The organism is Streptomyces litmocidini (genome assembly GCF_014649755.1).
Classification (GTDB): Bacteria; Actinomycetota; Actinomycetes; order Streptomycetales; family Streptomycetaceae; genus Streptomyces; species Streptomyces litmocidini.
Map to the genome: position 1 here is coordinate 76,761 of NZ_BMTQ01000002.1, position 54,396 is coordinate 131,156.

A 54,396-nucleotide genomic window follows, 5' to 3' on the forward strand; every position below is an offset into this window, starting at 1 on the left:
CGAGGCCGTCGTGAACGGGGCGGGTCCGGTGAGGAGCCGAGCGGGCGGCTCGTCGTCGACGGGGTGGAGGTGCTCCTCCGCCGCCCCGTGTCCTGACAGGTGTCATCCTTGGACTTCGACGGGACCCCGTGCCGGGGAGTAAATTACCCCATGGGGTATCTGTGGAGGAGTGACAGTGGAACTCGATCTCGCGGGCGCCGAGCTCAAGGCGGTCCTGAACCGGCTGCGCCGGGCCCAGGGCCAGATCGCCGGAGTGATCCGGATGATCGAGGAGGGGCGCGACTGCGAGGAGGTCGTCACCCAGCTCGCCGCCGCCTCCCGGGCCCTCGACCGGGCGGGGTTCGCGATCATCGCGACCGGGCTCCAGCAGTGCCTGACCGACATCGAGGGCGGGCGCAAGAACGGCGAGGACCCCGAGGCGATGCGGGCCCGCCTGGAGAAGCTCTTCCTCTCGCTGGCCTAGCCGGGGAGCGGACGCGGGAGGACCCCGGAGGCGATCGCCTCCGGGGTCCTCCCGCGTCCGCGTCCGGCCGTCAGTCGTCCGCCAGGCCCTTCAGGCGCTTGGCGATGCGGGTCAGGCGCTCGCCCTGGTAGCGGGCGGCCGCGAGGACCTCCTCCCCCGGGGCGCCGTTGGCGGCCGGGTGGGCGGTGCCGTACGGGTTGCCGCCGGCCGCGTACACCGCCGGGTCGGTGAAGCCGGGCGAGACGATGACCGAGCCCCAGTGGTGGAAGGTGTTGTAGAGCGCGAGCAGCGTCGACTCGTTGCCGCCGTGGACGTTGTGGGCGCTGGTGAAGGCGGTGGCGGGCTTGTCCGCCATGACGCCCCGCTGCCAGAGGCCGCCCGTCGTGTCGACGTACTGCTTGAGCTGCGCGGACACGTTGCCGAAGCGGGTCGGGGAGCCGAGCGCGTACGCGTCCGCCCACTCCAGGTCCTCCAGGGTGGCGACCTCCACGTCCCCGGTGGCGTCCACGTGGGCGCGCCAGGCCGGGTTGGCGTCGATGGCGGCGTCGGGGGCGAGCTCGGGCACCCGGCGCACGCGGACCTCGGCGCCGGCCTTCTCGGCGCCCTCGGCGAGGGCCTGGGCGAGCTGGTGGACGGCTCCGGTGGCCGAGTAGTAGATGACGGCGACCTTGACGGACATGGCGGACTCTCCTCAGCCGAACACGAACGGACCCACAGGAACAGGCCAAGCGGATCGCTTTCCGCTTCACCGTGACCGAGGTTAAACGGATTTCTATCCACTTCGCAAGGGAAGCAGGTATGCTCGCCCCAGGAAGCCGCGAAAGCGACCGAGGGGGAGACGGAGCTCAGGGCACAGGGACAGGAGTCGGCAGATGAGCACGGAGAACCCGCGGGCCCGGGACAGGACGGCGCCGGCGCTCGACCTGCTCCCCGCCGGTGACGCCCCCGCCCCCGAGCGCGCCGACGCGGCCCGCAACCGGCGCAGGATCCTCGACGCGGCCGCCCGGATCGTCGCCGAGGAAGGCCCCGACGCCGTCACCATGAACCAGGTCGCCCACGCCAGCGGCATCGGCGTCGGCACCGTCTACCGCCGCTTCGGCGACGTCTCCCAACTGCTGTGGGCGCTCCTCGACGAGCGCGAGCGCGCGTTCCAGGAGGCGTACATGAGCGGGCCGCCGCCCCTGGGCCCCGGCGCCCCCGCCGCCGAGCGGCTCGACGCCTTCCTCGACGCGCTCGTCGACCGGGTCGCCGCACAGCGCGCCCTGCTGCTCGCGGCGCACTCCGCCGCACCCCGCGCCCGCTACCACAGCGGCGCCTACCGGGTGATGCACACGCACATGGCCCTGCTCATCGGGCAGCTCAGGCCGGGGAGCGACCGCACGCTCCTCGCGCACCTGGCGCTCGCTCCGTTCTCGCCCGACGTCATGCACCACCTGGCGGTCGAACAGGAACTGTCGGCCGAGCGCCTCAAGGCCGGCGTGCGGGAGCTGCTCGCCCTGCGGGCCTGACCCCGGCCGGAACGACCCCGGAGACCGCCGACCGCTCCGTGGACGGTGGTGGACCGGCGGCCTCCGCCGTCGCAGGATCGCGCCATGACCACGTACCTGATCCTGCACGGCTTCCAGAACCACCGCCCGCCCGCCCACTGGCAGCACTGGCTCGCCGGGCGGCTGCGCGAGCGGGGCCACGAGGTCCGCTACCCCCAGCTGCCCGCGCCGGACGCGCCCGTCCTCGGCGAGTGGCTCGACGCCCTGGAGGAGCACGGGCAGCGCCCGGCCGAGGGGGAGTTCGTGGTCCTCGCGCACAGCCTGTCGGTCCTGCTGTGGCTGCGCGCCGGGGAGCGGCGGCCGGACGCCGACCGGGTCCTCCTGGTCGCCCCGCCCTCCCCGGGGGTCACCGCCTCGATCCCGGAGATCGCCGCCTTCGCCGACGGCCTCGACCTGACGGAGCCGGGGCTCAAGGCGCGCCTCGTGTACGGGGACGGGGACCCCTACTGCCCCGAGGGCGCCGATCTGCACTACGGCATCCCGCTCGGCCTCGACCTGGACCGCGTACCGGCCGGTGAGCACCTCAACCCCGACTCGGGGTACGGGGAGTGGCCCTCGCTCCTGGAGTGGTGCGAGGACCCGGCCGTACGGGTGCGGGGCAACGAGCACCCGTAGGAGCGGGGAGGAACGAACCGGCCGGCGGCGCCCTCCCCCGGTAGCGTCGGCCGGATGCATCCCGAGACCGCACCCCATGACCAAGGCCTGCTCGACGTGGGCGACGGCAACCTCGTCCACTGGGAGGCGTCCGGAGATCCGGACGGCAAGCCCGCGCTCGTCGTGCACGGCGGACCGGGCTCCGGCTCCTCCCCGCGCAGCCGGCGGTACTTCGACCCGGAGGCGTACCGGGTCGTCCTCTTCGACCAGCGCGGCTGCGGGCGCTCCACCCCGCACGCGAGCGACCCGGCCGCCGACATGAGCGTGAACACCACCGCGCACCTGGTGGCCGACATGGAGCGGCTGCGCGAGCACCTCGGGATCGACAAGTGGCTGCTGTACGGCGGCTCCTGGGGCTCCACGCTGATCCTGGCGTACGCGGAGGCCCACCCCGAGAGGGTGTCGGAGATCGTGATCGTGTCCGTCACGACCACCCGCCGCTCCGAGATCGCCTGGCTGTACGAGGGCGTGGGCCGCTTCTTCCCCGAGGCCCACGAGCGCTTCCGGGCGGGAGCGGGGGACGTCCCCGACGCCGTGGGGGCGGGAGGCGTCCCCGACGCCGTGCGGGCGGGAGGCGTCCCCGACGCCGTGCGGGCGTACGCGGCCCTCATGAACCACCCCGACGGGGCCGTACGGGAGAGGGCCGCGGCCGACTGGTGCGCCTGGGAGGACGCGGTCCTCTCGATGGAGGGGATGGGAACCCCGTACACCGACCGGGTCGACGACGCCCGGCTCGGCTTCGTCCGGATCTGCTCGCACTACTTCGCGCACGGCGCCTTCCTGGAGGAGGGCGCGCTGATCCGCGACGCGCACCGGCTCGCCGGGATCCCGGGGGTCCTGATCCACGGCCGGCTCGACATGGGCGGCCCGCTCACCACCGCCTGGGAGCTGTCCCGCGCCTGGCCGGACGCCGAACTGCACGTCGTCGAGCGCGCCGGGCACCTGGGCGGCGAGGAGACCCGGGAGCGGATCCTGGCGGCCCTCGACCGCTTCGCGAAAGGGTGAACCCACCGGGCGATCATCACGCACGCGCGTGATGATCGGTGCAGGAACTCAGGAAACCGTCCCGGAACCCGCTCCGAAAACCGCCCGGAAAGCCGCGAAACAGGTTCCGCGGAAAGGGAATTGATAATTCCACATTTCCTTCCCGCGCTGACCTGACAGGAATTGCGACGGATCTGTTCACAGAACGCCCTCGAAATCGCTAGCTTCCCCTCAACCTCCGTCCGTACCGGGAAGGACTTCTGTGAACGCATCCCAGCGCCGAGCCGCGGCCATCCTCGCCGCCGCCGCCCTCGCCACCCCGCTGGTCCTCGCCTCCCCCGCCACCGCGGGTCAGGACCCCGCGGCCGCGCCCGCCCGCGACGCCGCAAGGCTGGCGAAGAAGCTGGTCCGCGAAACCACCGCCCAGGACGCCTACAGGCATCTGCAGAAGTTCCAGGCGATAGCCGACTCGGCCGGCGGGAACCGCGCGGCCGGCACCCTCGGCCACGACGCCTCGGCCGCCTACGTGTACACCCAGCTCAAGAAGGCCGGTTACGACGTCCGGTACCAGCAGTTCGACTTCGTCTACACCGAGACGCTCACCGAGAAGGCCTCCGTCCTCTCGCCCGGTCCCCGGACGCTCGGCATCAAGGCGATGACGTACACGAAGTCCACCCCGGTCGGCGGCATCACCGCCGAGCTGGCGGCCGTGCCGGTCGACGCCGACGGCTCCACCGGCTGCGAGCCGGGCGACTTCGCCTCCGGCGCCTTCACCGGGAAGATCGCGCTGATCAAGCGCGGCGTCTGCTCCTTCGCGATCAAGCAGCAGAACGCCGCCGCGGCCGGCGCCGTCGGCGCGATCGTCTACAACAACGTCGACGGCGCCCTCTCCGGCACCCTCGGCGACCCGGCCTCCGGCAAGATCCCCACCGGCGGGATCAGCCTGGCCGAGGGCACGAAGCTCGCCGCCGACCTCGCCGAGGGCCCGGTCTCGCTCTCCTTCGAGATCCGCCAGCTCCAGGAGAAGCGCACCACCAACAACGTCATCGCGGAGACCCGGGGCGGCAACGCCGCCAACACCGTGATGCTCGGCTCCCACCTCGACTCCGTCACCGCCGGCCCCGGCATCAACGACAACGGCTCCGGCTCCGCCGGCCTCCTGCAGACCGCCCTGGAGCTCGCCGGGTCGAAGGAGAAGGTCCGCAACAAGATCCGCTTCGCCTGGTGGTCGGCGGAGGAGGTCGGCCTCCTCGGCTCCGAGCACTACGTCGACAGCCTCACCGCACTCGACAAGAAGGAGATCAAGCTCTACCTCAACTTCGACATGATCGCCTCGCCGAACTACGGCCTGTTCGTGTACGACGGCGACAACTCGGACGGCGTCGGCGCGGGCGCCGGACCCGAGGGCTCCGCCCAACTGGAGCGCGACATCACCGACTTCATGGACAAGCGCGGGGTCCCGCACGAGGGCACCGACTTCACCGGCCGCTCCGACTACGGTCCGTTCATCGGCGTCGGCATCCCCTCCGGCGGCACCTTCACCGGCGCCGAGGGCATCAAGACCCCTGCCCAGGCGGCCAGGTTCGGCGGCACGGCGGGCGTCGCGTACGACGTGAACTACCACGCCGAGGGCGACGACATCCACAACATCGACATGACGGCCTTCGACGTCAACATCGACGTCATCGCCAACGCCGTGGGCACCTACGCCCACGACATCTCCTCCCTGCGCAGGCCGGTCGTCTCCACCCCGACCACGGGCGACGCGGGCAGCGGCGGCGGCCTGCACGGCGACCACGACGAGGTGACCGCCTAACCGGCGCCTCCGGGGAGGGCCTCCTGACCGGCGGGCCGTGCCGAAGACCGAGCGGCCGATCTCCCGGCCCGGCCGGATGCCGACCGCCCGGGCCGGGGACGTGGAGATCCCGCTGCCCACCACCTGCCCGACGAGCGAGGGCTCCTCCTCACGGGGAGCCCTTCTCGCTCCGTGCGGTGATCACCGCCTCGCCCGTACCGGGCCCGGTGAGCACCCCCTCCAGGTCGTACGGCGACTTCGGGCAGCTCGTACGGCGGCTTCGGGAAGGTCCGCACCGTCGCCCTCACGGCCTTCGCGTCGTCCGGCGTGAAGGCGCGCAGCGCGTGCCGCACCCGGTTGCCGAGAGCTGCTCGGCGATCGGCTGGAGCGTCTTCGTCCCGCCCGTGCCGGTCGCCCCGGCGACCGGACCGTGCCGGTTGAGCACGGGCAGCGGGACGCGGATACGCGCGTCCGGGTGACGGACGCCGTCCCGGAGCAGGACCCCCGGTTCGAGTGCGGCTCCGACGAAGGCGTACCCGGAGGCGGTGCCCGTCGCCTCGGCGCCCGGCGGCTGCCCGCTCACGCTCATGACGGCACCCCGATTCCGGTTCTGTCCCGGTTTGCACCAGCATCCCACTGCTCTCGCGTGGCTGCGCCGGGAGCCGCTCGCCCGGTAGGCTTTCCGTGTGATCTTCAAGCGCATCGGAAACGGAAAGCCGTATCCCGACCACGGCCGGGAAAGCACCCGGCAGTGGGCGGACGTCGCCCCGCGCCCGGTCCGCCTCGACCAGCTGGTGACCACCAAGGGCCAGCTGGACCTGGAGACCCTGCTCGCCGAGGACTCCACCTTCTACGGCGACCTCTTCGCGCACGTCGTGAAGTGGCAGGGCGACCTCTACCTCGAGGACGGACTGCACCGTGCCGTCCGCGCGGCGCTCCAGCAGCGCCAGGTGCTGCACGCCCGCGTCCTGGAACTCGACTGAGCCCTCCCGGGACCCGTCCCGCTGAGCCTTTCGGGGTCAGTTCGCCCCCATCCGGACGCGATCACATGATCATCAAGTAGGCATCGCCGACGGGCGGCACTACGCTGCGCTCATGAGCATGCTCACTCCCCCCGGCATGGGCGGAAAGTACCGCATCACGGGGGATGTCTACCCCCGCATGCGCCGCCCCCACCGCCGGCGCAGGATCGTCCTCGCGTCCGTCGCCGCCGTGGTCGTGCTCGGCGCGGCCGGCTGGGGGACGCTCCAGCTCGTCGACGTCTTCTCCGGCGACGGGGGCACGAAGACGACGGCCGGGAAGCAGGCCGACTGCAAGCCCGCCCCCAAGGCCACCACCGCGCCCGCCGCCGCCTTCCCCAAGCCCGCGCAGATCACGGTCAACGTCTACAACGCGACCCCGCGCAGCGGGCTCGCCAAGACGACCGCGGACGAGCTCAAGAAGCGCGGCTTCAAGATCGGCAAGGTGGGGAACGCGCCCACCGCCTACGACAAGAAGGTCCCGGGCGCCGGGCTGCTGCTCGGCGCGCCCGCCGCCGCCAAGGGCGCCCTCCCGGTCCTCCGCACCCAGCTCGCGGGCGCCACGACCAAGACGGACACCCGGGGCACGGCGGACGTGGACCTGATCATCGGGACCGCGTTCAAGACGCTGTCCCCGAAAGCGACGGCGGACGCGGCCCTGGTCACCCTGACCAAGCCCGCGCCCGCGGTGAAAACCTGTCGTTAGGACCTGCTCGGCGGAGCCGGCCGGCAGCGCCGTGCCCGGCAGAGCCGGCAGCGCCGTGCCCGGCAGAGCCGGCAGCGCCGTGTCGTCCTGTCCGGCGGAGCCGGCCGTGCCCTATTCGGCGGAGCCGTACATGCGGTCGCCCGCGTCGCCCAGGCCCGGGACGATGTAGCCGTTCTCGTTGAGCCGCTCGTCGACCGAGGCCGTCACGACGGTCACCGGCGTGCCCGCGAGCTCGCGCTCCATGACCTCGACGCCCTCCGGGGCGGCGAGGAGCACGACCGCGGTCACGTCGTCGGCGCCGCGCTTGATGAGCTCCTGGATCGCCGCGACCAGCGTGCCGCCGGTCGCCAGCATCGGGTCCAGGACGTAGACCTGGCGGCCCGAGAGGTCCTCCGGCATCCGCGTCGCGTAGGTCGACGCCTCCAGCGTCTCCTCGTTGCGGATCATGCCGAGGAAACCGACCTCGGCCGTCGGGAGCAGCCGGACCATGCCGTCGAGCATCCCGAGCCCGGCGCGCAGGATCGGGACCACCAGCGGACGCGGGTGCGACAGCTTCACGCCGGTCGTGGGCGTCACGGGGGTCTCGATGTCGACCTGCTCGGTCCGCACGTCCCTGGTGGCCTCGTAGGCGAGCAGGGTGACCAGCTCGTCGGCGAGACGGCGGAAGGTCGCGGAGTCCGTGCGCTTGTCGCGCAGGGTGGTGAGCTTGTGGGCGACCAGGGGGTGGTCGACGACGTGGAGACGCATGACTCAACAGTAGCCCGCCGAGCACTGGCATCGACCCACGCAGCCGGGGGAAGGTGGGGGCACAGGGACCCAGCGATGGGGTGGTGTGGCCGATGCCCGACCTGGAAGAACCGGCCGAGGATGCCGCCGAGGGGGCGGACCGCACGCCGGCACCGGAGACCGACGCGGAGCGCCGCAGGCGCCGCGCCCAGTTCCTCCGCGAGCTGAACGAGGCCAAGGCGCTGCGCGAGCGCGTGCAGCCGCGGCGCGCCCGGGCCGCCCGCATGCGCCAGGCGATGCGCATGCGGACCTTCCGCTGGTGAGGCCGTCCACGAGGCCGCCCCCGGGGCACCGCGGCGGGAACCGACCGTGCGCCCCCTCCGTGCGCCGGGGTCGCACGCCCACCCGATCGCGGGGTCGTTCAGACTGATGCACGACGCAAGAGCCGAAGACCTCTCCTGACGGCGACGTTTCTGTCACGATGCCGATTGGGCGGGGCATCGGAAGCGCGCCGCCGGAACGTCACACCTCTGATCAGTGGGAGAGAGTCAGGTGTACTTCGCCGCACTGCTCGCGCGCACCGAAGACGGGTGGGAAGCGAGCGACACGGAGCTCGACGACGTGGAGAGCCTGTCGGATCTGGCCGAGCTCGCTCGTGAGGCCTCGGACGACGACACGGTCATCGTCTTCATCGAACAGGAGGACGCGTGGTTCGGGATCGTCCGGGTCGAGGGTGAGGAGGACCCTCGCATCTACGTCTCGGACGGGGCCGCCGCCGCGCGTTCCTCGTACGGGGAGATGCTCACCCGGGAGATCCTCGGCGACGACCTGGACGACCTGGTCGACGAACTGGAGACCCTGGACCTGGACGGCACCGAGGACGGGGAGCCGCTCGACGGCGACACGGACGAGGACGAGGCGGGCTCCGTGGCCGCCGAGGCCGTCCCGGCCGCTCCGGTGGGCGACCGGCTGATCCTGGCCGACCTCGGGATGTCGCCGGAGGACCTGCTGGCCCTCGACACGGACGCGCTCGCGGAGATCGCGGAGGCGCTGGGCGCCGCCGAGGTCCTGGAGGCCGTCCGCTAGTGACGCCCGCGGCACCCGTTCCCGACCCCGCTCCCGACGCCGTCGGGGACCCGGTCCGGGATCCCTGGCGGGACGCCATGCGTCTCGCCCTCGCCGAGGCCGACGCGGCCGGGCCGGCCGGTGACGTACCGGTCGGGGCGGTCGTGCTCGGCCCGGACGGCACGGTGATCGCCCGCGCGCACAACGAGCGGGAGGCGACCGGCGACCCCACCGCGCACGCCGAGGTGCTCGCCCTGCGCCGGGCGGCGGCGGTGACCGGCGAGTGGCGGCTGACGGGCTGCACGCTGGTCGTGACCCTGGAGCCGTGCGTGATGTGCGCCGGCGCGCTCGTCCAGTCGCGCGTCGAGCGGGTGGTGTTCGGGGCGCTCGACGAGAAGGCGGGCGCGACCGGTTCGCTCTGGGACCTCGTGCGGGACCGGCGGCTCAACCACCGTCCCGAGGTGATCCAGGGCGTCCTCGGCGAGGAGTGCGCCGAGCAGTTGACGGCCTTCTTCCGCAGCCGCTGACTGCCGCTCCGACCTGGCCTTCGATGCGGATTTCATCGCAGCGCGAGTTTGGGCTAAGCTCTCTCTCGGTAGCGTGTCCGAGCGGCCGAAGGAGCTCGCCTCGAAAGCGAGTGTGGGGAAACTCACCGAGGGTTCAAATCCCTCCGCTACCGCTTCGATCGAAGGGCCCGGCGCTGATGCGCCGGGCCCTTCGGCGTGCCTCCGGTCCGTACGAGCGGCACGCGGGAGAAATACGTACGAGCGGCACGTACGAGAAGCACGCACGAGAAGCACGCACGAGAAGCACGCACGAGAAGCACGCACGAGAAGTACGCAGGAGGGTCCTCCGCAGGCCGGGGGGAGCGGCATCGGGGGGACGAGCCGCTCCCCCCGACGGGAATCGGACCCGCACGTCCTGCGCCGCGTTCAGGGGGAAGCTCGCGGCGCGGACCCCGCAGTGCGGGCCGGTTCCTCCGAGCCCCTCGGATTCCTGCCGGGTCCGCCGGGCTCGACATCCATGCTGCTCTCCCGTCACCCTTCCGGAGGGCGGCGAAAGGCCCCGATCGACGGGCCCTCGGTCCATAAGGGCTCGGTTAGAGTGGCGCGGTCGTACGGCGGGGGAACAGCCGGGGGAACAGGGGAGGGCTGGGCAGATGGCGCAGGCGAAGAAGGTCGCGCTGTACGTGGTCGTGGTCTTTGTGCTGTACACGATCGTTAACTCCCCGGCCCGGGCGGCCGATCTGGTCCAGGTAGGGTTCGAGGGCATTTCCAGCGCCGCCCAGGGGGTCGGTCAGTTCATGACCGAACTCGTCAACTAGGAGCTCACCGTGATCCGCCATCTGGTCCTCTTCAAGCTCAACGACGGCGTCGCGCGCGACGAGCCGCGCGTGGTCGCCGGCGTCGAGGCGTTCCGGGCTCTCGGCGGGCAGATCCCGGAGCTGAAGTTCTGGGAGTGCGACTGGAACATCACGGACCGGCCGATCGCGTACGACTTCGCCATCAACTCGGCCGTCGAGGACGAGGACGCGCTCCAGCGCTATCTGGACCACCCCGCGCACCAGGCCGGTGTCGCGCAGTGGCGCGAGTTCGCCACCTGGGTGATCGCGGACTACGCCTTTTAGTCCCCTCTTCACCCCGAGGCCCCCCGCCCTCGCGGCGGGGGGCCTTTTCCGTGCGTGACCTCCCCTTTTTCCGTCACTATGCCCTCAACACGGGATTATGCGGTGCTTGCACACAGTGGACATGTCTTGTGATGCTATGACCGCTTTTGACGGATGAGTTGACCGTAGGTGAGCCGGTCGACCAGCAAGAACAGGCGAAGGGGTGGCGTGAACGTGCCGGCCAGTACAGCACCTCAGGTCCCGCCCCAGCACGAGTCGGGCGACGGCGGCCAGGAAGCCCCGCGCCCGCGCCCCCAGAGCAGTCGCGGCGCCGACACCCGCGCCCTCACCCAGGTGCTCTTCGGGCAGCTGAAGAACCTGGAGCCGGGCACCCCCGAGCACCACCGGGTGCGCGGGGCCCTCATCGAGGCCAACCTGCCGCTCGTGCGGTACGCGGCGGCCCGCTTCCGCTCCCGCAACGAGCCGATGGAGGACGTCGTCCAGGTCGGCACCATCGGCCTCATCAACGCCATCGACCGCTTCGACCCCGACCGGGGCGTCCAGTTCCCCACCTTCGCCATGCCGACCGTCGTCGGCGAGATCAAGCGGTACTTCCGCGACAACGTGCGGACCGTGCACGTGCCGCGCCGGCTGCACGAGCTCTGGGTCCAGGTGAACGGCGCCACCGAGGACCTGACGACCGCTCACGGCCGCTCCCCCACGACCGCGGAGATCGCCGAGCGGCTGCGGATCGGCGAGGACGAGGTGCTCGCCTGCATCGAGGCCGGCCGCTCGTACCACGCCACCTCCCTGGAGGCCGCGCAGGAGGGCGACGGGCTGCCCGGGCTGCTCGACCGGCTCGGCTACGAGGACCCCGCGCTCGCCGGCGTCGAGCACCGCGACCTCGTCCGGCACCTGCTCGTCCAGCTGCCCGAGCGGGAGCAGCGGATCCTGATGCTGCGCTACTACAGCAATTTGACCCAGTCCCAGATCAGCCAGGAGCTCGGTGTCTCCCAGATGCACGTGTCAAGGCTCCTCGCCCGCAGCTTCGCCCGCTTGAGATCCGCAAACAGGATCGAGGCGTAACCAGAACGGGTAGACCGGTTCGGAGCAGTTGTCGCCGGGCCCAAATGCCGTACACCCCTTGTTTCCTGCGGAAATGCACCACCGTCGTGTCGACAAGTCACTACAGCGTGTTGCCGACATGTGACATTCTGCTGGAACCGAGTTTGCCGCAGCCCCGCCGCCGGTATTCAGGTGGAGGCTGCGTTCCTCAGATGGTCGCGGCCACCGCGACCGTCCGCGACCTCAAGGGGGTGGCATGTCCACAGAACTGGGCAGCTCGAAGGTGCTCACGCTCACGCCCGTTCCCGTGCCCACGCAGACGACGGCGCCGACCGCGGCCGACGGCGCGGAGACCGTGAACGCCGCCGAGACCGCCGACACCGCGCCTCCGCCGATGGTCGTCACGTCCGGCGCCCTCGACACCCGCACCCTCTCGCGCTCCCTCTTCCTGCGGCTGCGCTCCCTCGACGCCGAGGGAGCCGCCGCCGACAGCCCGGAGCGGACCTACGTCCGCGACACCCTCATCGAGCTCAACCTCCCGCTCGTGCGGTACGCGGCGGCCCGCTTCCGCTCCCGCAACGAGCCGATGGAGGACATCGTCCAGGTCGGCACCATCGGCCTCATCAAGGCGATCGACCGCTTCGACTGCGAACGGGGCGTCGAGTTCCCGACGTTCGCCATGCCGACCGTCGTCGGCGAGATCAAGCGCTTCTTCCGCGACACCTCGTGGTCGGTGCGGGTCCCGCGCCGGCTCCAGGAGCTGCGCCTCGCCCTGACCAAGGCCAGCGACGAACTCGCGCAGAAGCTCGACCGCTCCCCCACCGTCCCCGAACTCGCCGCCGTGCTCGGGGTGTCGGAGGAGGACGTGGTCGACGGCCTCGCCGTCGGCAACGCGTACACCGCCTCCTCGCTGGACTCCCCCTCGCCCGAGGACGACGGCGGCGAGGGGTCCCTCGCGGACCGCCTCGGCTACGAGGACACGGCCCTCGAAGGCGTCGAGTACCGCGAGTCGCTCAAGCCGCTGCTCGCCAAACTGCCTCCCCGCGAGCGGCAGATCATCATGCTCCGCTTCTTCGCGAACATGACGCAGTCGCAGATCGGCGAGGAGGTCGGCATCTCCCAGATGCACGTCTCGCGCCTCCTCACCCGCACCCTCGCCCAGCTGCGCGCGGGCCTCATCTCGGACTGATCCGACCGAGTTCCGCGAAAGCGGCGCCTGTTGACGACGCGTCAGCCAGACTGGAACGCATGAGGCGCAGGAAGCCGGGACTCGTGGCGGTGGCGCTCTGCCTCGGCGGGGCGCTGACCGCCTGCGGTGGCGGAGGAGACGGCGAGGGGTACGCGGCGGTCGGCGCCGGCCCCTCCCCGAAGGGAGCGGTCGCCCCCTCGGGCGTGGTCACCCTGGTCCCCCTGGAGAGCCCGTCCGCGAGCGGGACGACGTCCAGCACGTCCTCCCCGTCGCCCGCGGCACCCGCTCCGGGCCCGTCCGGCGCTCCGGGCACACCGGGCTCCTCCGACACCAGTACGGGATCGGGCCCCTCCGGTACGGCTCCGGCGCCCGGGCCGGGCCGCCCCGGCGCGGGCCCCGCCCCCGGCACCGGCGGCCCCGCCCCGGCCCCGGAGCCCGGCAGCAGCGCCCCCTCCCGCACGCCCTCCACGACGCCCGGGCCCGTGCCGCCCGGGACCGGGCCGCCCGGCACCGGCACGCCCCCGCCGCCGACCGCGCCGACCCCCGCGCCCGGGCCCGCCGTGCTCACCGTCTCCGCGCCCGCCCTCGCCGACGGCGACCGGCGCTGGTGCCAGCGGGTCACCGTGACCTTCCGCAACACCGGTGGCTCCGCGGCCACTTCGGGGACGGTCGGCTTCGTCACGCACATCATCGGCCTGCTCGGCACCGACTGGGGCACGGTCCCCTCCAGCCGGCCGCTGCCCGTGCCGATCGCCGCGGGGACGGCGCGGACGCAGACGTACACGGTGTGCGTGGACTCCTGGCGGGTGCCGGTCGGCATGCGGATCGACACCCGCGAGGTCACCGCCACATGGCGCTGAGCAGCACCTCCGCGAACTCGGCCGGGTGCTCCACACAGCCCACGTGGCCGCCGGGGAACTCCGTCCGCACGGCGCCGGTCAGCTCGGCGAGCCGCCGGGCCGGTCCGGCGAGCGCCTCCTGATCCGAGGACTCCTCGCCGACGCCCAGGACCAGCTTCCCGGCGGCGGCGCGCAGCCCCTCCAGATCGGGGGCGGAGGAGGAGAAGGGGACCAGCACGTGCTCCAGGAAGACCGGCATGTTGGCGGCCATGCGGGAGGCCATCGGGCGGAGGGAGGCGGGCAGTTCGCCACCCTGCCGCTCCGGCTTCCGGCCGTCCGGCGTCTCGGAGAACCGGGCCATCGCCGGCCCGAGCCCCCGCGTGCGGTGCAGCTCGCGCACCTCGGCGAAGTGGTCGCGGTACGGGGCCGGGTCGGCGAGCAGCTCCACGAGGGGCGGCTCGTGGGCGACGAGCCGGCGCACCCGGTCCGGGCGGGCGGCGAGCAGGGAGAGGGCGACGATGCCGCCGGAGCTGCCGCCGAAGACGTGGGCGGCCTCGTCCGGTGAGACCGCGTCCAGGACGGCGAGGGCGTCGTCGCGCCACTCGGTCACGCGCTGGTCGGCCAGGGGGCCGTCGAGCGGACTGCGCGACAGGCCGCGCTGGTCGTACGAGACCACGGTGTGCCCGGCGTCCGCGAGGAGGCCGGCCATCCCTTCGAAGAGCCCGGCGTCCCCGGCGCCCCCGGGGATCAGCAGCAGTACGGGGCCGCTGCCCCGGGACTCGTACCGCAGGGTCGCCCCCGGGACCTTCACCGTGCCGACGTGGATGCCGTTCATGAATCGTTCCCCCAGTTCTCCAGGACGTGGTGGAGCGCGTCCAGCGAGCGCGCCCAGGATGCGGCGACGGGGCGGGAGTGCGCGAAGCCGCCGCCCAGTTCGAGGTGGACGTAGCCGTGGAAGGCGCTGCGGAGCAGACGTCCGGCGTCGGTGAGGTCGGGTTCCCGGAGGCCGTAGCCGCGCAGCATGCCGTGGGTGAGCTCGACGGCCCGGAGGAGGACGGTGGTGTCCTGGATCTCCTCCGGCTGGATCCGCTGCTGTGTGGCCGCGTACCGCCCGGGGTGCGCGAGGGCGTAGTCGCGGTAGGCGTCGGCGAAGGCGACGAGCGCCTCCTTGCCGGACCGGCCGGCCACGGCGGCGCCGATGGCGTCGTTCATCTCGCCCGAGGCGAGGAGCGCGAGCCGGACCCGCAGGTCGCGCAGGTTCCTGACGTGCGAATAGAGGCTCGCGTCCTTGACCCCGAAGCGTCGCGCCAGGGCCGAGACGGTGACCTTGTCGAGGCCGCTCTCGTCCGCCATCTCGGCGGCGGCCCGCACGAGGCCGTCGACGGTGATTCCCGCGCGCACCACGGGGTTCTCCTCTCCCCCAGGCCTCCTAGGCCTTCTAGGCTCCCTAGGCCTCCTAGGAGGCCTAGGGAAAAAGCTAGCCCCCCTAGGTTCGATGCGCGAGCGAATAATCAGCGGCCCAGGTAGCGGACTCCCGTCAGACGCTCCGACTCCTCCCACAGCCGGCGCCCCGTCCCGGGGTCGGCCGCCGCCTCCGAGAGGCGCACGCGGGTCGGGGCGCCCCGCAACTCGCCCATGCCGTCCGGGCCGATGAACTCGCCGCCCGCGACGGACGCGTCGGTCGCCGCGTACAGCTGGGGCAGCGCGCCGCGCTCCGGCCGCTGGGCGAGCAGCGGATTGCCGATGCGCCCGAAGAACAGCTTCGCCAGGCCGGAGGTGTCCTTCAGCTGGAGGTTCGTGGCCGTGTAGCCCGGGTGGGCGAGCACGCTGCGGACCGGGCTGGCGACCGCGGCCAGGCGTCGGTGCAGTTCCTTGCCGAAGACGGCGTTGGCGAACTTGCTCTGGTTGTAGAAGGCCATGGGCGTGTAGCCCCGCTCCCCGCTCAGGTCGTCGAAGCGGAGGTCGCCCTGCCGGTGGTTGATCGAGCTGACCGTGACCACCCGCGGGTCCGTCCCGGCGGCGAGCAGGTCGAGCAGCAGGCCGGTGAGCGCGAAGTGGCCGAGGTGGTTGGCGGCGAACTGGAGCTCGTGGCCCTCGGGGGTGAGCGTGCGGGGCGGCGCCATCACGCCCGCGTTGTTGACGAGGACGTCGAGGCGCGGGTGCTCCGCGCGCACGCCGTCGGCGAAGGCGCGCACCGAGTCGAGGTCGGCGAGGTCGATCCGCCGTACGGCGAGGAGGTCCGGGTCGGCCCCCGTCGCCGCGAGGCCCTCGGCCGCCCGGCGGCCCTTCTCCTCGTCCCGTACGGCGAGGATCACGCGCCCGCCCCGCCGGACGAGCGCGCGGGCGGTGGCGAGGCCGAGACCACTGTTGGCCCCGGTGACGACGAAGACCCGCCCGGTCTGGTCCGGGATGAGGTCGGCGGTCCAGCGCTGCTTCTCAGTCATGCGGCACACGTTGCCGTTCGTGTCACCGAGTGTCAAGCATGACCATGGATGCCAGCCGAGGCACCGCGTTACCATCGGGCCGTGACCACCCGCCCCGAATCGACCCTCGCCCAGCGCAAACGCCAGCTCGTCGCCACCGAGCTCACCGAGACGGCGCTCCAGCTGTTCGCCCTCAAGGGCTTCGCCGCCGTGACCGTCGACGAGATCGCGACCGGGGCGGGGGTCTCCAAGCGGACCTTCTTCCGGTACTTCGCGTCCAAGGAGGACGTGGTCGTCCAGTTCCTGGCCGGCATGGGCGCCGACATGCGCACCGCACTCACCGGCCGGCCCGCCGCCGAGCGCCCCTCCGAGGCGCTGCGGCACGCCGTCTCCGTACCGCTGGCCGCCTGCGGCGACCACGTCGAGCGGGTCCTGCCGGTGGTCCGGCTGATCCTGCGGACCCCCTCCCTCCTCGCACGCTTCCTGGAGCACCAGGCGGAGTGGCGCGAGGACCTGGCGGAGGAGCTGGGGGCCCGACTGGGACTCGATCCCGAGGCCGACCTCCGCCCCCGGCTCGCCGCGGGCATGGCCCTGACCGCCTTCGACGCCGTACTGCGCCGGTGGAGCGCCGGCGAGGGGGCGGAGGTCACGGAGGACCCGGTCGCCCTGCTCGGGGAGGCCTTCGCGGTGCTCACCCCGGCCCTGGACGGACCGGCCCCCTCGGGGGCGTAAGGACTCCAGGGCCGTACGGATCTCAGGGCCGTACGGATCTCAGGGCCGTACGGATCTCAGGGCCGTACGGATCTCAGGGGCGTACGGATCTCAGGGGCGTGAAAGAAAGGTGGGCCGGTCCGCTGTCGCGGAGCCGGCCCACCCGGGGCATGGGGTCGGTACGGAGGGTCAGCCCAGCGCCAGCCAGGCGACGGCCGCCAGGACGACGATCACCGCGACGACGCCGACGATCAGGCCGACCCGCGGGCCGCCCGACGCGGCCGCGGCCTGCGGCTGCTGCCGCTGCGGGGTGCCCTCGTCGACGAAGGCGCGGAACATCTGCGTGCTGCCGGCGGGGTCGTAGCCCTCGGGACCCTGAGGGGGCTGGCCCTGGCCGTACGGTGCTTGGGGGTTGTGTGCCATGGGCCAGGACCCTAGCGAAGTCGGGATGAGGGGCCCAAGCCCCGGCTCCGACCAACCGCCTTTGCCGATTCTTTAGCGCCGTTTGACCGATTTAGTTTGCCTGAAGCAACCATCCATCTCTATGGTTGCCCTAAGCAACAAGATGGACGGGGGTGCCCGATGGCGACACGGAACAGATACGAGGAACTCGCCCGCTCGGTGAGCGCGATCGGCGCCGTGAAGCGCGGCCTCGCCCGTGTCCTGCCCGTCGACTGCCAGGGCGGCTCGGCCGCCGTGCTCGCCCTGGTCAACCACCACGGCGCCATGCGGACGAGCAGGCTCGCCGAGCTCATGGCCGTCGACATGTCGGTGTGCAGCCGCCATGTGGCCCACACCGTGGAACACGGCTGGATCGAGCGACTGCCCGACCCGGACGACAAACGCTCCCGCATCCTGCACCTCACGGAACCGGGCCGCGCGATGCTCGACGAGCTCGACCGCCGAGTGACCGAGGCCTTCTCCCGACACCTCGCGGAGTGGACCGACGACGACGTCGACCAGCTCACGCACCTGCTCGCCCGCCTCCGCGACTCCTTCGGGGACTGCCGGGCCCACCACGCTTGAGAAAAAGGAAGTTCATGGCCACGACCACGCCCGACACCGGTGCGCGGAACGGCGTCACCGGTACCGGCGGTGGCGGCGAGACCGCCCCGATGACACACCGACAGATCATGGAGGCGCTGTCCGGGCTGCTGCTCGGCATGTTCGTCGCCATCCTGTCCTCGACGATCGTCTCCAACGCCCTCCCCCAGATCATCACCGACCTGGGCGGCGGCCAGTCCGCCTACACCTGGGTGGTGACCGCGGCCCTCCTGTCGATGACCGCGACCACCCCGCTCTGGGGCAAGCTCGCCGACCTCTTCTCCAAGAAGCTGCTCGTCCAGATAGCCCTGATCGTCTACGTCGCGGGCTCGGTCGTCGCCGGTCTCTCGCAGAGCACCGGCATGCTCATCGCCTGCCGCGTCGTCCAGGGCATCGGCGTCGGCGGCCTGACCGCCCTCTCCCAGATCATCCTGGCCGCGATGATCGCCCCGCGCGAGCGCGGCCGCTACAGCGGCTACCTCGGCGCGACCTTCGCCGTCGCCACCGTCGGCGGCCCGCTGCTCGGCGGCGTCATCACCGACACCGACTGGCTCGGCTGGCGCTGGTGCTTCTACGTCGGCGTGCCCTTCGCGATCATCGCCCTGATCGTCCTGCAGAAGACCCTGAAGCTCCCCGTGGTGAAGCGCCAGGTCAAGGTCGACTGGGCCGGTGCCCTCTTCATCAGCGCCGCCGTCTCCCTGCTCCTCATCTGGGTGACCTTCGCGGGCGACAAGTACGACTGGATGTCCTGGCAGACGGCCGCCATGGTCGGCGGCGCGATCCTCCTGGGCGCGGTCTTCCTGCTCGTCGAGTCGAAGGCGAGCGAGCCGATCATCCCGCTCCGCCTGTTCCGCAACCGGACGATCACGCTCGCCTCGCTCGCCTCGCTCTTCGTGGGCGTCGCGATGTTCGCCGGCACGGTCTTCTTCAGCCAGTACTTCCAGCTGGCGCGGAACGAGTCGCCGACGATGTCCGGCGTCCTCACCATCCCGATGATCGGCGGCCTGTTCGTCTCCTCCACCGTCTCCGGTCTCGTCATCACCAAGACCGGCCGCTGGAAGGCCTGGCTGGTCAGCGGCGGTGCCCTGGCCGCCGGCGGTCTCGGGCTGCTCGGCACGATCCGCTACGACACGGCGTACTGGCACATCGCGCTCTTCATGGCGGTCCTCGGCCTCGGCCTCGGCATGATGATGCAGAACCTGGTGCTCTGCACCCAGAACCAGGTGGCCCCCGCCGACCTCGGCGCCGCCTCCTCCGTCGTCACCTTCTTCCGCTCCCTCGGCGGTGCGATCGGCGTCTCGGCGCTCGGCGCGGTCATGGCCCACCGGGTCACGAACTACGTCAAGGAGGGCCTGGCCGAGCTCGGCCCGAAGGCCGCGGCCGCCCTGGGCAAGGGCGGCTCGGGCGGCGGCATCCCCGACATGGACAAGCTGCCGGCCCCCATCCGCACGGTCATGGAGGACGCGTACGGCCACGGTGTCGCCGACGTCTTCCTCTACTCGGCGCCGTTCGCGCTGCTCGCCTTCGTGGTGACGCTGTTCATCAAGGAGGTCGCGCTGAAGAGCAACAAGGCGGAGTCCTCCGACGAGGCAGCCGAAGCGAAGGCCTAGGAAAGGCTCCCGGCCGCGCTTCGAGCGGAGGCGCGGCCGGGTCGGGTACGGAGCGGCGGGCAGGGGACGGCCCGCCGCTCCGTCTTTTCTTCCGCCGGACTTTTCTTCCGCCGGACCGTCAGGCGCCTTCGGCCTCGCGCGCGACCATGACCTCGATGCCGGCGATCAGGACGTCCAGGGCGTAGACGAAGTCGCGGTCCCAGATCTCGCTGAGGTTGCCGTGCGAGGTCCGCTCGTCGAGGATCTCGCCGAGGACCTCGGCCCGGCCCGTGAACTCCGGGTCGTTCCGGAAGGCGTTCACCGAGTCCACGTAGAACTCGTCCTGCGACATGCCCGCCTCGGCGGCGCGCCGGCCGAACCGGGACTCGATCGTCCCGTAGCCGTACACGAACTGGAAGACCGCGGACGTCGCGCTCGGCCGGCGCTCCAGCGGGAGGCCGGTCTCCGCGACCGTCTCGTGGATCTTGTGTCCGACGGCGATCGCGTTGGGGCCGATGTTCAGGTACTGGCCGGCGCTCGGCGACATCCAGGGGTGGCGGACCAGCATCTTCCGGTACTCCCGGGCGAGGACGCGCATCCGGTCCCGCCAGTCCCGGGCGGCGTCGACCGCCGCGAGGTCGAACTCGCCGTAGACGCTGTCCATGGCGAACTCGATGATGTCGTCCTTGGTGTCCACGTACCAGTAGAGGGACATGGCCGTGACGCCCAGCTCGGTCGCGAGCTTGCGCATCGACAGCTTGGCGAGGCCCTCCTCGTCGAGCATCCGGACCGCGGCGGCGACGATCCGGTCCCGGTCGAGCCCGGCCGGGCCCCCGCCGCTGCGGGTGGCCCGCTTCTCCAGCCACACGCTGGAACGCGCCGGGTTCTTGGCCCGTTCGGCTGCCTTGACCATCGCGTTCCTCCGTCTGTCAGCGGTCCGTCACCATGCTAGGCAGCGAGCGGCTCTTCGGGCGCCAGGGCCTTCTCCGCGCGCTCGGCCCGCTTGAGCAGGGCCGCCGCCAGGAGGCCGCCGGCGAAGACGGCGATCGCGCCGACGAGCTGGCTGGTCTGGAGGCCGGAGGCGAAGGCGTCGGAGATCTGCCGCCGCTCGGCCTCGTCGCCGGCGGCGGCCAGGGCGGCCGGGAGCGAGGACGCGGTCACGGCGACGAGCGCGGCGAAGCGGGCGTTGAGCACGGCGCCGAGGACGGCGACGCCCAGACCGTTGCCGAACTCCGCCAGGGTGCCGTTGATCCCGGCGCCCACGCCCGCCTTCTCCGGCGGGATCGCGCTCATCAGGGCGTTGGCCATGGCCGGCGAGGAGACGGCGATGCCGAAGCCCATCAGGACCAGGCCGAGCAGCATCCCGCCGTAGCTGCCGTCCGTGCCGCCGCCGAGCAGCGCGATGGAGGTGAGACCGGCGGCGACCAGCGTCATGCCGAGGACCACGGTGGGCGGGGTGCCGAGCTTCATGACGATCTTCGGGCCGACGCCGGTCAGGTTGAGGCCGACGATCGTCAGGGCGAGGGGCGCCATCCGGAGGCCGGCTTCGAGCGGCTCGTAGCCGAGGACGAACTGCAGGTGCTGGGTGAGCAGGAAGAGCGAGCCCCCCATGCCGAAGACGACCAGGATCGAACCGCCGACGGCACCGATGAACTTCTGGTTCCGGAAGAAGTGCATGTCGAGCATCGGGTGCGGGGTGTGCAGCTCCCACAGCGCGAACGCACCGAGCCCGAGGAGGCCGACGGCCGCCGGGACCAGGACCTGGGCGGAGGTCCAGCCGTGTCCGGGGCCGCTGATGATCGCGTACACGACGGCGGTCATGCCGATGGTGGAGAGCAGCGCGCCGAGCAGGTCGGGGCGCTCGCCCTGGGGGTTCTTGGACTCCGGGACGAGCTTGAGGACGGCGACGAGGGCGACGGCCGCGACCGGGAGGTTGATCAGGAAGATCATTCCCCACCAGAAGTGGTTCAGGATCACGCCGCCGATCAGCGGGCCCCCGGCGAAGCCGAGCGAGGCGACCGTGGACCAGAGCGCGATGGCCTTGACCCGCTCCGAATCGTCGAAGATCTGCATCACGACGGCGAGGGTGGTGGTCATCAGGAGCGCGCCGCCGACGCCCATGCCCGCGCGGGCGGCGATCAGCTGCGCGGTGGAGCCGGCGAGGCCGGCGGCGAGCGAGCCGAGGCCGAAGAGCGCGAGGCCGGCGGCGAGGAGCTTCTTGCGGCCGTAGCGGTCGGCGGCGTTGCCGGCGGTGAGCAACAGGCCGGACTGGACGAGCGAGTACGCGTTGATCATCCACTGGATGTCGCTGGTGGACGCGTGGAGTTCGGAGGTCAGGGAGGGGATGGCGACGCTGAGCACGGTGTTGTCGAGCAGCACCGTGAGCTGGGCGAGGCAGATGACGCCGAGGATCAGCCAGCGCTGGGGATGGCCGCCGCCGGTGGCTGCTGTCATGGAAGAAACTCCTTGTACGGTGTACGAGGCCGGGACTCGTACACCGTACAGGAGCTTCTCTTACACCGTATAGGAGTTATTTCCTCCGAGTGAGGTCGTAGAGGGTGGCGCCGTCGACGGTGACCTTCTCGAAGGTGCTCTCCACCCACGAGGTGATCGCGCTGCCGCCGCCCATGCCTCCGCCGGAGGCGATGAAGTAGTGGATCCTCCCCTCGGCGACGTACTGCTCGAACCGGGCGAGCGTCGGAGAGGGGTCGCTGCCGTTGAAGCCGCCGATCGCCATGACCGGCTTCTCCGTGGCGAGCTGGTAGCCGGCGGCGTTCTGCGCGCCGACCGCCGCCGCGACCCAGGTGTACGCGTCGGCGTCCGCGAGGAGGGCGGCCTTCGCCTCCGCACCGACACGGGCGCCGTCGAGGAGGCCTCCCATGCCGCCGCCGGGCCTCTCGCCCCGGGCCGCCCCCCAGGGCATCCCCTGGGGCATCCCCTGGGGCGGGGCGCCGGCGGGCGTCCCGCCCCCCTGGCCCCGACCGCCCGGCAACTGACCACCCGGCACCTGACCGCCCCGGCCACCAGGCGTCCGGCCGAACGGTGGCATCATCCCGCCACCCTCGAAGGATCGGCCGCCGCCCGGGCCCCGGCCGCCCGCCGCGCCGCCCGCCGGGCCCGCCGTCACGATCGAGCCCTGGTGCCCCGAGCCCACCGTCGCCAGGGTGTACGCGAACGGCCCCGCCAGCCCCGCCGCCAGACCGAGCCCCGCGAGACCGAACCCGAGGCGCCGGTCGACCCGGCCCGCGAACAGCAGCCCGAGCGCCGCGACGGCGCCCGCCACCAGGACCGTCCCCCGCAGCCACGGCAGCCAGTCCGGCGTACGGCCGAGCAGCGTCCACGCCCACCAGGCCGTCATGGCCACCGTCACCGCGAGGGCCGCCGAGGCGGGCCACCGGGTCCGCTCCTCCCACAGCACGGCCGCGCCCGTGCCGACCAGCGCCGCGAGGTACGGGGCCAGGGCCACCGTGTAGTACTCGTGGAAGATGCCGGCCATGAAGCTGAAGACGGCGAGCGTCATCAGGAGCGAACCGCCCCACACCAGGAACGCCGAGCGCGCCGTGTCCGTACGGGGCGCCCGCCAGGTGACGACGAGCCCGGCGACCAGCAGGATCAGCGCGGCCGGCAGCAGCCAGGAGATCTGACCGCCGACCGACTCGTTGAACATCCGGCCGATCCCGGTCTCGCCCCAGCCGCCACCGCCGCCACCGGGACGGCCGAACGGCTCCATGCCGGCCGGCAGGTTCTCGGCCGCCCCGCCGGGGCCGCCCCGGCCCCCGCCGCCGACGCTGCCGACCTCGTCGCCGTTGAGCCGGCCGAGGCCGTTGTAGCCGAAGGTCAGCTCCAGGAAGCTGTTGTTCTGGGAGCCTCCGACGTACGGACGGGAGGACGCCGGCCACAGTTCGACCAGGGCCACCCACCAGCCCGCCGAGACGAGCACCGCGAGCCCGCCCAGGGCGAGCCGGCCGAGCCGCCTCCCGAACCCGCCCGGCGCGCAGGCCAGGTACACGAGCGCGAGCGGCGGAAGGATCAGGAAGGCCTGGAGGGTCTTCGCGAGGAACGCGACGCCGAAGGCCACGCCCGCCCCCACGAGCCACCTCGCGGCGCCCCGGTCCCGCTCCAGGGCGCGCAGCACGCAGTACGCCGCGACCGTCATGAGCAGCGCGAGCAGTGCGTCCGGGTTGTTGAAGCGGAACATCAGCGCGGCGACCGGCGTCAGCGCGAGGACCGCGCCCGCGATCAGGGCCGCCCCGGCGGAGAACCGGCGCCGGACGGCCGCGTGGAGCACGGCGACCGTGCCCACCCCCATGAGCGCCTCGGGCACGAGGATCTGCCAGGAGCCGAGGCCGAAGAGGCGGACGGAGAGGGCCATCGGCCAGAGCGCGGCCGGCGGCTTGTCGACGGTGATGGCGTTGGCCGCGTCGAGGGAGCCGAAGAAGAAGGCCTTCCAGCTCTGGGAGCCCGCCTGGACGGCGGCGGAGTAGAAGGAGTTGGCGTAGCCGGAGGCGCTGAGGTTCCACAGGTGGAGCAGCGCCGTGGCGACGAGCAGGCCGAGGAGGGCGGGCCGGGCCCAGGGGCGGTCCTCGGCGCGTCCGCGCCACAGCCGGGCGAGCCGGCCGGTGCGGGGCGCCGCGGGGACGGCGGCGGGCAGGGTGGTCATCGGTCGTTCCTTGGGGTCGGCCGCTCGGGAAAGACCCAGAGGCGGAAGAGGAGGAAGCGCAGGACGGTCGCGGCCAGGTTGGCGACGATCAGGACGGCGAGCTCCGTGGAGTGCGCCGGATCGCCGGTCGCCGCGCCGAGGGCGGCGAGCGAACCGCTCGTCAGGGCGAGGCCGATGGCGAAGACCACGAGCCCCTGCGCCTGGTGGCGGACGGCCCGGTCCCGTCCCCGTACGCCGAAGGTGAGGCGCCGGTTGGCGGCCGTGTTGGCGACGGCGGAGACGAGGAGCGCGGCGGCGTTGGCGGACTGTGGGCCGACGCCGAGGCGGAAGGCCGAGTACAGCGCGAGGTAGCAGAGCGTGGACAGGACCCCGACCACGCAGAAGCCGACGAGCTGCCGGGCGAGGCCGCCCGGCACGCCGTTCAGCTCCCGGTCCCGGGGGTCGTCGCCGAACGGCCGGGCGAGCCGGTCGAGGGGCAGCGAGCCGGTCGCGAGGGCCCGCCCCACCCGCCACACGCCCTTCAGGTCGTCGGTCGCCGTCCGCACGATGCGGACGGTCGAGTCGGGGTCGTCGACCCAGTCCACCGGCACCTCGTGGATGCGCAGCCCGGCCCGCTCGGCGAGGACCAGCATCTCCGTGTCGAAGAACCAGCCGGTGTCCTCCACCATCGGCAGGAGCCGCTCGGCGACCTCCCGCCGTATCGCCTTGAAGCCGCACTGCGCGTCGGAGAACCGGGCGGCGAGCGAGGAGCGCAGGATCAGGTTGTAGGCCCGCGAGATGAACTCCCGCTTCGGCCCGCGCACCACCCGCGAGGAGCGGGTGAGCCGGGAGCCGATCGCGAGGTCCGAGTGGCCGGAGATGAGCGGCGCGACCAGCGGGAGCAGCGCGTTGAGGTCGGTGGACAGGTCCACGTCCATGTAGGCGAGGACGGGCGCGTCCGAGGCCGACCACACGGTCCGCAGCGCCCGGCCGCGGCCCTTCTGTTCGAGCCGTACGGAGCGCACCTCGGGCAGTTCGGCCGCGAGGGCGGCGGAGACGGCGGGCGTCGTGTCGGTGGAGGCGTTGTCGGCGACGGTGATGCGGAAGCCGTACGGGAAGGTCTTCAGGAGGTGCTCGTGGAGCCGGCGGACGCACGGCTCCAGGTCCTTCTCCTCGTTGTGGACGGGGATCACCACGTCCAGGACGGGCCGTCCGGCGACGTCCACCGGCAGGTGCTCCCGGGCGGGGAGGGCTTCCCCGATGGTTTGGGTTCGCATGACAGGGACCCTCCCGGGCCCCGCTGTCACGGCCGTGTGATGAGCCTGTGGCGCGCCTGTGAGTCCGGCGCCCGCGCGGTCGGCACTTCTGGATCCGGCACCTCTGGGTCCGGCACCTGTGCGGTCGGCGCCTGTGAGTCCGGCGCCTGTGCGGTCGGCACCTCCCCGTCCGGCGCCTCTGGGTCCTGCCCGGCGTTCTGTGCGGCGGGCAGCCGGACGGTGAAGACGGTCCGGCCGGGGGCGCTGTCGACGCCCGCCTCTCCCCCGTGCGCGAGCACGACCGCGCGGACGATGGCGAGGCCGAGGCCGGTGGATCCGGCGTGCCGGGAGCGGGAGGCGTCACCGCGCGCGAAGCGCTCGAAGACGGTGGGGAGCAGTCCGGGCGCGATGCCGGGGCCGTCGTCCTCGATCTCGACGAGGACGGCCCCGGCCTCCGCAAGGACGCGGGCGGTGACCTCGGTGCCGGGCGGGGTGTGGGTGCGGGCGTTGGCGAGGAGGTTGACCAGGACCTGCTGGAGCCGGGCGCCGTCGGCCCGTACGACCGCGCTGTCCGTGGGCAGTTCGAGGCGCCAGTGGTGCTCGGGTCCGGCGGCGCGGGCGTCGCTCACCGCGTCCACGAGGAGCGGGACGAGGTCGGTGGTCCCGTACGAGAGGGGGCGCCCGGCGTCGAGCCGGGCGAGCAGCAGGAGGTCCTCGACCAGACCGGTCATCCGGATCGCCTCGGACTCGATCCGGCCGAGGGCGTGCCGGGTGTCGGGGCCGCACTCCTCGCGGCCGCGCCGGGTGAGCTCCGCGTAGCCCCGGATCGAGGCGAGCGGGGTGCGCAGCTCGTGGCTGGCGTCCGCGACGAACTGCCGTACCCGGGTCTCGCTCTGCTGGCGGGCGTCGAGGGCCGAGTGGACGTGGTCGAGCATCCGGTTGAGGGCCGCCCCGACCTGCCCCACCTCGGTGCGCGGGTCGGCCTCCGCCTCCGGGACCCGCTGATGGAGCGCCACCTCTCCGCTGTGCAGGGGGAGCCGGGCGACCTGACGGGCGGTGGCGGCGACCCGGCGCAGCGGACGGAGGGCGACCCGGACGAGCACGGTCCCGGCGAGCGAGGCCGCGACGAGCCCGGCTCCGGTGACGCTCAGCTCGACGAGGACGAGGGTGGAGAGGGCGTCCTCGACCTCGGCGAGGGGGATGCCGGTGAGGAACGCGCCGTGGGCCCCGACGGCGTACCCGACCCGGTACGCGCCGAGTCCGCCGGGCAGTTCGACGGTGTGCCGCCGGTCGTCACGGGGGACGGCGGCGAGCACGGCCCGCTGGCCCGCGTCGAGTTCCTCGATCCGGAACTTCGGGCCGTACACGCCGCTGTCGTCGGACTCCGCCTGGTACCCGGCGGAGGAGACGCCGTCGTCCGTGAGGACGGCACCGAGCGTGCCGGCCGGCACTCCCGGACCGACGACGAAGGCGAGCGGCTCACGGTTCCGCACCGGATCGGGCGCGACCATCACGCCCGGCGGCCCGGAGGCCCGGTTCGAGAGGGCCCGCACCTGCTCGTCGGCCTGTGCGTACAGGTACGAGCGGAACGCGATGGTCGTCACCGCCCCGATCACCGCCGCGACGACCGCGATCAGCGCGACCGCCGAGACGACGAGCCGTGTCCGCAGCGACCACGGGCGTCCTCGCCGTAGGCGCACGGGGGTTACTCCCCCGGCTTGATCAGATAGCCGGCCCCGCGCCGGGTGTGGATCATCGGCGAGCGACCGGCGTCGATCTTCCGGCGGAGGTAGGAGATGTAGAGCTCGACGACGTTGGCCTGGCCGCCGAAGTCGTAGGACCAGACCCGGTCGAGGATCTGCGCCTTGCTGAGCACCCGCCGAGGGTTGCGCATGAGGTAGCGCAGCAGCTCGAACTCGGTCGCGGTGAGGTGGATGGAGTCACCGCCCCGGGTGACCTCGTGGCTGTCCTCGTCGAGGGTCAGGTCCCCCACGGAGAGCAGTGACTCGCTGCGCGTCTGCGCGGCCCCCGACCTGCGGATGAGGCCGCGCAGCCGGGCCACGACCTCCTCCAGGCTGAAGGGCTTGGTGACGTAGTCGTCGCCGCCGGCGGTGAGCCCGGCGATGCGGTCCTCGACGGCGTCCTTCGCGGTCAGGAACAGCACGGGCACGTCGGGCAGTTCGCGGCGGATCGAACCGAGCAGGCTCAGCCCGTCGGCGTCCGGGAGCATGACGTCGAGGATGACCGCGTCGGGCCGGAACTCGCGCGCGGCGCGGAGGGCGGCGGCTCCGTCCCCCGCACTGCGGACCTGCCAGCCCTCGTAGCGCAGGGCCATGGAGAGCAGCTCGGCGAGCGAGGCCTCGTCGTCGACGACGAGGACCCTGACGGCGGTTCCGTCGGCTCGGCGCATGTCGGCGTGGGTGCCGGTGCGGGCGCTGGTGCTTGGCGTGGTCACGGTCATGGCTCCCACGGTGGGGGCCGCCGCTGAGAGGCCTCTTTCCCTTTCCTGTGAATTCCCTGAGAAAGGTCGTCCAGAAGCCTTCAGGAGATCAGTGACTCAAGGTTTCACGTGAAACGTCCTGTTTCACGTGAAACGGGATTTTTCACGCCCACCGGCATTCTTCGTGTCAACCGACGTGTTTCACGTGAAACAGCGCGGCGCCGTTCTCGTACAGCACCCGCCGGAGCCAGTCGTCGCCGAGGCCGAGGCGTTCGAGGGAGTGGAGTTGGTGGACGTACGGATACGGGATGTTCGGGAAGTCCGAGCCGAGGAGGATCCGGTCACCGAGGTCGAGGAGCCGCTTGCGCTCGGCCTCGGGGAAGGGCGCGAGCCGCTCGCTGAAGTCCGTGAAGGCCATGGTGGTGTCGAGGTGGACGCCCTCGTAGCGCTGGGCCAGGTCCAGGAAGTCGCCGTACTCGGGCATCCCCATGTGCGCGACGATCACCCGCAGCCTCGGGTGGCGGGCCAGCAGCCGCCCCATGGGTCCGGGCCCGGTGAAGTTTCCCGGGACGGGTCCCGAGCCGCAGTGGACGACGACGGGGGTGCCGCTGTCGGCGAGGGCTCCCCAGGAGCTGTCGAGTTCGACGGCGGTCGGGTCGAAGCCGCCCACCTGGAGGTGCACCTTGAACACCCGGGCTCCGGCGTCGAGCGCCTGGAGGACGTACGCGTCGACCCCCGGCTCGGGGAAGAACGTCGCGGTGTGCAGACAGTCGGGGGTGCGGGCCGCGAAGTCGGCGGCCCAGGAGTTCAGCCAGGCGGCCATGCCGGGCTTGTGCGGGTAGAGCATCGCGGTGAAGGCGACCACGCCGAACCCGCGCAGGAGGGCGAGCCGGCGCTCCTCCTCCTCGCGGTAGGTGATGGGCCACTCCACTCCCGTGAGGGGCCCGACGGCGTCGAAGTACGCCCAGACCTTGTCGAGGACGTTCTGCGGCATGAAGTGCGTGTGCACGTCGACGAGTCCGGGGAGCCCGAGCCGTTCCAGGAGGGCCGGGATGTCGTCACTTCCGCTCATGGCCGTAGCTCCGCTCGACCTTGCCGATGTGGACGCTGTAGCTGTCGTACCAGTGCTTCCGCCCGTACGCCTTGGCGGCCTGGTGCTCGGCGTGGAGGCGCCAGGCGTCGAGGGACTCCAGGTCGCGGAAGTAGGCGACGGTGATGCCGATGCCGCCGGGCGTACGGGCGGACTCGTAGCCGAGGAAGCCCGGGACGTCCCGGACGATCTCCTGCATCCGGGCGGAGGTCTCGGCGTAGCCCTCGGGGGCGTCGGGACGGACGGAGGTGAACACGGCCGTGTAGTAGGGCGGTTCGAGGCCCGCCACCAGCTTCGGGGTCATGTGATCACCCTCGTCGCGACGGCGACGTGATGTCCACGGTGGCCGGGGAAAGGGATCCAAGACTTTACGAAGGCCGGCCCGGCCCTCAGAAGAGCTCCTCCTGGGCGCTCTCGGCCACCGGAACCGCCGCCGTCACCGGCACCGAGAAGCTCTCCCCCTCTCCCGCGGCCTCGAGGACCCAGCCGCGCATGAGCCGGGTGTCGAGGACGAGGCAGCGCCCGTCGGGGGCGAGGAGGTGCAGGTCGGGCCCGGCGGCGGCGAGCAGCCGCCCGGTGACGACGCCGCCGCCGACGAGCTCGGCGATCGTGCCGTCGAGCCGCGGCAGCCCGTCGAGACGGAACGCACCCGCCTGGTCCCGTGCGGCGAACTCCAGCGGTTCCAGGGTCTCCGTCCAGCCGCCGACGGTCCGCGCGCGCCGGTACAGCTCCTCGACCTCACGGGCCCGTTCCCCGGCGGGCGGCAGGGCGTGCCGGGCGGCCCGCTTGCGCTCGTACGCCACCCGGTCGGGCACGCCGAGTGCCTGCCGCAGCACCTCCTCGGTGCGCCGGGCGGCCATCAACGGGCCCCGGCCGAGCCAGCTGAACACGACGGCCCCCTGCTCCAGGAGCCGGGCTTCGCCCCGGGCCTCGGCGGTGATCCCGACCTTGGTCATCCCGGGGCCGAACCAGGCCAGGTAGACGTGGTACGGCTGCGGATCGTCCGCGACGGTGTCGGCCGCGACGGAGTGGGCCCGGTCGAGCCGCGCGCACTCCGGGCACCGCCCGCCGGTGGACCGGCCGGGCACGACGGCCTCCAGGGGGCAGGGGTTTCCCCGGGCGCCGGGGCACCGCCGGACGCCGACGGCCCGGAAGGCGAGCCGCTGCCCGTACGCGAGCGTGCTGACGCGCCCGCCCCGCCACCGCAGCCCGGGCGCTCCGCCGGCCCAGTCGATCCCCCGAGCCCACCACTCCACGCCGCCGCGCCTCCCTGTACTCCCCGGACGCCGTCCAGTCTCCGCCTCCGCCACGTCCGCTTCCAGTCCCCGGCCCGGAGCCCCGGGGCCGCTCCACCGGCGCCTTCGGCCTGGCCGACGCGCCGGCCGGGGCGGCCCGTGGCGGCCCGGCCGGCGGGGCGGTCCGTACGCCCTGGCCGCTCGGGGCGGTCCGTGGCGGCCCGGCCGGCGGGGCGGTCCGTACGCCCTGGCCGCTCGGGGCGGTCCGTGGCGGCCCGACCGCTCAGGGCAGGACGTACATACGGGTGCCGTCCGGGGCCGGGGTGCCCACCTCGCGCATGCAGCCGCGTTCGAGGAGGAGGCGGACGCAGTCCCGGACGCGTTCGCCGGAGAGGCCGGTGCGGCGGGTGACGTCCTGGGGCCGGTAGCGCACCCCGCCCCGTACGAGCGCGGGCGCCAGACAGGAGGCGACCGTCCGCACGTCCCCGGTGATGGCCCAGGACTCCACGAGTTCCTGGGGCGTGAGGGCGACGGCGGCGCCGGTGCGCTGGCGGGGCACGGCGAGCCGCTCCAGGGAGTCGGCGACCCTGGAGAGGCTCTGCCGGGTCTCGCGCAGCAACTCCGCGTATCCGGCGTGTTCGAGGGAGGCGGCGGCCTGCTCGTCGAATCGCCCCTCGAGCCGTACGAGGACGTCGACGAGCTCCGGCGGCAGCAGGAAACCGGCGTGCACCGGCGAGGGTTCGAGCCCGTATCCGCCGTATCGCTGGACAGCGGCCACGACCCCCGCCGTCCACGCCTGGAACGGACCGGCCTCCGGCCTCCGGCACGCCCCGACGAGCCGCACGAGCCCCTCCAGGCTCACCATCCGGGTCGACGCCCGGATCCCGGTGGACCGGCCGGGGAACCCCGCGCCCCCGTCGAGCTCCCGTGCGGTCGCGAGGCACTCCTCGGGCAGGGTCACGGTCCGCAGCGCCTCCCGCGTCCCCGCGTATCCGAGGCCCTTCGCCACGTCCACCACCGGGAACCAGTGGGTTCCGTCCGGCGCGGTCAGCCGCCGCAGGGGCGTTCCGGTGGCGGCGTGCACCAGGTCATCGATGTCGATCGCGTCCATCGATCATCACCTCCGCCTCGCAAGCTAGGCCGAGGGCATATTCAACTGACATGCAAATCAGACGGGTTCACCCGAAAGGGGAGGGCTCTCGGCGATTCTGCCGAGAGCCCTCCCTTCCGTACGCCCGTCTCCGCGCGCCCGTCCCCGTACGCCCGTCTCGGTGCGCCCGCCCCCGCGCGTCCCGTTCCGTACGCCTACTTGGCGACGAACTGCGTGAGGATCGCCTGCACCTCGTAGATGTCGACCCCCTTGGTGAAGGTCTTCTGGATCGGGAGCTGGCTGCCCGAGATCCAGATCTTCAGCTCGGCGTCCAGGTCGAAGGTGCCGGCCGTCTCGACGGCGAAGTGCGTGATGCTCCGGTAGGGGATCGAGTGGTACTCGACCTTCTTGCCGGTGATCCCCTGCTTGTCGACGAGGACGAGCCGCCGGTCGGTGAAGAAGATCGTGTCGCGGATCAGCAGGTACGCGGCGTGCACCCGCTCCCCCTGGCCGAGCAGCCGCGCGTAGTCCTGCTGCGCCTGCGCCGGATCGATCGCGTGCGCGTTCCCGAAGAGTGCCATGTCCCAAACCCCCGCATCCGATGAGAAAGAAAGATCATCCGACCCTAACGCCCCTTCCGGAAAGCCCGCCACGGTCCTGCGGCCCTGCCGCCGCGAACCCGTCCGGACTAGGATCCGGACCATGGTTCTGACCATGGACGACGTGGACCGGTTCGAGGCGTCCAGGCCCCGTCTGGAGGCGATCGCCTACCGCCTCCTCGGTTCCGCGAGCGAGGCCGAGGACGCCGTGCAGGACACCTTCCTGCGCTGGCAGGCCGCCGACGTCGACCGCATCGAGGTCCCGGAGGCATGGCTGACCAAGGTCCTCACCAACCTCTGCCTCAACCAGCTCACCTCGGCCCGTGCCCGCCGCGAGACCTACGTCGGCGAGTGGCTGCCCGAGCCGCTCCTCGCCGGCGACCCGATGCTCGGCCCCGCCGACACCGCCGAGCAGCGCGAGTCGGTCTCGTACGCGGTCCTCGCCGTCATGGAGCGCCTCTCCCCCGGCGAGCGCGCGGTGTACGTGCTGCGGGAGGCCTTCGACTACCCGCACCGGGAGATCGCCGAGATCCTCGACATCACCGAGGCCGCCAGCCAGCAGATCTTCCACCGCGCGAAGAAGCACGTCGCCGCCGGCAAGGCCCGCACCGAGATCGACGGGGCCGAGGCCCGGCGGATCGTCGAGGAGTTCCTCGCGGCCGCCACCAGCGGCCGCACCGAGCCGCTCGTACGGCTGCTCACGGGCGACGCCGTCGCGATCGGCGACGGCGGCGGCAAGGTCCCGGCGCGCGCCAAGGCGTTCGAGGGCGCCCTCGCGGTCGCGACGTTCATGCGCGGCCTGTTCAAGCCCGGCATCGCCAAGCGCAAGGTGATCGGCGGTTCGCCCGACGTCTACGCGACGACCGCCAACGGCTCCCCCGCCGTCGTGGCCGTGCTCGACGGCCGGGTCGTCGGCGTCATGTGCCTGGAGGTCACCGCCGAGGGCATCGCCGCCTTCCGCAACCAGGTGAACCCCGACAAGCTCGAACGCGCGACGAGGCGGTGGGCGGCCTCGGACCACGGCTCCCCCTTGCTGGAAGCCGCCTTCTGAACCCGTGTGACCCACATCACACACCACGCCTGTCAGGAATCGTCGGACTGCCCGGTTCAAGGGTCGACACCGCGCGAGACAGGAGCAGGCACATGCAGCAGCACCGCATCATCGTCCTCGGAGCCGGCTACACCGGAGCCATCGTCGCCGGGCGCCTCGCCAAGCAGCTCCACCGCGAGGACGTCGCCATCACCCTCGTCAACCCCGAGCCCGACTTCGTCGAGCGCGTCCGGCTGCACCAGCTGGCGGTCGGCCAGGACCTCCCGCACCGGCCGTTCAGCGAGATGTTCGCGGGGACGGGCGTCGAACTGAAGCCGGCGAGGGTGACGGCGGTCGACGCCGAGCGCCGGACCGTCGCGGTCACCGCCGGGGACACCGCCGAGGAACTGGAGTACGACACCCTCGTGTACGCCCTCGGCAGCGGCTGGAACCCCCAGGGCGTCCCCGGCACCGACGAACACGCCCACGAGATCGCCGGCCGCCCCGGCGCGCTCCGGCTGCGCGAGCGCCTGGCCGCCCTGGCGGCCGGCGAGTCCGTGGTCGTCGTCGGCGGCGGCCTCACCGGCCTGGAGGCCGCGAGCGAGATCGCCGAGGCCCGCCCGGACCTCGCCGTCACGCTCGCCGCCCGCGGCGAACTCGGCGACTGGCTCTCGGACAAGGGCCGGCGGCACGTACGGAAGGTCTTCGCCGGGCTCGGCATCACCGTGCTCGAACACACGGCGGTCACCGCGGTCGAGGCGGACCGCGTCCTCACCGCCGACGGCCCGGTCCCGGCCGCGGTCACGGTGTGGACCACCGGCTTCGCCGTCCACCCGATCGCGCGCGCCACCACCCTGGAGGTCACGGACGACGGCCGGATCGTGGTCGACGGGACGATGCGCTCGGTCTCGCACCCGGACGTGTACGCCGTCGGCGACGCCGCCCTCGCCCTGGGCCCGGGCGACAAGCCGCTGCGGATGTCGTGCGCCACGGGCACCCCCATGGCCTGGCAGGCGGCCGACGCCATCGCGGCCCGCCTCACCGGCACCAAGATCCCGAAGACGCCGCTGCGCTACTTCAACCAGTGCATCTCGCTGGGCCGCAGGGAAGGCCTCATCCAGTACGTCACCGCCGACGACCGCTCGGTCCGCGCGGCCCTGACGGGCCGACTGGCCGCCGGCTACAAGGAACTGATCTGCAAGGGCGCGGCCTGGGGCGTGGCCCACCCGAAGCTCGGCCTCCGCACCCGCCCCCGCCGCGTCCTGAACCACCGCCCCGCCCCGATCGAGGCCACGGCCTGACCCCGCCCACGCGGGTGGGCGCTCCCCCGAGGAGCGCCCGCCCGCGAAGACCGTCGGACAGGACGCCCCACAACGCAAGAGGCCCGGACTCTCGTCCGGGCCTCTTGTCTGTGTGCACTCGGCAGGATTCGAACCTGCAACCTTCTGATCCGTAGCTCTAGCGGGATCGGTCAGCGGGGGTCATACCGGCCTCCCTGAGGCCCTGGAGAGGGGCTATCGGACGGGGGCGGTTGCTGGGGTTGCGGTACGGCGCTGCTGTACAGCACGACCATCACCGATCGGGCAAGCGGGCCGAGTTCGATGTTCCCCGAAGAGGAAGGGAACCGCGGGCTGAGTCGGCGCATCGCTCCGCCATGCAGCACCAAAGCTGCGTTAGAGGAAACATCCTGGTGGTCTTTGCAGCGGTGACACAGGACCACAGAGACGTCCATACAGCCTCTGACCTGGGGATTCAGTTCGGTGTAGTATTCCCAGAGGACTGTTCACAATTGTTGACAGTCGAGGGCCCGACCCGGCTCCTACCCCAGGTCAGGCCCCCGCCATGCAGTACCGAGCCCAGCCGTCTGTCATTCGGCTGGGCTCATCTGCACCCAGCTCAACAGCCACGCCCAGCGGTCACGGTGCAGCTACTGCATGACCTGCACCGCCAAGGCGATGATCGCCACGAACACCCCCACCAGGGAGAGACCCACCTGCCACCTCTCGGGGCCGGACCACTTCCTGCGGGACTTGCTCATGTCCGAGCTCATCACCATGCACCTCCTTCTCTTCCAACACCCTGACCGCCAGGGCGAGGCCGCCGCCTCCTGCGAAGAGGTCAACGACGTACAGGGGAAGAGCTAGGGGAGCAGTACTTATCCTAAGGTTCACCGCCGACTCCCACGGGACACAGTCGCGACGACGGTTGCGACCGCAGACTGTCATTGCCGTGGCTTACAGTGCGCTCCCTCTCATACCGCGCGGCTCATCTGCGGTCACTGCGTCGACGTCGCCGTCAGTCATGTATCCCGTCTCGAAGCGGATGCACAGGTGAGGTTGTCGCGGAAGTACTCACGGGCAGGCGCCCCCGACCACATGGAGACGCCCACGGTCCGCGAACCAGAGCGTCCGCCGCCGTCTGCCTTCATTGCGGGCGACTAACGGCCGATGGGGACCTCGTAGACGATCTCGCACAGCGCCGCAGGCACGACGATGTCCGCCGTCTCCACGGGCTGCCCCTGATCGCTGTAGTACGTCCGCCGGATGTGCGTGACGAGAGCACCCTTCTGGATACCCAGGAGCGACGCCTCCTCAGCGCTCGCCTGTCGCGGCTCCGGCTGCTCCACGGCACGGCTCACCGTGATGCCGATCTCCGCCATGCGACGCACGACACCCATCCCCGCGTACGGCCCACCCTCAGGCAGAACCGCGAGCGTGCCGGACGTGATGCTGTACGGCTCCCAACTCGTCGACACGAGCACGGGCTTGCCGTCGGCCAAGTACTCATACGCCGTGCGCACGCAGTAGTCCGCCTCAGGGATGTCGAGCCGCGCGGCGATGTCCACCGGGGCCGGCACCATCGCTTCGCTGCGACTCTCCCAAGTCCCCTTCTTGCCGAGCGCAGCCATCTCCGCACGGAACAGTGAGCCGTCGGTGTGCTCCTGCTGCCGCGACCGGACCATCCGCAGCCGCTCCCGCGGCTCTGCGACATAGGTTCCCGAGCCCGCACGCCCCTCCAGGACCCCTTGGGCGATGAGCGTCTCTTGGGCCCGCCGAATGACGGCCTCGCCCACTCCGCACTCCTGCGCCAACTGCGCACGGGACGGCAGCCGGTCTCCCGGCGTCCATTCCTGATCGGCGATGCGCTGTCGTAGCACGTCAGCGATGTGAAGGTACGGCGGCTGCTCACGCATATGGAAAACCTAGACCACTACCTCTAATCTAGATAACTAGCTTGCTCTTAGCTATCTAGCTTACGGAGGGGGTCAGGTGCAGCCGAGGGAGGGCCTCGCGTTATCCCCCGAGAGCCGTGTCGCCCGCATGACCACACGTCTCGCCGCTCTGGGCGTGGCATCCGTCGTGACGCGCGCCAAGGGCTGGATCCATGTGCGGGCGCACGTGCCGCGCCCCCTCTCTCCCGAGCAATGGCAAGAGCTCCTCGCAGCACTGGCGATGGCCGACGCGTTCGGGCTCATCGACAGCAGCGAGGACGGCCGCAGCATCTGGGCCGGAGTCCACTACAAAACCCCCGCGACGGTGGACGCCGCCCGGGGGCACGGCCATCAGCCTTGAGGAGCTGATCAGCATGTTCAACCGTATCCGCGGCGCTCTCAGGTGCACCAGAGCACAGCACCGGAGAACGAACGGCCAGCGCGGTCCCTTAACCACTTCTCGCCCGGCGGTGGTTCACCTCGGCCGTGCAGTCCAACGGCTTGGCACATCCACCTGGGACATCCTGGCCGGGGAGGAGACGGCACTCGTCCGCCCGTACGTGGTGGCCGCCGAGGAACGAGCGCGGCGCACGATGACAGGCACGTCCATGGCCGCGAGCATCGGTTGCTGGGTGCCGGCGGAGGTCACGCCGTGACGGCCCAGGGCCGTCGTACGCGAGTGTCGTACGACCGCGCCTCCGCCCCGTACCGCTCCACGTCGTGCCGCATCGGCTCACATCACGAGTGCGAGCACGCGCGCCCCGCCGCGGCACCCGCGGACATTCCAGTGATCTTTGAGACCTGCACCTGCTCTTGCCACCGCATGGCTTCACCGGCGGATGGTGAGCGATGAGCAGTTGGGTACCCAGCGGCGCCATGGCCGCCTCCATCGAAATCACGGCTGCCACCGTCCGGCTCGGCGACGTCATCCAGATCGGCGGTCAGCCGTGCCGCGTCGCTGACCTCTTCCACCTGCCCGGCGGGGCCAAGCGACTCCGCTTCGAATCGGGCGAACTGCTGACCCTGCATGCCCGCAGCCGGCTCATCGCCCTCCGAATGCAGAGGGTGGGTGATCAGTACCGTGGCTTCTCGCCGTCACGTCATCGCCGATGACCTCAGGGCCCAGATCTCGACCGGCCGCATCAAGGCCGGCGACCGCCTCCCCTCCGAAGCCCAGCTCGCCGCCCGCTACACGGTCAGCACACCGACGCTGCGGAGCGCCCTCGCACTCCTCCAAGCCGAAGGGCTCGTGGAGAAGGTCCACGGCAAGGGGAACTTCGTCCGCCACCCCCTCCGCAGGATCACGTACGTAGGCGGCGGCCACACACCGACGAATGCGGCTCTGCGCGTCAGCATCCGCACCACCAAACTGAGGGCGCGTGGGCGTCTGGCCACGCTGCTGCGGGTGCCGGCGGGCACTCCACTGACCGAGTTCCTCTGCCTGAGTCACGACGGGACGTCGCCGCACAACCTGGCCCGCGTCTACGTCCCTCGCGGCCTGGCGCCGACCGACGTTCCCGACGAGCCGTCTGGGCCCGACGGGGTGGCAGCGGTGCTGACCAAGCTCCGCCCACCTCTGGCCGAGGTCCAAGAGAGAGTCTGCGCCCGCCTCCCGACCCCGGTGGAAGCAGCAACGCTCCGGATCAGCTCGACCCTCGCCGTCCTGGAAGTCACCCGCGTAGCGACCGACACCACCGGCCGCATCGTCGAGGCGGCGCTCCTGATCCTCCCCGGCGACCGCGCCGACGCGGTCTTCACCGCCCACCCCACAACCGAAGAGAGGACGGCGGAAGGATGACGCCCCACAACGAGCTCCGACTCCTCCCGTGGTCGGGCACGGATGGCAAGCCCTGCTTCCTGAGCACCGACGACAACGGCGGTCCCTTGTCTCGACTGGCCGACCGCACCGAAGCCGCCCAGCTCGACACTGGGGCAGAGCTCGTAGAGCATGCTCTGGAAGTACTCGCCGACGGGGAGACAAAGCCGGAAGAGTTCCGCCTCCTGGCGACGGACCTCGCAGGAGCCTTGCGGGACACGCTCCGCGTAGCCGAAAGCCGCGGCCGCCGCCTACTGACACCGGCTGCCACTCCCTGCGAAGACGCCGAGGGGCCACGCTTACCAGCGGCAGCCTTCGGCTAGCAGTCCTACCGCCCAGCGACAGGGAAGCCCCGGACCTACGTCCGGGGCTTCCCTGTATCGCCCTCCGGAGCCCCTGCCAGCGCTCATATCCCCTAGTCAGGAACTCGCACCTCAGGCAAGAGGACTCCATCCCACGGCGGTCCGCGGGGCAGCACGGCAGTGGAATCGCGGAGGAGAGCGTGATCAAAGTCTTTAGCCCGCCTGGAGTCGAACGGAAGTGTCAGCTGTAGCGCCTACCGTCACCCACACAGGGCGCCTGCCGGGCGCCGCGAAGGCGCTTTGCGGGGGTGCTGTGCATGCTAGGAGCGTGTATGAAGGTGTACGGCTCGATGGGCGCGCGCTACCCTCAAGCTCCTGCCTGGCAGGGATGGGGCCAGTTAAAGGGGGGCCAAGAATGCCAGTACCCGCGTTGGTTGCCGCAACCGGAACTCTGCCGATCGGACGCTACGAATGCACCGAGTCGGAAGTTCGAGATGCGTTTGTTGACAAGTCAGAATTCGCTTCATCCGTAACCCGGTCCAACATTTGGAACGATTGGGAGACCGCTCGCGAAACCATCACTTCAATAGTCACCGTCCATTCTGTCTGGATAGCAGGCAGTTTCACCACCTCAAAGATCGACCCAGGTGACATTGACGTAGTCTTCCTGATAAACGGCCCGGAATTTGATGCACTCGACCCGCAGGATCGGGCATTGGTAGGCTTGTTCGCTACCGGAAGCGCAGGGGCGCGTCAACACGGGCTACAGGTGGATTCATACATGATCCCTTGGCAGTGTTTCCCGGAACCCAATCCGGGCAGGGATCCTATACAGGCCCAGTACTACAGTATTCGAGGATACTGGGATGACTTCTGGCTCCGATCCAGGAGCGGAGCAAAGGGCTCCCCTCCGGTACGCGAAGACGCGTTCCCTAAGCGCGGGTACTTGGAGGTGAAGTTCCGTGACTACTCCTGAGCAGCGAGCCGCAGCACTGAAATCGCGACTCTTCAGGGCAAGTTTGGACTCGCCCCGCGACAGCGCCGAGCTCGGCAGCATCAGCACTCAGGCCATGCTCCGCGACGCTGGGTATCCCGTCGCCGAGCAGACCCCGCAGCTAGACGTCCGCCTACACGGGCGCTCCATTCCTGGACACGATGTCCCTGTCCGCGAGGCTACATCGATTCTGGGCACCATTCAGGAGACAGTGTCGGCATGTGGTCAGGCTGTAGCCAAAAAGGCCACAGCCGCTGGGGCGATTCACTCCGCCATCCTGCGTGCCACTGAGCTGCGGTTTTCACCAGCACTCGGCTTCGGATCCGTAATCTTTCACCTAGGTGGCACAGCAGAACCGATCACTGGGGATGAGATCCCAGAAACGACTGGGACTGAAACCCTCCTCGATTCGGTCTTCCGCACCCTGTTCAAGATCATCGACAGCGCACAGGTCGACGATTTGGCCATTTCTACACCAGTTGACGATCTGAGGGGCCTAGGGCCGCGCACTGTCAAACACCTCAACGACCTCGCCAGGGAAATCACTGACAGTGAAATCGACGTCGATCTTACCTGGCGGAGCCGCACGGAACATTCAAAGGTCACATTGGGGCGCCGCGGCGCTCTCGCACTGAAGGACGCCATCGAGCGGACCAAGGAAGAGGTAACGGTTCAGAGGATTAGAGGAACACTTTCGACTGTAAGCACTCTGGTCCACCCTCAGCTCCTTGCTGAAGACGGGAGGCGGATTAACCTCTCGGTTACCCCAGAGGACGCCGCTCACTTGGGCGCCTACTACAACCGGAGTGTTGAGGTTCAGGTCGAACAGAAGCGGATCTGGTCCATCACTACTGGTCGTGAGACATACACTTACCGGTTGCTCAAGATCGAGCATCTAAACGATCACGCCGGTTCGGCCGATCAGCCAGAGCCCACACTCCCCACGTCCCCTGAGAATCCGTAGAAGTAGCGCGGCCGGCTGAGCAGCTAGGGCTATCTGAGGCGGCCCGATGCAAGCCCGCAGGTCAATCGGCGGTCACGCTCCGCCTATAACCTAGTATCGCCTGCCAGCGTCGGCCGCGCTCACGCCCTTCAAGCCTGTGGGTACTGGTCAGGGGCGGATTCTTGGATGTTCGCCTGCGTTCATGGTCGGCTGACTGCCGCCCTCATTCGGTCTCCCGGTCCCCCCGACGGTCCCGGACGGAGATGAACGAGACGGAAACTGAGGCGGCCCGGCCGAAGCCGAGCCGCCCCTTCGTCATGCAGCTGACTGATCCGTACCTCTAGCCAGACCGGTCAGCACCGGTCATACCGGCCGCTTCAACGGCTCACGTGGCCACGCGCAATCATGTGTGGTTTGCGGTGGCTGCGGTACGTCGCTGCCGTGCCAAGGCCTGCCAGCGCAGATGTCAGAGCAAGGGCGCTCGCGTAAGCGTCAGCGATCTGTGCGGCTGGGCGTGAGAGCACCAGCACGATGATGACTACTCCGACGATCCATGGCTTGGGCATGGGGTTTGACAGCGCCCCAGGGTTTAGAGTGACACTCATCTGAGCCTCCAACGGCTTAAGGCCCTCGATCGCACGCACCGCCAAGCACTGGCGATCGGGGGCGTTTTCTTGCCTCCGGACCGTAGCAAGACCTTGGCCATCGAAAGGCGTGACCTCGACGCCACCGGCAACTCTCAGCTGTCAACTATAGTTTCCAGCTACGTTGAGTTACGAAATAACGGACATTCCCCCCTGTCCCCTTCTGCTTTCCTTGGGAAAAGTAGAAGGAGAGCCCAATTGGGTTACCTAACGTAAATTTTCAAGATGGCCGAAAAGCAACCCTTCCGAACCCACCTTTCCCCAGCTCCCATCCCGTCTGCCGTCGACCCACACACCGTGGAGCAGGCGCGGTGCCGGGCGTCCAGGTGGAGCGCGCCACTGCACGAACGACCTGGACGCCCGGTGCCGTGTCTGCTCGGCTCTGCCTGGGTCGACGGCAGACGGGATGGGAGGGCCCCGCCTCCACACCCCACCGGCCGGCACCCGCATACGGGCCCCTCCATCCCGGAGTCGGAGCGCCCCCGCCGGAGGCATCGTCCTGAGCCGCACTCGCGTACCGCCTCGGCCACGTCGTGGGTTCGTCACCCATCAACCCGAGCTGTCAGGCGTGCGGACGGCGCCCGGGCTGGAGCGGGGCGGAGACAGGAGCGCAGGCCCGGGCGACGGGCCGCGCGCGCCGCGCCGTGCGCGGCGGGTGCCTTGATGAAGTAGAGAAAGTCTTACCGCGCTTCCGGGCTTCGCTCGGCCTTGAACTCGCTCAGTAGGTCGAAGAACAGGTCGATGCCTGCTCTGCCGCTCGCTTCTGCGGCCTTGGTGATCTCGATCGCCCACCCCAAGGGGCTGGCGTAGGCATGGCCAAGTCGCGGCCACAGCCACTCAGCAAACGGACCCTGATGCTCGAAGTCCGTCATAGCCTGGGGCCGTGAACCTCGGATGCGACTCGGTAGCCGTACAGCATTGCCTGGAGCTCCAGGAGTGAACCGCCGCGTACGAACATCCCGGGTCGCAAGCGGACCTGGTCCAGGAAGTCGTAGACGTCACGCCACTCGCCGATGGGCTTCGCACCAGTCATGCGGGCGTGTTCAGGAGGCGGCGGCCGTCGTGGCTTCGGACGTGGGGGCCGCTTTCGTCGAGGGCGTCCAGGAGACGGATCGCGTAGACCTCTGCCATGCGCTCCTCGACCTCGGCCGGCGTCAGCCAGTCGACCGCGGTGGACTCGTCTGAGGTTCGCTCGGTTCCGCCAGAGGGCTTGCAGCGGAAGACCAGGGCGACGATGCCGCGGGTGGTGTTCTTGTAGACGCCCGTCAGCTCGTCCACCTCGACGTGGATGCCCGTCTCCTCCAGGACCTCGCGGGCTACGCCCGCTTCCGGTGCCTCGGTGAGTTCGAGGACTCCGCCCGGGAGTTCCCACGTGCCGTTGTCCGCTCGGCGGATCGCCAGGAGGCGGCCGTCTTCGCGCACTACCGCTCCGGCTACGGACACGGAATGCAGCGGCGTTGACTTTGTTCCCGCGCTCCCACTACTCATGTACAGGAGCATATGAGAGTGGGTAGGACTGTGGGAACTCCAGCAGGAGCTGGCAGGGCCGTACCTCGGTACGTGCAGATCGCGGACGAGATCGTCCAGCAGATCCGGTCCGGCGTACTCAAGGCCGGCGACATGGTGCCCAGTGAGTCCGAGCTCGTCGAACGGTACGGAGTCGCCGGCGGGACCATCCGTAAGGCCATGGTGGAGGTACGGGCCAGTGGGCTCGTCGAGACCCGGCACGGCAAGGGTTCGATCGTGAAGGACCGGCCTCCCGTACGGCTTCGGTCCTCGGATCGGTTCCGCGCTTCGCATCGGCGAGGTGGGAAGGCTGCTTACCTCGCCGAGTCCGAGCAGTCCGGCGCCACGGCCAAGGTGAGCGTCCTCTACATCGGGCCCATGAAGGCGCCGACGGAGATCGCCGAACGCCTCGGTGTCGACGCGGGAACCCAGGTGCTCGCGCGGCGGCGGCTGTACTTCCGGAACGGGACGCCCGTCGAGACCGCCTCGTCGTACCTGCCGTGGGACGTCGTGAAGGACATCCCCGAGCTGTTCGCCGAGAACCCTGGGCCCGGTGGCATCTACGCCCGGCTCGAAGATCACGGCCACACCTTCGCCGAGTTCGTCGAGACGCTTCAGGCTCGGCCGGCCTCGAAGGCGGAAGCGTCGGAGTTGGCGCTGAGTCCTGGTGCCTCCGTGGTGCACCTGTTGCGGGATGCCGTGACGAAGGAGGGGCGGGTCGTGGAGGTCTGCGACACGCTCATGGCCGCTGACCAGTTCGTCTTCCAGTATCGGATCCCCGCGACCGACTGACGCTCGCTCAACTTCCCTCAACCCGCTGCGGTTTCCTTCCGTGGCGGGTTGACTCATGTACAGGAGTGGTGCACTCTTCTTCATGTCACTCCTATACAGGAGTGAAGGAGCCGAACCTCTATAGAGGAGTGATCCACTGTGCGTCAGATCCCCGTCGACACGTCCGCTGCGATGGTGATGGTGGCCCAGCCCCCGGCCCCGAAGATCGCGAACCGCCAGACTGGTGAGATCGCCACCGACCGGGACACCGGTGCCCCGCTGATGACGGTCGACGTCATGTTCGTCATGGACGGGAACGCCGAGATCCTCAACCTGACCGTGCCCAAGACCGGTATCTCCGAGGAACTGTCCATGGGCACCCCCGTCGCTCTGACCGGCGTCGTCGCCCGGCCCTGGGAGAACGAGTTCAACGGCCAGAAGCGCCACGGCATCAGCTTCCGCGCCGTCGCCGTCACCTCGCTCGCCGCCGCGAAGGTCGGCTGACCCATGACCGCCTTAACGGTCACTCTCGCCCTGGTCGCCACGGTCGCACTGCTGCTGCGGTGGCAGCGTCCGGCCTGGTACTGGATGAGCTTCGGCGCCACCTTCGCCGTGGTGCGGATCCTCGCCCGGTACGCGTCGGTCATGGACGCGTGTGGCCTGACCGTCCCGCCCTCACGCTGGCGCCTGGCGCTGGCCCGGATGACCGGCCGGCCCATCCCCGACTCGCGGGCGCCCCGGATTCTGCGGCTGCGGCCGACACGTACCGGACTCGTCCTGCGAGTGAAGCTGCGGCCCGGTCAGGACGCCTTCGACTTCTCCGCCGCCTCGGACCGGCTCCGGCACTCGTTCGTCATGCAGAACGTCACCGCCCGGGAGGTCCGCTCGGGTGTCGTCGAGCTTCGGATGACCGGGTACGACGTTCTCAAGCGGGTTCACATGCCCGCGGCTGCCCGTGGCGGGGTGATGCGCGTTCCGGTCGCCATGCGGGAGGACGGAAAGGTCTACTACCGCGACTATCGCCAGACCCCGCACGCGCTGAACGTCGGTGCTACCCAGTCCGGGAAGTCCGTCTATCAGCGCAACCTCGTTGCCGCGCTCGCCGCGCTGGATATCGCCCTCGTTGGGATCGACTGCAAGCAAGGAGTCGAACTCGCCCCGCTCGCCCGACGGTTCACCGCCCTGGCCGACAACCCTGACGCCGCCGCCGACCTCCTCGACGCGCTCGTCGAGCACATGGAGGGCGTCTATCAACTGATCCGCCGCGAGCAGAGGTTGAGTGCAGACCTGCCGGATACGGAGATCACCGCCGACATCTGGGACCTGCCCGATCACCTGCGACCGACGCCGATCGTGCTCCTGGTCGATGAGGTCGCCGAACTCGCCCTCTTCGCCACGAAGGACGAAGAGAAGCGGCGGGATCGGATCATCACCTCCCTCGTCCGGCTCTCCCAGCTCGGCCGCGCCGCCGGCATCTACCTGGAGATCTGCGGGCAGCGCTTCGGCTCCGAGCTCGGCAAGGGCATCACCATGCTCCGCGCCCAGCTCACCGGCCGCACCGCTCACCGCGTCAACGACGAGACCTCCGCCAACATGGCCTTCGGCGACATCGCCCCGGACGCCGTCCTCGCCACGGTCCAGATCCGTACCGACCGGCCCGGTACCGCTGTCGCCGGCGACTCCTCCGGTGGATGGGTCCGCATCCGTACCCCCCACCTCACGCTCCGGCGGGCCGTGAACATCGCGAACTCCCACGCTCGCCGCACGCCCCAGATCCCCGCGTTGGACGCCTTCCGACCCGTCCTGCCGCCCCTGGGCAAAGCCGCGGCGCCCTCAACCGTCACGGCTCCCGCGATCGCCTGAATCCCCTCGCTCCACGGCGGCGTGACCGCTTCACGCCAGGTCCCTACCCCGCCCATGCCCGAAACCGGAAGAAGGACCCCCGATGCGTCCCATCCGCCGACCGGACGCCGTCCTCGTTCAAGCCGTGATCGCTGGCGCCCTGTCCTTCGCTCACCTCCACGACCTGGCTGCGGCTGCCGGACAGGCCGGTTGGAAGGCCTGGGCCTATCCGATCTCTGTGGATCTCCTGCTCGTCGCCGCCTGGCATCGGCTGCGGACCTCGCGGGCTGCCGGTGAGCCTGCCCGCTCGGCCTGGACATGGTTCATGGTCGCCCTGGCCGCGTCGCTCGGTGCGAACGTCGCCACCGCCGGTCTCCTCGACCTCGGCCACGTTCCCGCCTGGCTACGCATCCTCGTCGCGGGCTGGCCTGCCCTCGCGTTCCTCGGCGGGACCCTTCTTGTCCACGCTCCTGGACATCCGGCGGTCGCCAAGCCTGCCGAACCCGACACGGACACCGAGCAGCGCTCGGCCGTGGAAGCGGTCATCGAGCGGGATGACGTGGTCGAGCCGGAGCCCGAGATCGGCCCCGCCCCGGTCCTCCCCTCTCCGGAACCGGAGCCGGTCCCGGAGCCCGAACCCGCCCCTGTGGCCGTACCGCCGGCGCTCGTCGCTCACGCCCGGAAGGTCGCCGACGACTACCGCGCCCGCACCGGCTACCCGATCGACGCCGACACCCTCCGCGCCCGCCTCGGCGTCCCGCCCCTGATGGCCAACGCCATCGCCGCCCAGCTCGCCTGAAGGGAAACCCTCATGGCCGCTCGCGACCACTTTCACTCCGTGATGCGGATCGGTCCGGTACAGATCGCCACCCGCCGCGACCGCCACGGCCGCACCAAGTACGCCGCCGTGTGCACGTCCGACGGCTGCGGCTGGTCCACCGAGTACTCCAGCTCCTCGGCCGCCCAGCTCGCCGCCCGCACGCACCGCTGCAAGCCCCGCTGACCTCGAAGGAGTCCCGCGTCATGGATGTCCCGCTCTGGCTCGCCCTGATCGTCGTCGGTGGCCTCGGCATCAAGCTCATCCGCCCGCCCTGGTGGCTCGTCGCCGTGATCCTCCTCGGCGGCTACCTCCTCGCCGACAGCGTCCTCGCCCCGCTCATCGACACCACGATCAACAAGTAGGGAGAACCGTCATGTTCCAGCCGCGCATCCCGGTCAACCCGCTTCCGACCGGCATCGTCACCCCGCTCGTCCAGCCGACCGTCAACGCCGACATCGCGCCCCATCAGACGGCTGCCCCGGTGGTCTGCAACCACCACCACGCCCCGGCTCCGGCTCCGTCCTCCGCTGTCCGCCTCACCCCCGCTGGCCTGGCCGTGGCCGTCGCCGGTGGTGCCGGAGCCGTCCTGGTCGTCGGCACGGTCCTGGTCTCCATGCTCCTCGCCGTCGCCGTCAGCGCGGCCTCGGTCGCCGTCTGCGCCGTCGTCCTGCGCTCGCTCCTCAACGGCCAGCAGCGGCGCCGCTAGTCGGGCCTCCGGGCGGCTCAACCACCAAGTCTCCGCCGCCCGGAAGCCCTGCCCCTGTCCAGTTCGCAGAAACCAGAAGGAACCGCCCCATGATGACCGCCCCGGCCGCCTCGTCGGCGGAATTGGACACCGCCACCCTGGGCGACATGCTCCGGGTGGCCGGGTCCCCCGGCTTCGACCGCTGGAAGGAGCAGATCCACCGCACCGGCGGCTGCTCCCATCCCATCCACCTCCAGGGCTGGACCCTCACCCGCGACAAGACCACCGGCGAGACCCTCCACCGGTACTCCACCGACACCGAGCCGGGCGCGCGGCTCCGGATCGCCTGCGGCAACCGCCGGGCCTCCCGCTGCCCCGCCTGCGCCTGGACCTACGCCGGCGACACGTACCACCTCATCCGCGCTGGCCTCGCCGGAGACAACACCCGGGACATCCCCACCACCGTCCGCGAGCACCCGCGCGTCTTCCTCACCCTCACCGCCCCCTCCTTCGGACCGGTCCACAACCGCCCCAGCACCCGGCCTTGCCGCTGCGGCACCCGCCACGCCGAGGACGACACCGCCCTCGGCACGCCGCTCGACCCCGACTCGTACGACTACGCCGCCGCCGTCCTCTTCAACAACCACGCCGGGCAGCTCTGGCAGAGGTTCACGACGCGACTCCGTCGGGAGATCGCCGCCGCGGCCGGCCTGTCGCAAAGGGAGCTGAAGACGGTCGCCCGGATCTCGTACGGGAAAGTCGCCGAGTTCCAGAAGCGGGGCGCCGTCCACTTTCACGCCGTCGTCCGCATCGACGGTCCGGACGGCCCCGACTCGTCGCCGCCTTCGTGGGCGACCACCGAACGCCTCACCGACGCCATCCGCGCCGCCACCACCCACGCGTACACGACCGTCACCGTCCCCGCCGCTGGCGATCAGCCGTTACGCCGCCTCCGCTGGGGCACCCAGCTCGACATCCGGCCCGTCAAGGCCTTCGGCGACGGCTCCGACATCACCGAACAGGCCGTCGCCTCCTACATCGCCAAGTACTCCACGAAAGCCGCCGAGACCACCGGCAGCCTCGACCGTCGCATCGGCAACCGCGAGGCCCTGGTCCTCCTCGGCGTCCCCGAGCACACCCGGCGCCTGGTCGAAGCCTGCTTCGACCTCAACCCGCTCTACCCGGACCGCAGGCTCCTCGCCTGGGCCCACATGCTCGGCTTCCGCGGCCACTTCTCCACCAAATCCCGCCAGTACTCCACCACCCTGGGCGAACTCCGCCAGACCCGCGCCGACTACCGCGCCGCCCAGGAACGCACCGCCCGCAGTCTCGACGACATCGAGCCGGACACCGTCCTCGTCCTCACTTCCTGGTCTTACGTCGGACAGGGCCACTCCCCCGGTGAGGCAGCTCTCGCCGCCTCGATCGCCAGGGACATCCAGCTCAACCGTGAGACCGCTCGCGAAGCCCTACGCGACCACCTCACCCCGGAAGGAACGACAGCATGACCACGACCGTGATTCAGCCCAAGTGGCACACGACCGCCGAGGTCGCTGCCCTGCTCGGCTTCGGGCTGTCCAAGACCAAAATGCTCCTGCTCACCGGAGAGATCCGCTCGGTGAAGGTCGGCCGCAACCGCCGCGTCCTTCCCGCCTGGGTCGACGAGTACGTCGAGCGCGTCGCCGCCGGCGCCGAGGAGTGGGCCGCATGAGTGGGAAGCGGGGGAACGGCGAGGGGTCCATCTACCCGTACAAGAACGGCTATGCGGCCTACGTCTGGGTCACCAAGCCGGACGGCAAACGGGCCCGGAAGTACGCGTACGGCAAGACCCGGGAAGAGGTCCACGACAAGTGGCTCAAGCTCCATGCCGAAGCGAAGAAGGGGCCCGTAGCCACCCGGCATCGCACCCTCTCCGCGTTCCTCTCGTACTGGCTCGACTCCATCGTGAAGCCCAACCTCGCCCCGCTCTCCTACGTCTCTTACGAGGGGTACGTCCGGCTCTACATCGCCCCGCACCTCGGTACGAAGCGGCTCGACAAGCTGACCGTGCGGGACGTCCGGGAATGGCTGACCGAGCTCGCGACCATCTGCCAGTGCTGTGCGCAGGGGAAGGACGCCAAGCGGGAGCCGGGCCGTCGGAAGTGCTGCGCCGCCGGGGAGTGCTGTGAGGCGTTCCCGTCCCGCCGGGTCGTCCAGGGTGCCCGTGACGCCCTCCGTGCCGCGCTCACGCACGCCGTGACCGAGGAGGAGATCGGGAAGAACGTCGCCTCCCTCGTGAAGGTCCCCAAGCCGCGCCGTCGGCGGATCAAGCCGTGGTCCGTCGCCGAAGCCGGCCAGTTCCTCGCGGACGCCGCCGACCGGGGCGATCACCTCTTCGCGGCCTGGATGCTGGTGCTGTGCCTCGGTCTCCGCCGAGGTGAGATCCTGGGCCTCACGTGGGAGTCCATCGACTTCGAGACCGGCGAGTTGTACGTGGACCACCAGATCCAGCGCGCCGGTCGTCAGCTCCTCCACCGGGAGACCAAGACCGAGGAGTCCGACGACTTCCTTCCCCTCCCCGCCGTCTGCCTCAAAGCGCTGCGCATGCGGCGCGGTCAGCAGACCGGGGACCGGAAGGCGGCCGGGGAGCTCTGGCAGGACGCCCGCGGGCTCGTCTTCACCACGAAGTACGGCACGCCGATCGAGCCGGGGAACCTGACCCGGATGTTCGCCCTGCGGGCCCGTCGCGCCGGCGTACGCGTGATCCCGCTCCGGAACACCCGGCACACGTGCAGCTCGCTCCTGGTCGCCCTCAAGGTCCACCCGAAGGTGGCGCAGAGGATCCTGCGGCACTCGCAGATCGCCATGACGATGGAGGTCTACGCGGAAGCGAGCGAGGAAGAGGTACGCCTGGCGATCGGACGGCTCTCTGAAGCAATGCGTAGCACTCAGGACAGCGAGATCTGCAATCCCGCGCAACGGCCGTAACCCACATCCGTTGGGCTCGTTCAAAGAGTGCCGACCTCACCGGTTCCGTTCAAGGGATGGGTAGGTCTACCTGCGGCAACGCGTCGAAGGCCTCTCGTCCCACGATCGGACGAGAGGCCTTCCGCATGCCGTGGTAGGCCAGGTACGAGGCCCGTCCGGAGCTTGGCCGCAAGGACGGGCCCCAATGGGAGAGGCCTCAGTGACCTCTGAACGAGTCATCATCGTCCTGCTCTGCGCCGCATTCGTCGCGTACATCGCCGCGAAGCATCCGTCCGTGGTGCCCGCGCTGACGCTCGCGGTGGCTATGGCCGCCCTCCTGGTGGGGGTGATGCAGATGCAGTAGAAACCGAAGATCGCAGCTTCGGGCCCCGCTCTGGGCCCGTTGCTGTACTTCGCTGCTGTACGCCCCCAAAGCAAGAGGCCCCGGACTCTCGTCCGGGGCCTCTCATCTGTGTGCACTCGGCAGGATTCGAACCTGCAACCTTCTGATCCGTAGTCAGATGCTCTATCCGTTAAGCTACGAGTGCTTGTTTTCAGTTCTTGTCCCCGTTTCCCGGCCCTTTCGGCCCGCTGTCCCGGCGACAGGAAGAACATTACATGAGTCCCGCCGTCATGTGAAATCCATTCCACCCACCCCTTGTGACCTGCGAAAACGTCATGGTGGAGGCGGGGCGGGGGTCGGTGGGGGAGCCGTCGCGGCGGAGGCAGGCAGGGCGAAAAGGGCTCGAAAGAGACCGGGGTCACACCGTCGAGGGGCGAAGGCGGGGCGCTCGCCGCAGACCGGTCGGGAACACGTGCCGCGGACCGGCCGGGAACGGCCGAAGCCCCGGCTTCGGGGCCGGGGCTTCGGTAGGGGCGGAGGCGGAGGGATTTGAACCCTCGATGGGCTTTAAGACCCAAACCGCATTAGCAGTGCGGCGCCATAGACCGGACTAGGCGACGCCTCCTCGCACCCCACGCATGCGCGGGTGGTGCGTGCAGATGATGACACAGGCGAACCGTCTGTCACCAATCGATTCTCACCGTACTAGTCCTCCGGGGTCCAGGGCAAAGCCCGGCGTGCCCCCGTGCCGTTCTCGTGACCCCCGCCCGGCGCACCCCGCTTGCGCAACGCGGGAGCGCCCGGAGCGTTAGAGGGGGCGGGCGCATCGTGCATCCGCGCTCGTCGTGCTTCCCGTGCTCCTGGAGATCCGCATGCTGCGCAGTCTCGTCCTCGCGACCCTCGCCACCGCCGCCGTCGGAACCGCCGGCCTCGGCCCCCTGCCGCTGCCGGCGCCGTTCTCGTCGCCCGACACGTTGACCGTCACGGTCGAGAAGAGCGGCGACCCGAGGGCCGACGGCACCTTCCGGCTGAGCTGCGGCGACCGTGCCGAGGGCGACCACCCGGCCGCCGAGGAGGCCTGTGGGCGGCTGGGGCGGCTGGCGGGGGAGGGGGGCGACCCGTTCCGGCCCGTCCCCGGGGACCAGATGTGCACCCAGGTGTACGGCGGGCCCGCCCTCGCCCACGTCACCGGCGTCTGGCAGGGCCGCGAGGTGGACGCCCGCTTCTCCCGGGCGAACGGGTGCGAGATCGACCGCTGGAAGAATCTGGAGCCTCTGCTTCCCCTCGTTCGGGGGTGACGCCCGGAGGCTCCCTTAGACTCCCCTCAGTGACAGGCTGCGGCCCGCGGGGCAAGATGGGGCCGGCCGGCCGATAGGGCGAGCACGTTGCAGTGCGTCAGGGAGGAAGCGTCGTCGTGAGCAGCAGGCCATCCCGAGGCGCTGCTCGCCTCGCAGCCATACTCGACGCCCTCCCCGACGGTCTCGTGCTCGTCAACTGCAACGGCACGGTCGTCAACGCCAACACCATCGCCCTCGGCATGTTCGAGACGCCCGGCACCGCGCTCGTCGGGCGCGGGCTGCTCGACCTGCTGCCCACCTTCGACTCGCGCCTCATCCCCGGCTCCATGCGCCGCCCCGACGGCGCCGACGAGCGGGGCCGCACCAAGCCGGCCCGGATGATCGCCCGCCGCACGGACGGCTCCGAGTTCCCCGTCGAGGTGACCAGCGCCAGCCTGGAGGACGGCCGCGAGGCCTACGACTCGTACGGCGGCTACACCGGCGACGAACTGCTCATGCTCGTCGTGCGCGACCTCACCGGCACCCTCGACACCGAGGCCGAACTCGCCCGCTCGCAGCGGCAGACCGAGATGATCCTGCGTGCCGCGGCCGAGGGCGTCGTCGGCACCGACACCGACGGCCGGATCGTCCTCGTGAACCCCGCCGCCGCGCAGATCCTCGGCTACCGCGCCGGCGAGCTCGGCGGCCGGGAGCTGCACCCGCTGATCCTCGCCAAGCGCGCCGACGGCGAGCCCTTCCCGTACGAGGAGTCGCCGCTCGCCGACACCCTCAAGTCCGGCCGCAAGCACCGGGTCCGGGGGCAGGTCCTGTGGTCGAAGAAGGGCGAGCGGGTCCCGGTCGACCTGACGACCGCTCCGGTACGGGACGGGGACCAGCTCGTCGGCGCGGTGATGACCTTCACCGACCGCAGGCCGTACGAGGAGCTCGTCGAGCAGCACGCCGCCGAACTCGCCGACCTGGCCGAGCGGCACGCGGCGGAGCGCGAGGCGCAGACGGAGAAGTACACCTCCCTGGCCGCCCGGCACGAGCAGCTGACCGCCGTCCTCGCCGAGTCGCTGCGCGGGCCGCTGGAGGAGCTGCGCACCCAGCTGGGCACCCTCGCCGCCGACGACGCCGGGCAGCTGTGGCCCGAGGCCAACCAGGTCCTGCACCACCTGGCCGCCGGGTACGCACGGATGACCTCCCTCGTCGACAGCGTCCTCGGCTACCAGCGGCTCGACGCCGGCGCGGAGAAGCTGGACAAGGCCGTCGTGCTGCTCGACGGGATCGTGTCCGGCGGCATCGACGGCGCCGTCGAGCTGATCGGCCCCGGCCGCGCCCAGTTCGCCGTGCACGCGCCGCCCATCGAGGCCGAGGTGGACGCGGCCCGGCTGACGACCGCGCTCGCGCACCTCGTCGCGGACGTCGCCGGCGTCGACGCCACCGGCAAGAGCAAGGCCGAGCGGACCCCGAGCGACTCCACGATCGTCGTCGCGGCCGCACAGCGCGGTGACGTCGTACGCATCGAGGTCCGCGGCCCGTACGCGGGCGGCGACCCGGTGCACGGGCCCGTCGTGCGCGGCATCGTGGCGGCGCACGGCGGTGTCGTGCAGACCCACGAGGTGCCGGGGACGAGCGGCGGCGCGTACGTGCTGGAGGTTCCGCTCGGGGCCGGCCGGGGCACGGTCCCCGCATCGGCGCCGGCCGACGGCGCGCCCTCGGGCGGCCGCCCGGCCCTCGCCCTGCCCGCGCAGGCCTCGGGCCCGGCGGCCGGAAGCCCTGCCTCCGAGTCGTCGTCCCTCGCCGGTTCTCCGCGGGACATCGAGTCGTCGTCCCTCGCCGGTTCTCCGCGGGACATCGAGTCGTCGTCCCTCGCCGGTTCTCCGCGGGACGCCGTGTCACCGTCGACCGCCGGCTCGGCTCCCGGTGGGACGGTCCCCGGTGGGACGGCTCCCGGCGCGACGCCCCCCGGCGGCGGCACGGTCGCGGGTTCCGGTGCCGTCGTGGCTCCCGGCGGGCTCCCGCCGGCGGCCCCCGGCCCCGAGGTCCCCGGTGGGGGGCGTCGGAGGGCCCGGCGCGGTTCGACGGACGCCTTCCTGGAGGGCTCGGTCGCGCCCGAGGCCGGTGCGGAGCCGAGCGGGCGCCGCCGTGCCCGTACGGAAGGGGCCGCCGGTCCCGCCGAGCTGATCCCCGCCCAGCAGAACGCCCCGGTGGAGTCCGCCCCCGCGGTGTCCCCCGGCACGCACGTCCCGCCGGGCGCCCCCGGCACGCACGTCCCGCCCGGTGCCCCCGGCACGCACGTCCCGCCGGGCGCCCCCGGCACGCACGTTCCGCCCGGTGCCCCCGGCACGCACGTTCCGCCCGGTGCCCCCGGCACGCACGTCCCGCCCGGTGCCTCTGCCCCCGTGGAGCCCACCGGGCGCCGTCGGGGCCGGCCCGCCGAGGGTTCCGTGGTGACCGCGGCCGAGGGTGCGCAGGGGCGTGCCGCGCTGGGCGCGGCCGTGCCGCCGCAGGGCGTCGCCGTCGAGCCGACGGGCGCCCCCGCCCTGGCCCGTGCCCTGCCCGCCGTCGCCTCCTCCCCCGTCCCCGCGTCCGAGGAGGCCCCGCACGCCGCGGCGCGGCCGAGCGGTCGCCGTCGGCGCGCGCTGGCGGCCGCGCAGGAGCGGGCCGCCGCGGCCGAGGCCGGGCCCCGCACCCCGTTCGCGCTCGGGCCCGCCGAGGCCGACCGCGACGCCGAGGCGGCGCTCCCGGGCGCCGCTCCCGTGGCCGGTCCGCTGCCGGTCTCCGACGAGGGGCGGCACGAGGCCGTACAGGGCGTGCCGGGCGCCGGCCACACGCCGCCGCAGCCCCACCCGCACGTACGGCCGCAGTCCGAGACGGCGACGGCCGAGCCGACCGGGCGGCGCCGGGCCGTGACGGCCCCGCTGCCGGAGCAGACGCCGCGGACCGCGCCTCGGCAGGCGCCCGCGCCGCAGCCGCAGACCGCGCCGGTGAACGGCTCCGGCACCGGCTCCGTACCGCTGCCGCCCGAGCTGCCGATGCCGATGTCCGCGTCGAAGGACTCGACCCAGGGGCGGGCGTTCAGCGTCCGCACCCTCGGGCAGGGCGTCCCCTTCGTCCCGCCGACGGCTCCTGCCGCGCCCACGGCTCCGACCGCGCCCGCCGCGCCCTCCAACGGCTCGGGGCGGCGGCGCAAGCTCGCCACCCCGCCCGAGGTCGACCCGCCGGCCCCGCTCCCCGCGTCGGCCGAGGCCCGGCCGCAGCCGACGGCGCCGGCCCCCTCGCCGCACGACACTCCTCCCGAGGGCCGGGCGTACGCCATAGGGGCGCCCGCCGAGGGTTCCGCCGAGGGGCCTGAGCTGCTCGACGGTCCGGGCGGCGCGGTCGAGGTCGCCAACCGGCCCGCCCCGCGGCCCGTCGACGACGAGCTGCCCCCGGAGCCCCTCGACAACCCGCGCCGGCTGCTCGTCTGGCCCGCGCCCGACGTCTCCA

The 54,396-nt window shown here is 71.3% G+C and carries 60 protein-coding genes, 3 tRNA genes and 2 pseudogenes (1 of these 65 cut by a window edge); 40 read left to right on the plus strand and 25 right to left on the minus strand.

Features of this window, described 5'->3' with window-relative positions; all coding sequences use genetic code 11:
• Positions 1-175: 175 nt before the first annotated feature.
• Positions 176-463 carry a metal-sensitive transcriptional regulator gene (locus tag IE180_RS03620; RefSeq protein ID WP_190155282.1) on the plus strand — a complete coding sequence of 96 codons (288 nt, stop codon included), beginning with the start codon at positions 176-178 and terminating at the stop codon, positions 461-463.
• A gap of 70 nt (positions 464-533) precedes the next feature.
• Here the strand turns inward: IE180_RS03620 and wrbA are convergent, their stop codons facing one another.
• Positions 534-1,142: an NAD(P)H:quinone oxidoreductase gene (gene wrbA / locus IE180_RS03625; protein ID WP_190155283.1), complete on the minus strand. Its 609-nt coding sequence runs from the start codon at positions 1,140-1,142 to the stop codon at positions 534-536.
• Positions 1,143-1,335: 193 nt separating this feature from the next.
• Between wrbA and IE180_RS03630 the strand changes: the two genes are divergently transcribed.
• The 4 genes from IE180_RS03630 to IE180_RS03645 all read left to right on the plus strand — a co-directional run bounded on the left by IE180_RS03630 (position 1,336) and on the right by IE180_RS03645 (position 5,464).
• On the plus strand, positions 1,336-1,971 hold the full coding sequence (locus IE180_RS03630; protein ID WP_190155284.1) for a TetR/AcrR family transcriptional regulator: 636 nt from the start codon (positions 1,336-1,338) through the stop codon (positions 1,969-1,971).
• 84 nt (positions 1,972-2,055) lie between these two features.
• On the plus strand, positions 2,056-2,625 hold the full coding sequence (locus IE180_RS03635; RefSeq protein WP_190155285.1) for an RBBP9/YdeN family alpha/beta hydrolase: 570 nt from the start codon (positions 2,056-2,058) through the stop codon (positions 2,623-2,625).
• A gap of 54 nt (positions 2,626-2,679) precedes the next feature.
• Entirely contained in the window at positions 2,680-3,669 is a 990-nt protein-coding gene (gene pip, locus IE180_RS03640) for a prolyl aminopeptidase (RefSeq protein ID WP_190155286.1), read from the plus strand.
• Positions 3,670-3,910: 241 nt separating this feature from the next.
• Positions 3,911-5,464 carry a M28 family metallopeptidase gene (locus tag IE180_RS03645; RefSeq protein WP_190155287.1) on the plus strand — a complete coding sequence of 518 codons (1,554 nt, stop codon included), beginning with the start codon at positions 3,911-3,913 and terminating at the stop codon, positions 5,462-5,464.
• Here IE180_RS03645 and IE180_RS37445 read toward each other — a convergent pair.
• Positions 5,461-5,796, minus strand: coding sequence for a helicase HerA-like domain-containing protein (locus IE180_RS37445; RefSeq protein ID WP_373302656.1), 336 nt, complete (start codon positions 5,794-5,796; stop codon positions 5,461-5,463). The genes IE180_RS03645 and IE180_RS37445 overlap by 4 nt on opposite strands.
• Positions 5,796-6,032: pseudogene (locus IE180_RS03650) on the minus strand (helicase HerA-like domain-containing protein); the annotation flags it as partial. The pseudogene IE180_RS03650 and the gene IE180_RS37445, both read right to left, overlap by 1 nt.
• Before the next feature lie 97 nt (positions 6,033-6,129).
• Between IE180_RS03650 and IE180_RS03655 the strand changes: the two are divergent.
• Both IE180_RS03655 and IE180_RS03660 read left to right on the plus strand, forming a co-directional pair.
• Positions 6,130-6,426, plus strand: coding sequence for a type II toxin-antitoxin system VapB family antitoxin (locus IE180_RS03655; RefSeq protein WP_030209440.1), 297 nt, complete (start codon positions 6,130-6,132; stop codon positions 6,424-6,426).
• Positions 6,427-6,538: 112 nt separating this feature from the next.
• The gene (locus tag IE180_RS03660) at positions 6,539-7,168 is read left to right on the plus strand and encodes a LytR C-terminal domain-containing protein (protein ID WP_190155289.1); all 630 of its coding nucleotides are present in this window, start codon (positions 6,539-6,541) and stop codon (positions 7,166-7,168) included.
• A 111-nt stretch (positions 7,169-7,279) separates the two neighbouring features.
• On the opposite strand, the gene upp is transcribed toward IE180_RS03660, so the two are convergent.
• On the minus strand, positions 7,280-7,915 hold the full coding sequence (gene upp / locus IE180_RS03665) for a uracil phosphoribosyltransferase (RefSeq protein ID WP_017240523.1): 636 nt from the start codon (positions 7,913-7,915) through the stop codon (positions 7,280-7,282).
• A 92-nt stretch (positions 7,916-8,007) separates the two neighbouring features.
• Here upp and IE180_RS03670 point away from each other — a divergent pair, with 92 nt between their 5' ends.
• The 9 genes from IE180_RS03670 to IE180_RS37080 all read left to right on the plus strand — a co-directional run bounded on the left by IE180_RS03670 (position 8,008) and on the right by IE180_RS37080 (position 13,679).
• On the plus strand, positions 8,008-8,217 hold the full coding sequence (locus tag IE180_RS03670; protein WP_190155290.1) for a hypothetical protein: 210 nt from the start codon (positions 8,008-8,010) through the stop codon (positions 8,215-8,217).
• A gap of 229 nt (positions 8,218-8,446) precedes the next feature.
• Complete coding sequence (locus tag IE180_RS03675; RefSeq protein ID WP_190155785.1) at positions 8,447-8,980, plus strand: tRNA adenosine deaminase-associated protein; 534 nt, start codon at positions 8,447-8,449, stop codon at positions 8,978-8,980.
• A 77-nt stretch (positions 8,981-9,057) separates the two neighbouring features.
• Complete coding sequence (gene tadA, locus IE180_RS03680; protein WP_190155786.1) at positions 9,058-9,486, plus strand: tRNA adenosine(34) deaminase TadA; 429 nt, start codon at positions 9,058-9,060, stop codon at positions 9,484-9,486.
• Positions 9,487-9,553: 67 nt separating this feature from the next.
• A tRNA-Ser gene (locus IE180_RS03685) sits at positions 9,554-9,638 on the plus strand.
• Positions 9,639-10,118: 480 nt separating this feature from the next.
• A complete protein-coding gene (locus IE180_RS03690) occupies positions 10,119-10,283 on the plus strand; it encodes a hypothetical protein (protein WP_190155291.1) in 165 nt (54 codons plus the stop codon).
• Between the two features lie 9 nt (positions 10,284-10,292).
• Complete coding sequence (locus tag IE180_RS03695; RefSeq protein ID WP_190155292.1) at positions 10,293-10,586, plus strand: Dabb family protein; 294 nt, start codon at positions 10,293-10,295, stop codon at positions 10,584-10,586.
• A gap of 213 nt (positions 10,587-10,799) precedes the next feature.
• The gene (locus IE180_RS03700) at positions 10,800-11,651 is read left to right on the plus strand and encodes an RNA polymerase sigma factor SigF (RefSeq protein WP_190155293.1); all 852 of its coding nucleotides are present in this window, start codon (positions 10,800-10,802) and stop codon (positions 11,649-11,651) included.
• Positions 11,652-11,886: 235 nt separating this feature from the next.
• Entirely contained in the window at positions 11,887-12,819 is a 933-nt protein-coding gene (locus IE180_RS03705; protein WP_190155294.1) for an RNA polymerase sigma factor SigF, read from the plus strand.
• 59 nt (positions 12,820-12,878) lie between these two features.
• Positions 12,879-13,679, plus strand: coding sequence for a hypothetical protein (locus IE180_RS37080; RefSeq protein WP_268255426.1), 801 nt, complete (start codon positions 12,879-12,881; stop codon positions 13,677-13,679).
• On the opposite strand, the gene IE180_RS03715 is transcribed toward IE180_RS37080, so the two are convergent.
• The 3 genes from IE180_RS03715 to IE180_RS03725 all read right to left on the minus strand — a co-directional run bounded on the left by IE180_RS03715 (position 13,660) and on the right by IE180_RS03725 (position 16,102).
• Positions 13,660-14,493: an alpha/beta fold hydrolase gene (locus IE180_RS03715; protein ID WP_190155295.1), complete on the minus strand. Its 834-nt coding sequence runs from the start codon at positions 14,491-14,493 to the stop codon at positions 13,660-13,662. The genes IE180_RS37080 and IE180_RS03715 overlap by 20 nt on opposite strands.
• Positions 14,490-15,062, minus strand: a complete 573-nt coding sequence (locus IE180_RS03720; RefSeq protein WP_190155296.1) for a TetR/AcrR family transcriptional regulator — start codon at positions 15,060-15,062, stop codon at positions 14,490-14,492. The genes IE180_RS03715 and IE180_RS03720 overlap by 4 nt, the downstream gene beginning before the upstream one ends.
• 107 nt (positions 15,063-15,169) lie before the next feature.
• Positions 15,170-16,102 (minus strand): oxidoreductase, encoded by a 933-nt coding sequence (locus tag IE180_RS03725; protein ID WP_190155297.1) that lies wholly within the window; start codon positions 16,100-16,102, stop codon positions 15,170-15,172.
• A gap of 48 nt (positions 16,103-16,150) precedes the next feature.
• Between IE180_RS03725 and IE180_RS03730 the strand changes: the two genes are divergently transcribed.
• On the plus strand, positions 16,151-16,813 hold the full coding sequence (locus tag IE180_RS03730; RefSeq protein WP_190155298.1) for a TetR family transcriptional regulator: 663 nt from the start codon (positions 16,151-16,153) through the stop codon (positions 16,811-16,813).
• 168 nt (positions 16,814-16,981) lie between these two features.
• Here IE180_RS03730 and IE180_RS03735 read toward each other — a convergent pair whose 3' ends face one another.
• Positions 16,982-17,215, minus strand: a complete 234-nt coding sequence (locus IE180_RS03735) for a hypothetical protein (protein ID WP_030685489.1) — start codon at positions 17,213-17,215, stop codon at positions 16,982-16,984.
• A 159-nt stretch (positions 17,216-17,374) separates the two neighbouring features.
• Here IE180_RS03735 and IE180_RS03740 point away from each other — a divergent pair, with 159 nt between their 5' ends.
• Complete coding sequence (locus tag IE180_RS03740) at positions 17,375-17,818, plus strand: MarR family winged helix-turn-helix transcriptional regulator (protein WP_190155299.1); 444 nt, start codon at positions 17,375-17,377, stop codon at positions 17,816-17,818.
• 89 nt (positions 17,819-17,907) lie between these two features.
• A pseudogene (locus tag IE180_RS03745) lies at positions 17,908-19,437 on the plus strand (MDR family MFS transporter); the annotation flags it as partial.
• 127 nt (positions 19,438-19,564) lie between these two features.
• On the opposite strand, the gene IE180_RS03750 reads toward IE180_RS03745, so the two are convergent.
• The 11 genes from IE180_RS03750 to IE180_RS03800 all read right to left on the minus strand — a co-directional run bounded on the left by IE180_RS03750 (position 19,565) and on the right by IE180_RS03800 (position 31,756).
• A complete protein-coding gene (locus tag IE180_RS03750) occupies positions 19,565-20,338 on the minus strand; it encodes a TetR/AcrR family transcriptional regulator (protein WP_190155301.1) in 774 nt (257 codons plus the stop codon).
• 35 nt (positions 20,339-20,373) lie between these two features.
• Positions 20,374-21,879, minus strand: coding sequence for an MFS transporter (locus IE180_RS03755; RefSeq protein ID WP_190155302.1), 1,506 nt, complete (start codon positions 21,877-21,879; stop codon positions 20,374-20,376).
• A 76-nt stretch (positions 21,880-21,955) separates the two neighbouring features.
• A complete protein-coding gene (locus tag IE180_RS03760) occupies positions 21,956-24,085 on the minus strand; it encodes an ArnT family glycosyltransferase (RefSeq protein ID WP_190155303.1) in 2,130 nt (709 codons plus the stop codon).
• On the minus strand, positions 24,082-25,341 hold the full coding sequence (locus IE180_RS03765; RefSeq protein WP_190155304.1) for a bifunctional glycosyltransferase family 2/GtrA family protein: 1,260 nt from the start codon (positions 25,339-25,341) through the stop codon (positions 24,082-24,084). The genes IE180_RS03760 and IE180_RS03765 overlap by 4 nt, the downstream gene beginning before the upstream one ends.
• A gap of 26 nt (positions 25,342-25,367) precedes the next feature.
• Entirely contained in the window at positions 25,368-27,020 is a 1,653-nt protein-coding gene (locus IE180_RS03770) for a sensor histidine kinase (protein WP_190155305.1), read from the minus strand.
• A 5-nt stretch (positions 27,021-27,025) separates the two neighbouring features.
• The gene (locus tag IE180_RS03775; protein WP_308434355.1) at positions 27,026-27,781 is read right to left on the minus strand and encodes a response regulator transcription factor; all 756 of its coding nucleotides are present in this window, start codon (positions 27,779-27,781) and stop codon (positions 27,026-27,028) included.
• Between the two features lie 166 nt (positions 27,782-27,947).
• The gene (locus IE180_RS03780; protein WP_190155306.1) at positions 27,948-28,832 is read right to left on the minus strand and encodes an amidohydrolase family protein; all 885 of its coding nucleotides are present in this window, start codon (positions 28,830-28,832) and stop codon (positions 27,948-27,950) included.
• Complete coding sequence (locus tag IE180_RS03785) at positions 28,819-29,154, minus strand: antibiotic biosynthesis monooxygenase family protein (protein WP_190155307.1); 336 nt, start codon at positions 29,152-29,154, stop codon at positions 28,819-28,821. Before IE180_RS03785 ends, IE180_RS03780 begins: the two co-directional genes overlap by 14 nt.
• Before the next feature lie 85 nt (positions 29,155-29,239).
• Positions 29,240-30,106, minus strand: a complete 867-nt coding sequence (locus IE180_RS03790) for a DUF2797 domain-containing protein (RefSeq protein ID WP_190155308.1) — start codon at positions 30,104-30,106, stop codon at positions 29,240-29,242.
• Between the two features lie 262 nt (positions 30,107-30,368).
• Positions 30,369-31,196 (minus strand): BRO-N domain-containing protein, encoded by an 828-nt coding sequence (locus IE180_RS03795; protein ID WP_190155309.1) that lies wholly within the window; start codon positions 31,194-31,196, stop codon positions 30,369-30,371.
• A gap of 194 nt (positions 31,197-31,390) precedes the next feature.
• Complete coding sequence (locus IE180_RS03800; RefSeq protein WP_190155310.1) at positions 31,391-31,756, minus strand: PH domain-containing protein; 366 nt, start codon at positions 31,754-31,756, stop codon at positions 31,391-31,393.
• Positions 31,757-31,877: 121 nt separating this feature from the next.
• Here IE180_RS03800 and sigJ point away from each other — a divergent pair, with 121 nt between their 5' ends.
• Positions 31,878-32,825: an RNA polymerase sigma factor SigJ gene (sigJ, locus tag IE180_RS03805; protein WP_190155311.1), complete on the plus strand. Its 948-nt coding sequence runs from the start codon at positions 31,878-31,880 to the stop codon at positions 32,823-32,825.
• A gap of 92 nt (positions 32,826-32,917) precedes the next feature.
• The gene (locus tag IE180_RS03810) at positions 32,918-34,105 is read left to right on the plus strand and encodes an NAD(P)/FAD-dependent oxidoreductase (RefSeq protein ID WP_190155312.1); all 1,188 of its coding nucleotides are present in this window, start codon (positions 32,918-32,920) and stop codon (positions 34,103-34,105) included.
• Between the two features lie 1,136 nt (positions 34,106-35,241).
• On the opposite strand, the gene IE180_RS03815 is transcribed toward IE180_RS03810, so the two are convergent.
• Positions 35,242-35,997, minus strand: a complete 756-nt coding sequence (locus IE180_RS03815) for a GntR family transcriptional regulator (RefSeq protein ID WP_190155313.1) — start codon at positions 35,995-35,997, stop codon at positions 35,242-35,244.
• A 127-nt stretch (positions 35,998-36,124) separates the two neighbouring features.
• On the opposite strand from IE180_RS03815, the gene IE180_RS03820 reads away from it, so the two are divergent.
• From IE180_RS03820 to IE180_RS03840, 6 genes are all read left to right on the plus strand, one after another.
• On the plus strand, positions 36,125-36,376 hold the full coding sequence (locus tag IE180_RS03820) for a hypothetical protein (protein ID WP_190155314.1): 252 nt from the start codon (positions 36,125-36,127) through the stop codon (positions 36,374-36,376).
• Between the two features lie 515 nt (positions 36,377-36,891).
• Entirely contained in the window at positions 36,892-37,128 is a 237-nt protein-coding gene (locus tag IE180_RS03825) for a hypothetical protein (RefSeq protein WP_308434356.1), read from the plus strand.
• Positions 37,097-37,813, plus strand: coding sequence for a GntR family transcriptional regulator (locus IE180_RS03830; RefSeq protein ID WP_190155316.1), 717 nt, complete (start codon positions 37,097-37,099; stop codon positions 37,811-37,813). The genes IE180_RS03825 and IE180_RS03830 overlap by 32 nt, the downstream gene beginning before the upstream one ends.
• Positions 37,810-38,154: a hypothetical protein gene (locus tag IE180_RS03835; RefSeq protein WP_190155317.1), complete on the plus strand. Its 345-nt coding sequence runs from the start codon at positions 37,810-37,812 to the stop codon at positions 38,152-38,154. The genes IE180_RS03830 and IE180_RS03835 overlap by 4 nt, the downstream gene beginning before the upstream one ends.
• A gap of 394 nt (positions 38,155-38,548) precedes the next feature.
• Positions 38,549-39,109, plus strand: coding sequence for a DUF6932 family protein (locus IE180_RS37450; RefSeq protein ID WP_373302658.1), 561 nt, complete (start codon positions 38,549-38,551; stop codon positions 39,107-39,109).
• The gene (locus tag IE180_RS03840) at positions 39,096-40,091 is read left to right on the plus strand and encodes a hypothetical protein (RefSeq protein WP_190155318.1); all 996 of its coding nucleotides are present in this window, start codon (positions 39,096-39,098) and stop codon (positions 40,089-40,091) included. The genes IE180_RS37450 and IE180_RS03840 overlap by 14 nt, the downstream gene beginning before the upstream one ends.
• 1,303 nt (positions 40,092-41,394) lie before the next feature.
• On the opposite strand, the gene IE180_RS03845 is transcribed toward IE180_RS03840, so the two are convergent.
• Genes IE180_RS03845 through IE180_RS03855 form a run of 3 tightly spaced genes read right to left on the minus strand, consistent with a single transcriptional unit; the run spans position 41,395 to position 42,214 of the window.
• Positions 41,395-41,586 carry a hypothetical protein gene (locus IE180_RS03845; protein ID WP_190155319.1) on the minus strand — a complete coding sequence of 64 codons (192 nt, stop codon included), beginning with the start codon at positions 41,584-41,586 and terminating at the stop codon, positions 41,395-41,397.
• Complete coding sequence (locus IE180_RS03850) at positions 41,583-41,747, minus strand: hypothetical protein (protein WP_190155320.1); 165 nt, start codon at positions 41,745-41,747, stop codon at positions 41,583-41,585. Before IE180_RS03850 ends, IE180_RS03845 begins: the two co-directional genes overlap by 4 nt.
• A complete protein-coding gene (locus IE180_RS03855; protein WP_190155321.1) occupies positions 41,744-42,214 on the minus strand; it encodes an NUDIX hydrolase in 471 nt (156 codons plus the stop codon). The genes IE180_RS03850 and IE180_RS03855 overlap by 4 nt, the downstream gene beginning before the upstream one ends.
• On the opposite strand from IE180_RS03855, the gene IE180_RS03860 reads away from it, so the two are divergent.
• The 11 genes from IE180_RS03860 to IE180_RS03910 all read left to right on the plus strand — a co-directional run bounded on the left by IE180_RS03860 (position 42,215) and on the right by IE180_RS03910 (position 49,648).
• On the plus strand, positions 42,215-43,012 hold the full coding sequence (locus IE180_RS03860) for a GntR family transcriptional regulator (RefSeq protein ID WP_190155322.1): 798 nt from the start codon (positions 42,215-42,217) through the stop codon (positions 43,010-43,012).
• Between the two features lie 138 nt (positions 43,013-43,150).
• The gene (locus IE180_RS03865; RefSeq protein ID WP_030688073.1) at positions 43,151-43,495 is read left to right on the plus strand and encodes an SCO3933 family regulatory protein; all 345 of its coding nucleotides are present in this window, start codon (positions 43,151-43,153) and stop codon (positions 43,493-43,495) included.
• Between the two features lie 3 nt (positions 43,496-43,498).
• Complete coding sequence (locus tag IE180_RS03870) at positions 43,499-44,854, plus strand: FtsK/SpoIIIE domain-containing protein (protein WP_190155323.1); 1,356 nt, start codon at positions 43,499-43,501, stop codon at positions 44,852-44,854.
• Positions 44,855-44,936: 82 nt separating this feature from the next.
• Entirely contained in the window at positions 44,937-45,632 is a 696-nt protein-coding gene (locus IE180_RS03875) for a DUF2637 domain-containing protein (protein WP_190155324.1), read from the plus strand.
• 12 nt (positions 45,633-45,644) lie between these two features.
• Positions 45,645-45,836, plus strand: coding sequence for a mobile element transfer protein (locus IE180_RS03880; RefSeq protein WP_190155325.1), 192 nt, complete (start codon positions 45,645-45,647; stop codon positions 45,834-45,836).
• Between the two features lie 20 nt (positions 45,837-45,856).
• The gene (locus tag IE180_RS03885; protein WP_093876298.1) at positions 45,857-46,015 is read left to right on the plus strand and encodes a hypothetical protein; all 159 of its coding nucleotides are present in this window, start codon (positions 45,857-45,859) and stop codon (positions 46,013-46,015) included.
• 11 nt (positions 46,016-46,026) lie between these two features.
• Positions 46,027-46,359 (plus strand): SpdD-like protein, encoded by a 333-nt coding sequence (locus IE180_RS03890; protein WP_190155326.1) that lies wholly within the window; start codon positions 46,027-46,029, stop codon positions 46,357-46,359.
• A gap of 89 nt (positions 46,360-46,448) precedes the next feature.
• Positions 46,449-47,846, plus strand: coding sequence for a replication initiator protein RepSA (gene repSA, locus IE180_RS03895; protein ID WP_190155327.1), 1,398 nt, complete (start codon positions 46,449-46,451; stop codon positions 47,844-47,846).
• Positions 47,843-48,049: an excisionase family DNA-binding protein gene (locus tag IE180_RS03900; RefSeq protein WP_190155328.1), complete on the plus strand. Its 207-nt coding sequence runs from the start codon at positions 47,843-47,845 to the stop codon at positions 48,047-48,049. The genes repSA and IE180_RS03900 overlap by 4 nt, the downstream gene beginning before the upstream one ends.
• Positions 48,046-49,305 carry a site-specific integrase gene (locus IE180_RS03905; protein WP_190155329.1) on the plus strand — a complete coding sequence of 420 codons (1,260 nt, stop codon included), beginning with the start codon at positions 48,046-48,048 and terminating at the stop codon, positions 49,303-49,305. The genes IE180_RS03900 and IE180_RS03905 overlap by 4 nt, the downstream gene beginning before the upstream one ends.
• Positions 49,306-49,504: 199 nt before the next feature.
• Positions 49,505-49,648, plus strand: coding sequence for a hypothetical protein (locus tag IE180_RS03910; protein ID WP_190155330.1), 144 nt, complete (start codon positions 49,505-49,507; stop codon positions 49,646-49,648).
• Between the two features lie 111 nt (positions 49,649-49,759).
• Here the strand turns inward: IE180_RS03910 and IE180_RS03915 are convergent.
• Both IE180_RS03915 and IE180_RS03920 read right to left on the minus strand, forming a co-directional pair.
• Positions 49,760-49,832, minus strand: a tRNA-Arg gene (locus IE180_RS03915).
• A gap of 329 nt (positions 49,833-50,161) precedes the next feature.
• A tRNA-Ser gene (locus IE180_RS03920) sits at positions 50,162-50,252 on the minus strand.
• A gap of 247 nt (positions 50,253-50,499) precedes the next feature.
• Between IE180_RS03920 and IE180_RS03925 the strand changes: the two genes are divergently transcribed.
• On the plus strand, positions 50,500-50,925 hold the full coding sequence (locus tag IE180_RS03925; RefSeq protein ID WP_190155331.1) for an SSI family serine proteinase inhibitor: 426 nt from the start codon (positions 50,500-50,502) through the stop codon (positions 50,923-50,925).
• A 116-nt stretch (positions 50,926-51,041) separates the two neighbouring features.
• On the plus strand, positions 51,042-54,396 hold the 5' portion of the coding sequence (locus IE180_RS03930) for a PAS domain-containing protein (protein WP_190155332.1). It continues 662 nt past the right edge of the window; only the first 3,355 of its 4,017 coding nucleotides appear in the window; its start codon is at positions 51,042-51,044; the stop codon falls past the right edge of the window.

Bases quoted from the DNA above. Each gene is read 5' to 3' on its own strand.
- IE180_RS03835 (WP_190155317.1), top strand. From the start codon at position 37,810: ATGACGCCCCACAACGAGCTCCGACTCCTCCCGTGGTCGGGCACGGAT.
- IE180_RS03730 (WP_190155298.1), top strand. From the start codon at position 16,151: ATGCCAGCCGAGGCACCGCGTTACCATCGGGCCGTGACCACCCGCCCC.
- IE180_RS37080 (WP_268255426.1), top strand. From the start codon at position 12,879: ATGAGGCGCAGGAAGCCGGGACTCGTGGCGGTGGCGCTCTGCCTCGGC.
- IE180_RS03810 (WP_190155312.1), top strand. From the start codon at position 32,918: ATGCAGCAGCACCGCATCATCGTCCTCGGAGCCGGCTACACCGGAGCC.
- IE180_RS03775 (WP_308434355.1), bottom strand. From the start codon at position 27,781: ATGACCGTGACCACGCCAAGCACCAGCGCCCGCACCGGCACCCACGCC.
- IE180_RS03875 (WP_190155324.1), top strand. From the start codon at position 44,937: ATGCGTCCCATCCGCCGACCGGACGCCGTCCTCGTTCAAGCCGTGATC.
- IE180_RS03755 (WP_190155302.1), bottom strand. From the start codon at position 21,879: ATGACAGCAGCCACCGGCGGCGGCCATCCCCAGCGCTGGCTGATCCTC.
- IE180_RS03670 (WP_190155290.1), top strand. From the start codon at position 8,008: ATGCCCGACCTGGAAGAACCGGCCGAGGATGCCGCCGAGGGGGCGGAC.
- IE180_RS03750 (WP_190155301.1), bottom strand. From the start codon at position 20,338: ATGGTCAAGGCAGCCGAACGGGCCAAGAACCCGGCGCGTTCCAGCGTG.
- IE180_RS03850 (WP_190155320.1), bottom strand. From the start codon at position 41,747: ATGACTGGTGCGAAGCCCATCGGCGAGTGGCGTGACGTCTACGACTTC.
- IE180_RS03905 (WP_190155329.1), top strand. From the start codon at position 48,046: ATGAGTGGGAAGCGGGGGAACGGCGAGGGGTCCATCTACCCGTACAAG.
- IE180_RS03690 (WP_190155291.1), top strand. From the start codon at position 10,119: ATGGCGCAGGCGAAGAAGGTCGCGCTGTACGTGGTCGTGGTCTTTGTG.
- IE180_RS03885 (WP_093876298.1), top strand. From the start codon at position 45,857: ATGGATGTCCCGCTCTGGCTCGCCCTGATCGTCGTCGGTGGCCTCGGC.
- IE180_RS03795 (WP_190155309.1), bottom strand. From the start codon at position 31,196: ATGGACGCGATCGACATCGATGACCTGGTGCACGCCGCCACCGGAACG.
- IE180_RS03765 (WP_190155304.1), bottom strand. From the start codon at position 25,341: ATGCGAACCCAAACCATCGGGGAAGCCCTCCCCGCCCGGGAGCACCTG.
- IE180_RS03715 (WP_190155295.1), bottom strand. From the start codon at position 14,493: ATGAACGGCATCCACGTCGGCACGGTGAAGGTCCCGGGGGCGACCCTG.
- wrbA (WP_190155283.1), bottom strand. From the start codon at position 1,142: ATGTCCGTCAAGGTCGCCGTCATCTACTACTCGGCCACCGGAGCCGTC.
- IE180_RS03635 (WP_190155285.1), top strand. From the start codon at position 2,056: ATGACCACGTACCTGATCCTGCACGGCTTCCAGAACCACCGCCCGCCC.
- IE180_RS03800 (WP_190155310.1), bottom strand. From the start codon at position 31,756: ATGGCACTCTTCGGGAACGCGCACGCGATCGATCCGGCGCAGGCGCAG.
- pip (WP_190155286.1), top strand. From the start codon at position 2,680: ATGCATCCCGAGACCGCACCCCATGACCAAGGCCTGCTCGACGTGGGC.
- IE180_RS03760 (WP_190155303.1), bottom strand. From the start codon at position 24,085: ATGACCACCCTGCCCGCCGCCGTCCCCGCGGCGCCCCGCACCGGCCGG.
- IE180_RS03735 (WP_030685489.1), bottom strand. From the start codon at position 17,215: ATGGCACACAACCCCCAAGCACCGTACGGCCAGGGCCAGCCCCCTCAG.
- IE180_RS03630 (WP_190155284.1), top strand. From the start codon at position 1,336: ATGAGCACGGAGAACCCGCGGGCCCGGGACAGGACGGCGCCGGCGCTC.
- IE180_RS03660 (WP_190155289.1), top strand. From the start codon at position 6,539: ATGAGCATGCTCACTCCCCCCGGCATGGGCGGAAAGTACCGCATCACG.
- IE180_RS03820 (WP_190155314.1), top strand. From the start codon at position 36,125: ATGACCACACGTCTCGCCGCTCTGGGCGTGGCATCCGTCGTGACGCGC.
- IE180_RS03725 (WP_190155297.1), bottom strand. From the start codon at position 16,102: ATGACTGAGAAGCAGCGCTGGACCGCCGACCTCATCCCGGACCAGACC.
- IE180_RS03890 (WP_190155326.1), top strand. From the start codon at position 46,027: ATGTTCCAGCCGCGCATCCCGGTCAACCCGCTTCCGACCGGCATCGTC.
- IE180_RS03825 (WP_308434356.1), top strand. From the start codon at position 36,892: ATGGCCGCCTCCATCGAAATCACGGCTGCCACCGTCCGGCTCGGCGAC.
- IE180_RS37450 (WP_373302658.1), top strand. From the start codon at position 38,549: ATGCCAGTACCCGCGTTGGTTGCCGCAACCGGAACTCTGCCGATCGGA.
- upp (WP_017240523.1), bottom strand. From the start codon at position 7,915: ATGCGTCTCCACGTCGTCGACCACCCCCTGGTCGCCCACAAGCTCACC.
- IE180_RS03880 (WP_190155325.1), top strand. From the start codon at position 45,645: ATGGCCGCTCGCGACCACTTTCACTCCGTGATGCGGATCGGTCCGGTA.
- IE180_RS03870 (WP_190155323.1), top strand. From the start codon at position 43,499: ATGACCGCCTTAACGGTCACTCTCGCCCTGGTCGCCACGGTCGCACTG.
- IE180_RS03815 (WP_190155313.1), bottom strand. From the start codon at position 35,997: ATGCGTGAGCAGCCGCCGTACCTTCACATCGCTGACGTGCTACGACAG.
- IE180_RS03785 (WP_190155307.1), bottom strand. From the start codon at position 29,154: ATGACCCCGAAGCTGGTGGCGGGCCTCGAACCGCCCTACTACACGGCC.
- IE180_RS03860 (WP_190155322.1), top strand. From the start codon at position 42,215: ATGAGAGTGGGTAGGACTGTGGGAACTCCAGCAGGAGCTGGCAGGGCC.
- IE180_RS03845 (WP_190155319.1), bottom strand. From the start codon at position 41,586: ATGACGGACTTCGAGCATCAGGGTCCGTTTGCTGAGTGGCTGTGGCCG.
- IE180_RS03780 (WP_190155306.1), bottom strand. From the start codon at position 28,832: ATGAGCGGAAGTGACGACATCCCGGCCCTCCTGGAACGGCTCGGGCTC.
- IE180_RS03705 (WP_190155294.1), top strand. From the start codon at position 11,887: ATGTCCACAGAACTGGGCAGCTCGAAGGTGCTCACGCTCACGCCCGTT.
- sigJ (WP_190155311.1), top strand. From the start codon at position 31,878: ATGGTTCTGACCATGGACGACGTGGACCGGTTCGAGGCGTCCAGGCCC.
- tadA (WP_190155786.1), top strand. From the start codon at position 9,058: ATGCGTCTCGCCCTCGCCGAGGCCGACGCGGCCGGGCCGGCCGGTGAC.
- IE180_RS03900 (WP_190155328.1), top strand. From the start codon at position 47,843: ATGACCACGACCGTGATTCAGCCCAAGTGGCACACGACCGCCGAGGTC.
- IE180_RS03855 (WP_190155321.1), bottom strand. From the start codon at position 42,214: ATGCTCCTGTACATGAGTAGTGGGAGCGCGGGAACAAAGTCAACGCCG.
- IE180_RS03740 (WP_190155299.1), top strand. From the start codon at position 17,375: ATGGCGACACGGAACAGATACGAGGAACTCGCCCGCTCGGTGAGCGCG.
- repSA (WP_190155327.1), top strand. From the start codon at position 46,449: ATGATGACCGCCCCGGCCGCCTCGTCGGCGGAATTGGACACCGCCACC.
- IE180_RS03925 (WP_190155331.1), top strand. From the start codon at position 50,500: ATGCTGCGCAGTCTCGTCCTCGCGACCCTCGCCACCGCCGCCGTCGGA.